The following is a 55,015-nucleotide window of genomic DNA, read 5'->3' as shown; positions in this document are numbered from 1 at the left end:
GGCCCTGCTCAGCGACCCGAAGGCCTTCAAGGGGCCGGTGGTGGCGGTGCTGTCCGGCGGGAACGTCGATCCGCTGCTGCTCCAGCGCATCCTGCGGCACGGCATGGCCGCGGGGGGCCGCTATCTGAGCCTGCGGCTGCGGGTCACGGACCGGCCGGGGGTCCTGGCGACCCTGCTCGCGGTGCTCACGGTGGCCGACGCGAACGTCCTGGACGTCAGCCATGTACGGACCGACCCGCGGCTCGGCCTGACGGAGGCGGAGGTCGAGCTGCATCTGGAGACGAAGGGCCCGGAGCACTGCCGGGAGGTCGAGGACGCGCTGCGGGACGCGGGGTACACGGTCCTCGGCTGACCCGGCGTGGTGAAGGCGCACTCCCCGGCGCGAGCATGACCATGTGGTGCGGGTCACAAATTCGGTGGGCGAGCGGGGCCCACCGCTCCTAGGATCGGTGGGAAAACGCCTCCTCTCCCCAGGAGAACCCACATGCCAGGCGCGATCCATGCCGAGGGTCTGGTGAAGACCTTCGGCGACGTACGAGCTCTGGACGGCGTGGACCTCGACGTGCCCGAGGGCACGGTCCTGGGTCTGCTCGGCCCGAACGGCGCGGGGAAGACGACCGCTGTCCGCGTGCTGACCACCCTCCTCCAGCCGGACAGCGGGAGGGCCGTCGTCGCGGGCGTCGACGTCCTCAAGCACCCGGAACAGGTGCGCCGCTCGATCGGTCTCTCCGGCCAGTTCGCGGCCGTCGACGAGTACCTCACCGGCCGCGAGAACCTGCAGATGGTCGGGCAGCTCTACCAGATGAAGGCGAAGGCCGCGAAGCAGCGGGCCGGTGAACTCCTCGACCGCTTCAACCTCTCCGACGCCGCCGACCGCCCCGCGAAGACGTACTCCGGCGGCATGCGCCGCCGTCTGGACCTCGCGGCGGCCCTGGTCGTCTCCCCGCCGGTCATGTTCATGGACGAGCCGACCACCGGCCTCGACCCCCGCAACCGGCAGGCGCTGTGGGAGGTCATCAAGGAACTCGTCGCGGGCGGTACGACCCTGCTCCTCACCACCCAGTATCTGGAGGAGGCCGACCACCTCGCCCACGACATCTGCGTCGTCGACCAGGGCAAGGTCATCGCGCGCGGCACCTCCGACCAGCTCAAGGCCCAGACCGGCGGCGAGCGCGTCGAGGTCGTCGTCCACGAACGGGAGATGATCACCGGCGCCCGTGACGTCCTCGCCCGCTACGGCCTCGCGGGCATCGGCCACGGCGAGGTCTCCGTCGAGGACCACACCCGCAAGCTCACCGTCCCCGTCACCGGCGGCGCCAAGCTGCTCGCCGAGGTCATCCGCGACCTGGACGCCCTCGGCGTCGAGATCGACGACATCGGTCTGCGCCGCCCCACCCTCGACGACGTCTTCATCTCCCTGACCGGCCACGCGGCCGAGCGGGCGGACGAGGAGAACGGCGAGTCGGCGCGGCCGGGCAGCGGCAGCACGCACACGAAGGACGTGACCACGTGAGCACCATGAACGACTCCCTGGTCATCGCCCGGCGGAACCTGATCCGGATGACCAGGATCCCGGAGATGATCCTGTTCGGGCTCATCCAGCCCGTGATGTTCGTGATCCTCTTCACGTACGTCTTCGGCGGCTCCATGCAGATCGGCGACACCACCGACCCGGACGTCTACAAGAACTTCCTGATGGCCGGCATCTTCGCGCAGACGGTCACCTTCGCCACGGCCGGCGCGGGCGCGGGCATCGCGGACGACATGCACAAGGGCCTCATCGACCGGTTCCGCTCGCTGCCGATGGCGCGCGGTGCGGTGCTGACCGGCCGTACCATCGCGGACCTCGTGCAGACCGCGCTGACGCTGCTGGTCCTCGCGATCGTCGCCCTGATCATCGGCTGGCGCCCCGGCTACGCGGAGCCGACCAACATCGGGAAGATCCTCGCCGGGTTCGGGCTGCTGCTCCTCCTCGGGTACGCCTTCACGTGGATCGGCGCCCTCATCGGCCTCTCCGTCCGCACTCCGGAGGCGGCGACGTCCGGCGGCCTGATCTGGCTCTTCCCGGTCACCTTCATCTCGAACGCGTTCGTGGACTCCAGCAAGCTGCCCGGCTGGCTCCAGCCCATCGCGGAGTGGAACCCGTTCAGCGCGACCGTGCAGGCGTGCCGCACCCTCTTCGGCGACCCGGGCGTCTCCCCGTCCGACGCGTGGCCGATGCAGTACCCGGTGTGGGCGTCGCTGATCTACTCGATCCTGATCGTCGTCATCTTCCGTACGCTCTCCGTCCGCAAGTACCGCCGGGCCGACGGCTAGGGCCTGTCCGGCGGATCGGGGTCGGCCCCGCGTGTATCGGGGGCGTATCGAAAATCGCATACGCCCCCGCAACGGCCCTCCCGCTCTCATGGGGGGATGAGTCACCACGCATCCCTCCCCGCACCGCCCCGCCGCACACGCGGGATCGTGCTCGTCGGCCTGGCGGTCCTCGGCCTGGCGAGTGCCCTGTACGTCATCCGGCGGCCGCTCATGATGTCCGCCCCGAGGTGCATGGCAGGGCGGTGGCACGGCTGTCTCGACACGTTCAACGGCGTGGTGCTCATGACGCTGGTCACGGTGCCGTTGGCCGTGCTCGTGGCGTGGGTCCTGGCGCGCCGAAGGCGTGCGGCCGGCGTCGCGGGGGCATGGCGGATGTCGCTGGCCGAGGTGGGCATGGTCCACGGGACGGTGCCGTTCGTGTGGCTGACCATGATGCCGGGCGGCGGGGCGGGAGTCGTCCCCGCGCGGGTGAGCCTGGTACCGCTGCGGGACCTGGTCACCATGGGGCCGCTCGGGATCGTCGGCAACCTGCTGGTCTTCGCGGCGCTGGGGTTCTTCGCCCCGATGCGGTTCGCGGCGCTGGCCTCCGTGCCGCGGGTCCTGGCCCTCGGGGCGGGCTGCTCGATCCTCGTCGAGACCGCGCAGTACGCACTGAGCCTCGACCGGGTGACCTCCGTGGACGACGTGCTGGTCAACGCCACCGGCGCCGTACTGGCCGGCCTCGCGTCCCGCCGCTGGTGGCGCACGTCGGCGCAGGCGCCGGCGGTAGGCCGGGCTGCTTAGGCTTCGGGCATGCGCGTACTGATCGTGGAGGACGAGCCCTACCTGGCCGAGGCCGTCCGTGACGGTCTCCGCCTCGAAGCGATCGCCGCCGACATCGCGGGCGACGGCGACTCCGCCCTGGAACTCCTCAGCGTCAACTCCTACGACCTCGCGGTCCTCGACCGCGACATCCCCGGCCCCTCCGGCGACGAGGTCGCCCGGCGCATCGTCGCCTCCGGCAGCGGCATGCCGATCCTCATGCTCACCGCCGCCGACCGGATCGACGACAAGGCGTCCGGGTTCGAGCTCGGCGCCGACGACTACCTCACCAAGCCCTTCGAGCTGCGGGAGCTCGTGCTGCGGCTGCGGGCGCTCGACCGCAGACGCGGGTACGCCAGGCCCCCGGTCCGCGAGATCGCGGGCCTGCGGCTCGACCCCTTCCGCCGGGAGGTCTTCCGCGACGGACGTTACGTCGCACTCACCCGCAAACAGTTCGCCGTCCTCGAAGTCCTCGTGGCCGCGGAGGGCGGGGTCGTCAGCGCCGAGGAGCTGCTCGAACGGGCCTGGGACGAGAACGCCGACCCCCTCACCAACGCCGTCCGCATCACCGTCTCCGCCCTGCGCAAACGGCTCGGCGAACCCTGGATCATCGCCACGGTGCCGGGGGTCGGCTACCGCATCGACACGGGTACGGACACCACCGGGCCCGTCAGGGACACCACCGGCCCCGGCGGCACGCGTGGATAGACGCCGCCCCGGGCTCAGCGTCCGCCTGAAGCTCACCCTCACCTACGCCGGTTTCCTCGCCGTCGCCGGCGCGCTCCTGCTCGCCGTGGTGTGGGGGTACCTGCTGCGCTACGTACCCGACAACTCCCAGGGCCTGCTCGGGGTCTCTCCCAACCGCTGGCTCCTCGTCCGCACCTTCTTCCCCGCCGCGGCCGTGGCGATGGGCTTCCTGCTCGTGTTCGGCCTCGTCGGGGGATGGCTCCTCGCCGGCCGGATGCTCGCGCCGCTCACCCGGATCACGGACGCGGCGCGGCTGGCCGGGAGCGGGTCGCTGTCCCACCGGATCCGCATGGAGGGCCGCCAGGACGAGTTCCGTGACCTCTCCGACGCGTTCGACTCGATGCTCGAACAGCTCGAGTCGCACGTCGCCGAGCAGCGGCGGTTCGCCGCGAACGCCTCCCACGAACTGCGCACCCCGCTGGCGATCTCGCGCGCGCTCCTCGACGTCGCCCGAAAGGACCCCACCCGGGGCGAACTCGTCGAACGCCTCCATACGGTCAACAGGCGCGCGATCGACCTCACCGAGGCCCTCCTGCTGCTCAGCCGCAGCGACCGCGGAACGTTCACCCGCGACGGCGTCGACCTCTCCCTCGTCGCCGAGGAGGCCGCCGAGACCCTGCTCCCCCTCGCCGAACAGCGCGGGATCACCCTCGCCGTCACCGGCGGAACGACCCGGACCAGCGGCTCGGCGGAACTCCTGCTGCGGATGGTGACGAACCTCGTCCAGAACGCCCTCGTCCACAACCTCCCCGCCGGCGGCACCGTGACGGTCCACACCGAGGCGCGGGGCGACGCGAGCGTGCTGCGGGTCGAGAACACGGGTCACCCGCTCCCACCGGACCTGGTGCCGACCCTCACCGAACCCTTCCAGCGCGGCACGGAACGCGTACGCACCGACGAGCACGCCGGCGTCGGCCTCGGCCTGGCCATCGTGCACAGCGTCGTCCGCGCCCACGACGGGACCCTCGACCTCGCCCCCCGCCCCACCGGCGGCCTCCTCGTCACGGTCCGGCTCCCCGCCACGCCGTAGGCAAGACGGACGGAGGCAAGACGAAGGGCCGGACCCCCAGAGGGTCCGGCCCGACGCGGGGATCAGGTGCCTCAGCCGGTGTACGGCTTGGCGCTGAGGATCTTCACCGCGGCCTTCTTGCCGTTCGGCAGCTCGTACTCGGCGTCCTCACCGGCCTTCTTGCCGTTGACGCCGACGCCGAGCGGCGACTGCGGCGAGTACGTCTCGATGTCACCGCTCGCGTACTCGCGGGAGGCGAGCAGGAAGGTCATCGTGTCGTTCTCGTCGCCGTCGAAGGCGATCGTGACGACCATGCCGGGCTCGACGACACCGTCGTCCGCGGGGGCCTCGCCGACCTTGGCGTGCTCCAGGAGCTGGGTGAGCTGGCGGATGCGGAGCTCCTGCTTGCCCTGCTCCTCCTTGGCCGCGTGGTACCCGCCGTTCTCGCGCAGGTCGCCCTCTTCGCGTGCCGCGGCGATCTTGACCGTGATCTCGGTACGCGCGGGACCAGACAGGTACTCAAGCTCGTCCTTGAGCTTGTTGTACGCCTCCTGGGTGAGCCAGGTGACGTTGTCGCTGGTCTGGGTCACGGGTGCTCCTCGTAGGTACTGGGAATACAAAGCATCGCCCTACACGGGAAAGCTGTGCTGTCCCGGGTGGGCGAAACCACGAGCCTAACAATGAGTGGCGAAAAGCGGGAGGACATAACCATCAGCGATGGTGTCCTCGCAGGTCACCGCGGTGACTCGCCGGGACTCGACACCGGCTCCCTACCCACCGCTACCGGGCCGTACACCCGATGAGCTCGGCACTCGTCGCGTGGGCGGTCGTACGCAGCGAGAAGACGCTGTCGACCCGGCCGGCGGGGTCGTCGATCCTGACGTCCTTGCGGGCCACCTCGGCGCCGTCCTCGGAGCGTGAGCGCAGGGTGCAGACGCCCTTGACGCCCTCGTCCTTGCGGATCTCCAGGTGCACCTGGACCTCCGTGGCGCTCACCACGTCGAACTTGATCATCTCGGCGCTGATCCTGCTGTCGACGACGTAGTACCAGCCGAACCAGCCCAGCATGCCGAGGAAGAGGGCGCCGAGGACCGCGCCCGTGATCTTGAGCTTGCGGTCGGCGGCCCGGTCCGCGGAGCGTCCGTAGCGCTCCTGGGGCAGCTGCTCTCGCGCCGCGCTCATGATCGATCCTCTCGAAGCCGGGGGGTGGCGGAATTTTCCCTCCCCCGATTCCGTCACTATAGAGACCACGCTCCGCGTCGAATCACTGAGGATCGAGTCTTGACAGAGCAGCTGCGACTGATGGCCGTTCACGCCCACCCCGACGACGAGTCGAGCAAGGGTGCGGCGACGATGGCCAAGTACGTGTCCGAGGGGGTGGACGTCATGGTGGTGACGTGCACGGGCGGCGAGCGCGGCTCGGTCCTCAACCCCCAGCTTCAGGGTGACCCCTACATCGAGGCGAACATCCACGAGGTGCGCCGCAAGGAGATGGACGAGGCGCGCGAGATCCTCGGCGTCTCCCAGGAATGGCTGGGCTTCGTCGACTCGGGTCTCCCCGAGGGCGACCCGCTGCCCCCGCTCCCCGAGGGCTGCTTCGCCCTGGAGGACGTCGACACCGCGGCCGGGGCGCTGGTCCGCAAGATCCGCGCGTTCCGTCCGCAGGTCGTCACGACCTACGACGAGAACGGTGGGTACCCGCACCCCGACCACATCATGACCCACAAGATCTCGATGGTGGCCTTCGACGGCGCGACCGACACCGAGAAGTACCCGGAGGCCGAGTTCGGCCCGGTCTGGCAGCCCCTGAAGCTCTACTACAACCAGGGCTTCAACCGTCCCCGCACCACGGCCCTGCACGAGGCGCTGCTCGCCCGTGGCCTGGAGTCGCCGTACGGGGAGTGGCTGGAGCGCTGGAAGGAGTTCGAGCGCACCGAGCGGACGCTGACCACCTTCGTGCCCTGCGCCGAGTTCTTCGAGACCCGCGACAAGGCCCTGATCGCCCACCGCACCCAGATCGACCCCGACGGCGGCTGGTTCCGGGTCCCGATGGAGATCCAGCAGGAGGTCTGGCCGACGGAGGAGTACGAGCTCAGCAAGGCGCTGGTCCCGACCTCCCTCCCCGAGGAAGATCTCTTCGCGGGCATCCGCGACAATGCCTGACATGAGCGCACACCTGGCACTGACCCAGCTTGTCCCCTTCGCCGCCGAAGAGCTGGACAAGAACAAGGTGACCCCCGGCGTCCTCGGCTTCGTCGTCTTCGCGGTCCTGGCCCTCGCGGTCTGGCAGCTGATGAAGTCGATGAACCGCCACATGGGCAAGGTCTCCTTCGAGGAGGCCCCGGACCCGGCGGCCCCGACCGCCCCGGCGGACGCGAAGGCCGGCAAGGCGGCGGCAGGCGAGTAGCGGTACGCCGCGACCTTTCAGGGCCCCGGGATCTCCCGGGGCCCTGAGTCATGCCCGGCCCCGGTTCCTGCCCGGCCCCGGTGCCGCGAACACGTGTCCCGCGCGACGCGGGGGCGTGGAGCGGGTCGACCGTTGTCCCGCCCGGCCCCACAGGGATTCGCGCCGTACCGAACGCCCGACCTTCGAGCTCACGTCCGATGGCGTTCATCTGCCGAATAGCGCATCAGAGTGATCAGCCGGAACCAATCCATTTTCCGGCAGTTGATCAGCGTGCTTCGGTCAACGGAGCATTCCAGGGCCCTCCAGCTCAAGAAGGAAATCTCGTGATCAAGAAGGTTCTCGCCACCGCGGCAGTTGCGGCCTCCGTCGTCGGTATGTCCGCCGCCACGGCGTCTGCGGCGGCTGATGACGGCAACGGTGCCAACATCATCGGCAACACGTCGAAGCAGGCCATCGGCAGCAACTCCACCGGTGGCTACATGAGCCCGAACTTCGGCCTCATCAACGGTGGCGTCCTCCACTGCTTCGATGTCCAGGACATCACCGCTCAGGTGCCGATCATCAACCTCGTTGCCGTCAACGTGGACGACGTTCTGAGCCCGAAGCAGAACATGACGTGCACCCAGAACTCGATCGAGCAGCAGCAGAACAACCCGCTGTCGGACCTCGTCGACCTCCTGGCCGACAACGGCAACACCGACGTCAGCTGACGTCAGCTTCATCGCTGAGCGGCCCTGTCCTTCGCAGCTCCACTGCGAAGGGTGGGGCCGCTCCGCCGTGCCGGAGCCCCGACCGTACGACGCCCCCTGTGGCGTACGGGCGGGGCTCAGCCGTTGTGCGCGAGGATGGGGGCATGGCGAACAGACTGGCCCATGAGACGTCCCCGTACCTCCTCCAGCACGCCGACAACCCGGTCGACTGGTGGCCCTGGTCGGCCGAGGCGTTCGAGGAGGCGCGCCGCCGCGATGTTCCCGTGCTGCTCAGTGTCGGCTACAGCAGCTGCCACTGGTGTCATGTGATGGCGCACGAGTCCTTCGAGGACGACGCCACCGCCCTCCACGTCAACGAGCACTTCGTCGCCGTCAAGGTCGACCGCGAGGAGCGCCCCGACGTCGACGCCGTCTACATGGAGGCCGTGCAGGCGGCGACCGGGCAGGGCGGCTGGCCCATGACGGTCTTCCTCACCCCGGACGCCGAGCCGTTCTACTTCGGTACGTACTTCCCGCCCGAGCCCCGGCACGGCATGCCCTCCTTCGGTGACGTCCTCGACGGCGTCTCCCGCGCCTGGACCGAGCGCCGCGACGAGGTCGGCGAGGTCGCGGGCAACATCGTCAAGGACCTCTCGTCCCGCTCCCTGGCCTACGGCGGCGACGGCGTCCCCGGCGAGGCCGAACTGGCCCAGGCCCTGCTCGGCCTCACCCGGGACTACGACTCCCGCAGCGCCGGCTTCGGCGGCGCGCCCAAGTTCCCGCCGTCGATGGTGCTGGAGTTCCTGCTCCGCCACCACGCCCGCACGGGCGCCGAAGGCGCCCTGCAGATGGCCGCCGACACCTGCGCGGCGATGGCCCGCGGCGGCATCTACGACCAGCTCGGCGGCGGCTTCGCCCGCTACGCCGTCGACCGCGACTGGGTCGTGCCCCATTTCGAGAAGATGCTCTACGACAACGCCCTGCTCTGCCGGGTGTACGCGCACCTGTGGCGGGCCACCGGTGACGACCTGGCCCGGCGGGTCGCGCTGGAGACCGCCGACTTCATGGTCCGCGAACTGCGCACCGCGGAGGGCGGATTCGCCTCGGCGCTCGACGCCGACTCCGACGACGGGACGGGCCGGCACGTCGAGGGCGCGTACTACGTGTGGACACCGGCGCAACTGACCGAGGTGCTGGGCGAGGAGGACGCCCGCGACGCCGCCCGGTACTTCGGTGTGACCGAGGAGGGGACCTTCGAGGAGGGTGCCTCCGTCCTCCAACTCCCCGAGGACGGTTGCCCGCTCGACGCCGTCCGGCTCGCCTCGATCAAGGAGCGGCTCCTCGCCGCCCGCGCGCGGCGGCCCCGCCCGGGCCGGGACGACAAGGTGGTCGCCGCCTGGAACGGCCTGGCGATCGCCGCCCTCGCCGAGACCGGCGCCTTCTTCGACCGCCCCGACCTGGTCGAACGCGCCACCGAGGCCGCCGACCTGCTCGTGCGCGTACACATGGGAGAGGGCGCGCGGCTCTCCCGCACCTCCAAGGACGGCCGGGTCGGGGCCAACGCCGGAGTGCTCGAGGACTACGCGGACGTCGCCGAGGGCTTCCTCGCCCTCGCCGGTGTCTCCGGAGAGGGCGTGTGGCTGGAGTTCGCCGGCTTCCTCCTGGACATCGTCCTCGACCAGTTCGTCGCCGAGGGCGGGGCACTGTACGACACGGCCCACGACGCGGAGACCCTGATCCGGCGGCCGCAGGACCCCACCGACAGCGCGGCCCCGTCCGGTTGGACGGCCGCCGCCGGCGCGCTCCTCTCGTACGCCGCCCACACCGGCTCGGAGGCCCACCGGGCAGCAGCCGAGGGCGCCCTCGGCGTGGTCAAGGCCCTGGGGCCGCGCGCTCCCCGCTTCATCGGCTGGGGCCTGGCCACGGCGGAGGCGCTGCTCGACGGACCGCGCGAGATCGCGGTGGCCGGCCCCGCCGGGGACGACCTGGCCCGCGCCCTGCACCGCACCGCCCTGCTTGCGCCCGCGCCCGGCGCGGTCGTCGCCTTCGGCACCCCGGACAGCGACGAGTTCCCGCTGCTCAGGGACCGCCCGCTGGTGAACGGGGGAGCGGCCGCGTACGTCTGCCGGCACTTCACCTGTGACGCGCCGACGACGGACCCGGCCGAGCTGGCACACAAGCTCGGCCGCTGACCGGCGCCGGGCACCGGTCCGGCGGGGCTACGAGCAGACGAGCGAAGCGCCGCCGGCCGGCCGGTACTCGGCCTGGGGGACCTCACTGGACGGGGTGAGGCGGGCCGGCGGCAGCGGCTCGTCCGCGCGCAGCCGCGCGAACACCTCCTCGGCGTGCGCCACGTTCCAGGCGACCGCGGACCCGGCGCCCTGGACGGTCTCGAAGCGGAGTACGGGCACGGTCGCGAACTCCATCCGGTCCGGGGTGAGGTTCCGCAGGCGCAGGGCGAGGAACAACAGGTCCAGGTTCGAGAGCCCCCGACGGTCCGCGACCCTCGGCCCGCGCAGCACCGAGGCGAACTCCATCAGCTTCACCGGGTCCGCCAGCAGGTCCGAGCGCACCTTCCGCAGGGTGTTGACGACGAACTGCTGCTGCTTGCGGATCCGCCCGAAGTCCATCTGCCCGTCGGCGCGCCGCGAGCGCACGTACTGGAGGGCCTCTCCGCCACCGACGTTCGTGGTGCCCCGCGCGAGGTCGATGCCGGTGACCGTGTCCTTCAGCGGCTCCTTGACGCAGATCGGCACGCCGTCGTCGAACTGGTCGACGGCGTCCATGAACCGGCGGAAGTCGACTTCCAGATAGCGGTGTACGGGGAGCCGCGTCGTCCTTTCGACCATCTCCATCGCGTACGACGGCCCGCCCTCGGCCCAGGCGCCGTTGAGCTTCGCCGCGTGGGTGTCGTGCGCCGCGCCCGTCCGCCGGTCCCGGTGGCCGGCGGGGAACTCGGTGAGCGAGTCGCGCGGCAGCCCCAGCACGCTGACCCGCCGGTTGTCGGCGGAGACGTGCACCAGCATCATCACGTCGGTGCAGCCGCACTCCTTGCCGCCGAGCCGGTACTCCTCCTTCTCCCACGCGGTCACGCCCTTCCGGGTGTCGAGACCGACCACCAGGATGTTGAGCCCCCGGCTCGGGGACGGCAGGGCGGGAGACGGCAGGGCGGCGGGGGCGGCGGCGAACGCGCCGGAACCGAGAGCGACGAGCGCAGCGGCGGCGAGCACGAGTCGCCGCGGGCGCGTGAATTTCCTGACGGACACGGGCGTACACCACCGCAGCTCGGGAATGTGGACCCGCACATTAAGTCGATTATCTTCGTATGCGGGTTCGCCACGCGACATCGGCCGAACGAATCACTCTTCTGCGGGGTCTGTGGAATGATGCGGGAACCACACGGATGGGAGGGGAAGATGGCGCCCGATCCCGGCAAATGGGAGCGGATGGCCTTCATTCCGAAGAGCCGTTATGTGGTGGACCCGCCACCCGCAGACCGAGAACCGTTCCCCCTCTACTCCTCGCTGGCGCAGCGGTGGGCCCTGGCGGGCCGCACGGTGCCGGGAGTCCCCGATCACGAGTGGGAGCGGCTGATGAGGACGCCGATCTGGCCGCGCTGAGCCGGCATACGCGGCGTCCGGCGTAATGCGGTGAATGCGATGGAGTGAATGCCGCAGGTCGGCGATCCGGTCGGTCCGCTTTTCATGTCATGGTGCTCAGCGATGTGTACAGCGGAAGCCGGGGGGCATGAAATGCGTCCCGTGTGATCACGAAAGCCGTGAGTAGTCTTCCGCCGCAGAAAGGATCCAGACGAAATGAAGTGCAAGAAGGCTGCGGCCGTCGTCGCCGGAATCATCATGGCCATGGGTGTGGCGTCGCCCGCCTTCGCGGACTCGGGGGCGCAGGGTCTGGCCGCCGGTTCGCCGGGCATCCTCTCCGGGAACGTCGTCCAGGTCCCGATCCACGCGCCGATCAACATCTGCGGCAACTCGGTCAACGTCATCGGTCTGCTGAACCCGACCTACGGCAACGTCTGCATCAACGCCTGACGTCCGCGCCCCCTCACCGGGGTGCGACCTGAGGGGCCGGACCCGGAAGGCGCCCATCACGCCTGCCGGGCCCGGCCTTTCGTCATGTCTCCTTCGCACGCCTCCTGGGAGGGAACACGGGCCGCGGGCGGCGACTGCGGCGGGGACGGAAGGGCGGTCGCCGGACCGGTCGCGGGCCGGAGGCCTTCGGACCGGCCGGGGAGGCGGAGTGCGAGCAGTCCCTTGCGCAGGGCGTGACGAAGCCATGCCCAGGTCATGGCGAAGCCGGGCGCGGGGTCGTCGGCGGCGAACCAGGCCGTCTCCACGCGCCGCGACAAGTCGCCGTACTCCGTGGCCGGTTCGGCAGCCGGTTCCGCGACCGGTATCGCGCCCGTCTCCGTACCGCCTGCGACGCCGTACCGCGCACCGCCCTCGATGCCGCGTTCGGCGTCGGGGCGGCGGCGCGGGGAGGTGAGCACGGCCAGCGCCGCGTAGTTCTCCACCACGAACCGGCGCCCGTACGCGGGGGAGTGCGGCGGTACCCGGCGCCCGGTCAGGTCCAGATGCATCGCGCGGACGACGTCGAGTCCTTCGCGGTCGGCGAAGAGCCGGAACTGGGCGCCGGGGCGGGGGTTGAAGTCGAGCAGGTGGTACGTGCCCGTCGACCGGTCGAGCCGTAGGTCGAGGTCGACCACGCCCCGGTGGCCGAGCGCGGCGAGCAGTTCGCGGGCGATGCGCTCGACGGCGGGATTCGGCGTCCACCGGCCGACGGCCGTGAGCCCGGCCCCGTGCGGCCAGGAGCGCTCCTTGCACCCGGTGGCGGCGGCGGAGCAGCCGCCGGTGGAGTCCGCGTACCCGTGGAAGAACCAGTCCAGGTTCCGTCCCGCCGGCAGCAGCCGCTGGAGCAGCAGCCGGCTACCGGCCTGTGGGGTACGGGCGTACAGCGCGCGCACCTCGGCGAGTGAACGCACGATCGACGTACTGCGTAACCCGCTTCCGGCCGGGAGTAACCAGGGGCGGCTCCACTTGGCGACGACCGGCAGCCCGAGCGACCACGCCATGGCGGCCGCCTCGTCGGCGCCGGCGGGGATCTCGGTACGCGGGTGGGGGAGGTTGAAGGCCCGGCAGGTCTCGGCGAGGGCCGCCTTGTCGGCCACCCGTACGAGCCGCTCGGGCGTCTGATCGGGCAGCAGATACCGGCCCAAGAGTTCGGTGCGGTGCTCGGCCAGCGCGAGGGCGGTGATGTCGTCCATGGGGACCAGGAGTGCGGGCCCGGGGCCCGGGAGCCCGTCGGACAGCGTCAGCAGGAGGCGGGCGAGCTCGGCGGGCGAGGGGGCGTCGGGGCTCAGGTGGACGCCGCGGACGTAGCGCGAGCGGGCGACGGGGCTGGTGAGCGATTCGATCACGGCGTGGACCGGAACGCCTGCCCGTCCGAGAGACCGGGCGGCGCCGAGCGTGCCGTGATGGAAGGGATTCCGGTCGAGTCGCACAAGGAGGGCGGGGACGCTGGTGTCAAAACCCGGCACGGCATTCCTCATCTCGGGTGCCCCAAGTGGGCGATGAAATCCACCAATGGACTACGGATCAGATCGTCGCCGCGTTCACGGTCGGCTTATTAGGAATACTTTCTGAACATCGGAGTGACGGGTCATCAAGTGGCGCGGGACGAGAAGGAGTGGTCATGGCCAACGGACGACGGAATGTGTCGAGAACGTGGTTGGGGGTGTTCACCGCGGGGCTCCTCGCCTCGGGTTCGGTCGTGTTGTCCTCTCCGGCTCACGCCGCCGAACCCCTAACGACCGGGGCCCCCGAACCGACTCTGTCCAGCGCGATGGGCGCGTTCCTGGAATCGGGCCCCGTCGGTGTCGAACGCATCGGCCAGTTGGAGCGGTGGCTCGGCGGCAGGGAGATGCGGGTCGGGCACACGTACCTCCCCGGAGACCTCTGGTCGAACATCGAGGGCCCCCCGGGGTTCCTGGACGCCTGGGCGGACTGGCGCAACGAGCAGGATGACCGGCTGTTCGTCCTGAACGTGCCGATGCTGGAGCGCAACGAGGCCGGGGTCTCCGACCGGGAGGTCGGCAGGCAGCTCCGGCTCGGCGCCGCGGGGTACTACGACCACCACTTCAAGGCGCTGGCCGAACGCCTGGTGGGTCTGGAGGCGAAGGACACCGTCATCGTCCTCGGGTGGGAGATGAACGGCACCACGTACACCCACCGGTGCGCACCGGACCCGGAGGCGTGGAAGAAGTACTGGAACCGGATCGTCACCGCGATGCGTTCCGTCCCCGGTCAGGAGTTCCGTTTCGACTTCAACCCGAGCCGGGGCAGGGACGCGATTCCGTGGACGCAGTGCTATCCGGGTGACGACGTGGTCGACATCATCGGAATGGATTCGTACGACCAGCCGTCGGGGTCCAGTTTCGACGGCCACGTCAATGAGCCGTACGGGCTGCGCAAGCAGGTGGAATTCGCGGCCGAGCACGGAAAGCAGATCTCGTACCCGGAGTGGGGACTCTTCCGGAACGGGGACAACGCCGAGTACATGCGGCGCATGATCGACTGGATGGAGCAGCACAAACCGCTGTACCACACGATCACCGACTACTGCCCGCACGGCGTCTGGCAGTGCGACGACAACCCGAAGTCGTCGCAGGTCTTCCGGCAGATGCTGTACGGCGTCGAACCCGAGGTACCCGAGGTACCCGAGGTGCCGACGGAGCCCGAGGTGCCGGAGGTGCCGCCGAAGCCGGAAGTCCCGCCGAAGCCCGAGGTGCCGCCGAAGCCGGAAGTCCCGCCGAAGCCCGAGGTGCCGCCGAAGCCGGAAGTCCCGCCGAGGCCGGAGGTGCCGCCGAAGCCGGAAGTCCCGCCGAGGCCGGAGGTTCCGCCGAAGCCTGAGCCGAAGCCGGAGGTTCCGCCGAAGCCTGAGCCGAAGCCGGAGGTTCCGCCGAAGCCTGAGCCCAAGCCTGAGCCCAAGCCCGAGGTCCCGCCGAAGCCCGAGCCGAAGCCCGAGCCGAAGCCCGAGCCGAAGCCCGAGCCGAAGCCCGAGGTCCCGCCGAAGCCCGAGCCCAAGCCCGAGCCGAAGCCTGAGCCGAAGCCCGAGCCGAAGCCCGAGCCCAAGCCCGCGACGGACTGCTGGACCATCAATCTCGGTTCCTGGGTCGAGAGTTGGATCGGCGGTCCGATCTGCATCGACAAGGGCGCCCCGAAGGACGCGATCGACGACATCGTCGATGTCGTCGACGAGAACGACGTCGACGTCATCGAGCCCTGGGAGAAGATCATGGACAGCGAGAACTGGCCCTTCTGATCACCCGAGGGTCACCGCGGCGGCGGAGGAGCTCATCCTCCGCCGCCGCCCGGCCGCCCGCGCAGACGTCCGACCGCCCGCCCCAGCCACGCCCGCTCGCGCGCCTCCCGCGCCAGCCGGGCCCGCCCGTCCGCCGCGCCCGCCCGCAGCCACAGCAACGGAGCCGCGCCCGGGCCGGACAGCATCAGCCGCTGGTTCGGCACGGTCTCGGGGCGCCAGTGCCGCTTGTACGGTTCCGTGCCCCGCAGCAGACTCAGCGTCGCGCGCCCGCTCGCGCTGGTCTCGCGCGCCCCGTGCCGCAGCAGCATCGTCGCCACATCGACCTTCCGGGCCCGCAGCACCGGATCCGCGCCGTACAGATAACCGCCCGCGAGCCACGGTGACATCAGGGTGAGGTCGGCCGCGACCACGTCCCCGGCCAGCCGGAACTCGGTCACCCGCGCGTTCCCGCACTCGACCATCGGCCGGACCGCCCGCGCGAGGTGCTGCGCGAACCGGTCGCTGGTGTGCTCGGCGGTCACCCCCCGGCCCTCCCACTGGAGCTGGTGGAGCCGCAGCAGCCGTTCCAGCGCCGCCGGCACCTCCTCCCCGCTCACGACCCGCTCGTCGATGCCGAGCGCGTCGAGCTTGCGCAGCTTGGCCCGCACCCGCTGGGCCTTGGCCGACGGGATCCGCTGGAGCAGGTCGTCCATCGGCACCGCCGGCAGTTCCAGACAGAGGGAGTCGGCGAGCCGCCTGCGCGGACCGCGCCAGCGGCCGAAGACCTGCTCGGCCGCCGCCCCCGGCCGCACCTCGCGCAGATCGATCACCGCGCCGCGCGCCGCCCGCGCCAGCCCCCCGACGAGCGCGGGGATCGCGTCCGGGCAGGAGTCGTCGAGGAGGACGTCGGTGAAGTCGGTGATCGCGCCGCCGAGCTGGGTGAGGACCGGGAGCGGGCCGCGGGCGCGCATCAGGGGCGCCGCCGCGACCAGTTCGCCGTCCTCCCGTCGTACGAGCACCACGCGCAGCGCGCCGGGCCTGCCGTACGACAGCCACCACGAGTGCAGCCAGGCGTACGACTGGAACGGGGTCGCCGTCGAGCAGCGCGCGTACAGCGATGCCCACCGGTCCGCGAGTTCGCCGAACTCCCCGCCGTCCCGGCAGATCTCGGTCCGCAGGCCGCCCGCGCCCGCGGTGCTCACACCGTCTCCGGTTCCGGCCGGTGCTGCGCGCCGGCCGGACCGGGGACGGCGGCGGCGGGCTGCCCCGAGCGCCGCGCCTCGGCGCGGGGGGCACGCCCGGGGCGGACCAGGAGCGCCAGACCGCCGAGCAGACCGCCCGCGCAGCCGCCGACGAGCGCCGCGAGCGGTGCGGACGGCGAGACCGGCGCGGAGGGATTGGTCGCCCGCGAGAACTGCACCACCTTCACGCCGGTGCTCCCCGAGACGTGTGCGCTGTTCAGGACCAGTGCGCGGGCCACGCCGTCGGCCATGGACACCGCCCGCGCCGGCTTGGCCGCCCGCGCCGTGATGGAGATCATCGGCGCGTCCGGGCTGGTGGCCGCCTGCACGCTGGAGCGCAGGGTCCGCGCGGAGACCCCGGCCCACACCTGGGCGTCGCCGGTCACCGCGATGTCGGTGGCGACCCGCCCGTACGCCTGGGCGAAGCCGAGGGCCGCGGCCGGGTCCGACTTCCCGGCCGGGACCACGATGACGTAGCTGGTCGCCGCGTACTCCGGAGCCTTCAGCGCTCCGTAACCGCCGCCGACGACGACGCCCGCGAGTACGGAGGCGGGCAGCGCCCACCAGCGGCGCGGGGCCCGCAGAACCTTCGGCAGGAAGGGGCGGCGGGACGGCGGCGGGCCGGGGTTCGCGGAGCCCGCCGAGCTCGTGGAGCCGGGAGAGCTCGCCGAGAGTGAGGAGGGTGAACGGTTCATCGGGTGTCTCGCTTCGCGGGGAGAGGGGTGCCGTGAACGGCCTGTTCGTAGAGGGACATCAACTGCCGCGCGCTGTGGGTGATGTCGTAGCGGGACGCCGCGGCGGGCGCCGGGAGCCGCGCGAGCCGGGCGCCCTGGATGCCGTGCAGCGCCGAGACGAGCTCCTCGGCCGACCCGCCGACGCGGCGGGCGCCCGGGGCCGCGTCGGGCGGCAGGTCGTCGATCGCCGGACACGCCGCGTACAGCACCGGCAGCCCGGCGGCCAGCGCCTCGACGACCGCCAGGCCGAACGACTCGTCCGGGGAGGTGGAGACGAAGACGTCCATGGCGGCGAGGAGCGACGGCAGATCGGGTCCCTCGGTCCCCTCCGGCGCCGGGTCCTCGCAGGCTCCCGCGAACAGCACCCGGTCGGCGGCCCCGCACTCACGGGCCAGCGCCGTCAGCCGCTCGCGCTCCTCGCCCTCGCCGACGAGAAGCAGCCGTGCCTTCGGCACCGACGCCACCGCCCGTACGAGACGGTCGAATCGTTTCGCGGGCGCGAGCCGCCCCACCCCGCCGACGACGAACGCGTCCTCGGGCAGATCGAGCAGCTTCCTGGCGAGCCGTCGGCGGTCCTCGGTGTAGCGGAAGCGGGCCGTCTCGATGCCGTTGGGTACGACGTGGATACGGGACGGGGCCACCCCCCACTCCTCCAGGCGGCGCGCGACGCTGGGGGAGACGGCGACGGTGGCCGTACCCAGGCGCTCGCCGGCCAGGTAGAGGGCGCGGGTACCGGCGGACAGCGGGCGGCCCTCGATCTGCGTGTCGCCGAGGGAGTGCTCGGTGGCCAGGACCGTACGGACCCCGGCGACGCGGGCGGCGAGCCTGCCGTACAGGCACGCCCGGTAGAGATGTGTGTGGACGAGGTCGTACCGGCCCCGCCGGATCAGTCCGGTGAGGCGGGGCAGTGCGCCGAGATCGCGGTTGCCGGCCATGCCGAGGTGGGTGACGGGGGTGCCGTCGGCCTCGATGCCGCGGGCGACCGCGCCCGGGTTGGTGAGCGTCACGACCTCGGCGCGGACCGGCAGATGGCGCAGCAGCAGCCTCAGCTGCTGTTCCGCGCCGCCGATGCCGAGGCCGGTGATGACGTGCAGGACCTTCATGAGACGTCCGCTCCGACCAGCCGCTGCGGCGCGGGCACCAGATCGGCGGGGCGACGGCGGCGCAGCGGGTGCAGGACCCGCTTGGCGGTGAGGCGCAAGGCGGCGTCGCGCTCGTCGATGTGGATGCGCGGCAGCGCGAGCGCGCTGGTCAGCGGGCCGGGGTCGATGGCGCAGGCGTGGCGGTAGCCGGCGGCCCGTACGGCGCGGATCGCGCGCGCGTCGACATGGCCGTACGGGTAGCAGAAGCCGTCCACGGTGGCGCCGGTCATCTCCTCGAGGAGTTCACGGCTCCGCCGGGTCTCGGCGGCGAGCGCCGCGTCGTCGGCCATGGTCAGGTCGACGTGGGTGAGTCCGTGCGAACCGATCTCCATGCCGGCCTCGGCGATCCGCAGGATCGCCTCCTCGGTGAGGAGCGACCTGCGCGGCCCCGCCGTGTCCCAGCCGTTCTCGCCGCCGAGCCGCCCCGGCAGGACGTACACCGACGCCGTGAAGCCGTGCCGGCGCAGCAGCGGCAGCGCCGAGTCGAGGAAGTCCGCGTACCCGTCGTCGAAGGTCAGGCCCACGAGCCCCTTCGCGCGCCCCTCGGCGGCGGCGGCGAGCAGCTCCCGCACCGAGACCCCGCGCAGCCCCCGGTCGCTCAACCAGTGCAGTTGCCGGGCGAAACGCACGGGGGAGACGGTCACCCGGTACGGGTCCTCAGCGGTGTCCGTGATCGAGTGGTACATCGCCACCCACAGGGGCGGTTTCATCCACTGGGGCGGCTTCGGGAGCAGACGGCGCAGCGCGGTGGCGGCGGGCATGGGGGGTCCTCCGGAAGGCGGAGCGGGGCAGGGGCGGGATCTCGGGCGCCTTGGCGGCGCAGGCGACGAACAGCAGGAAGACGCCGACGACGACCAGGGCGGCGACGGCGACGGCGAGGGCGGCGTGGCCGATGGCGATCGAGCACAGCCAGCCGGTGCCGGTGGCCCAGGCGCCCGCGGTGGCGAGCCGCAGCAGCCCCTCGCCGAGCCGGTCGGCCCGGATCGGGACGGCCTGCCGGTGGGCGCCGCGCAGCAGCAGCACGGCGGTCAGGGTGATGCCGAGGGCGTTGGCGGCGGCGATGCCGACGGCGCCCCAGTAGTGGGCGCCGGGGACACCGGCGGCGGCGGTCGTGACGAGCCCGGCGGCCATGGCGGCGGCCGGGTACCAGAGCGGCCGGGCGGCGGAGAAGTAGCAGCGGACCAGGGCGCCGACCATCGTCTGGCCCAGCAGGCCGAGCGCGTACACCCGCATCACGGAGGCGGTGGCGGTGGTGTCCTCCCCGGTGAACTCACCCCTCTCGAAGAGCAGTTCGACGATGCGGGGGGCTGCGGCGATCACCGTCGACGCGCCGACGAGGACCACGACGGCGGCCAGCAGCAGATCCCGCTCGACCCGGCGGCGCGCCGCTTCGCCGTCGCCCGCCGCGAGCGCGCGGGCGACCACGGGGAAGCTGACCGTGCACAGCATCAGGGAGAGGATCATCGGGATCTGCGCGACCTTCTGCGCGTAGTTCAGGTGCGAGATGGCGCCGGCGGGCAGCGGCGAGGCGAGGAAGCGCTCGATCAGGGTCTGGGACTGGCGGGACAGCGAGAACGCCACGACCGGCGCGATCAGTCCGAGGACCAGGATCCGGCCCTCACCCGTGGAGGCGGCCGCGAGCGCCTCGGGTTCCCGCGACGGTACGTGCCGGGTCCGCAGCTCCCGGATGAGCGAGGGCGCCTGGACCAGGACCATGAGGATCCCGCCGACCGCGACCCCGGCGGCGGCCGAGCGCACCCCCCACGGCTCGCGCAGCACCACGATGGTGCCGATGATGCCGATGTTGTACGCCACGTAGATCGCGGCCGGGGGCAGGAAGCAGCCGTGCGCCCGCAGCGCCGCCGAGCAGTAGCCCACCAGGGCGAACGACAGCACGCAGGTCCCGGTGAGCCGCGTGCAGTCGACGGCGAGCTCCGGGTCGGGCAGCCCCGGCGCGAGCGCGGACACAAGCAGCGGCGCGGCGACGATCAGGAGCGCGGCGACGACACCGAGGGCGAGGACGATCCGGGGGAGCGTGCCCCGCACCAGGGCGCGCACCGGATCGCCGGACAGGATGCTCGAACGGCGCGCCAGGGCACGGGAGAAGGCGGGCACCAGGATCAGCGCCATGGCGTCCTCGATGAGGAGCGTCGAGGCGAACTCGGGCACCGTCCACGCCACCAGGAACGCGTCGGTCTCGGCCCCGGCCCCGAAGTACCCGGCCAGGATCTGGTCCCGTACGAGCCCCAGCACCGCCCCGGCCGCGGTGAGCCCCGCGGTCACGGCGGCGGCCTTCGCCAGGAACCCCCGCCCCTCGGACGCCCCGGTACGAGGAGCCCGCCCCCGCGCGTGCGCCCGCCGCCCGGGGGCAACGGGGGCGCGCGGGGCACGGGGGGTGGGAGTGGTGGGACGGGTCCCCGGCAGCACGACGGCCCCCGGGGGCCACGGGGAGTCCGTGGGCCCCGGAGGCGCGGTCGGCCAGGGGTCGGTCGGCGGGGCGCCGCGGGGCGGGCCGCCCGAGGGGCCCGGTTCACCGGCCCGCGGGGTGTCCGTGGGCTCCGGCTCCCCGGCCCACGGGTCACGCACGCCTCACCTCCGCCAGCGCCCACCAGGCCGCGAGGCCCAGCACGACCGACATGAGGACCGTCGAGGGGCCGCCGATGTCCGCGTAGAAGAAGTCGATGAGCTGCCAGGCCAGCAGGCCCGTCGCGACCAGCGCGCAGTCCGCGCCGAGGCGCCGCCGCCGCAGCGCGCCCACGAGCAGGGCCACCCAGCTGCCCGCGAGGGCGAGCAGCCCGAACAGGCCCTGCTCGCTCAGCACCAGGAGGTACATGTTGTGCGGGGAGAGCAGCGGCTGCCGCTGGAAGGCGGCGCCCGCGCCCGCCGTGTCGCTGCCGGAGGACAGCGCGAGGGAGGCGTTCGAGTCGCGGTACTGCGGGAAGCCCTTGAGGCCGACCCCCGTGACCGGCTCCGCGCTCCACATGCGCCCGGCCGCCGCCCACATCGTGTACCGGTCCGTCACCGACTGGTCCGGCGCGGCCGCCACCTGCGTGATGCTGGCGACCCGCTCCTTCACCATCGCCGAACCGATGCCGAGGCCCCCGACGAGGACCACCCCGAGCGCCCCAGCCACGAGCGCCACCCGCGCCGCCCGCCGGGGCCCCGAGAGCAGCAGCTGGATCGCACAGGCGAGGACGGTCGCGATCCACGCGCCCCGGCTGAAGGACAGCACGAGCGGCAGGAAGAGCAGCCCGGCGCAGACCAGGGCCGCCGTCCGGGTCCGGCCGGGGCCGCTGCCGAGCGCGATCCCGGTGACGACGACGAGCCCGTACGACACGACGGTCGCCATGCCCATCACGTCGGTGGGCCCGAAGGTGCCGACGGCCCGGATGTCCTCGCCCTGGTACGAGGCGCCCGTGCCCGTCAGGTACTGGCCGACACCGACCGCGCCCTGGAGCAGCGCGAGCCCGACCAGCCCCCAGGCGACCACGGCGAAGTCCCGCCGGTCGCGGATCATCAGGAGCACGGCCGCGGGGACGAGGACGAAGATCTGGACGTACCGGGCGACGCCCGGCAGGCTCGCGGCCGGATCGTTCGAGGTGATCGCGGCCAGACAGATCCCGAGGACCGGCAGACCGAGGACGACGGCCGCCGTCCGGGTCAGCGGCCGGGCGCCGCCCCGCAGCACCCGGACGAGACAGATCACGACGAGGAGCCCCGAGGCCGCGTCGGCGACCGTCCCCGTGCCGCCCGTGCCGCCCGCCGCGCCGCCGCCGCCCGGGACGAGCAGCAGCGCGATCACGAGGAGGACCGGGGAGAGCGCCCCGGCCCTGCGGGCCACGTCCCGTACGTCGGCGACCCGCTGGGCCGGCTCCCGTACCACAGGGGCGACCGCCGGCACGGTCACGGCCGTGGCCATCCTCAGCTCCCCGTGGGTCGTACGAGCCCGGCCGCCGTACGCAGCAGGATGCAGACGTCCTGCCAGAGCGACCAGTGGTCGATGTAGTGGTTGTCGAAGCGGCAGCGGTCCTCGATCGAGGTGTCGCCGCGGAGCCCGTGCACCTGCGCGAGGCCGGTGAGCCCCACCGGCATCCGGTGCCGGGCCGCGTAACCGGCGTGGGTCTTGCTGAACTGGGCGACGAAGTACGGCCGTTCGGGCCGCGGGCCGACCAGGCTCATGTCGCCGCGCAGGATGTTCCACAGCTGCGGAAGCTCGTCGAGCGACGTCCTCCGCAGGAAGTTCCCGGCCGCGCTCATCCGCCGGTCGCCCGCCACGTTCCAGCGGGTCGCCGACTCGGTGTCGTCGGAGGGGCGGAGCGTACGGAACTTGAGCAGCGTGAAGGGGCGCCCGTGCTGGCCCACCCGCTCCTGCCGGAACAGGACCCCGGGGCCGTCCGAGAGCCGTACGGCGAGCGCGCAGAGCAGCAGCACCGGCAGCGCGGCCGCGAGGGCGGGCGCGGCGAGCGCGATGTCGAGGGCCCGCTTGGCGGTCAGCCCGCGCCGCTCGTCCAGCGGCACGATCCGGTGCCAGGCGTACCCCCACATGTGCTCGCCCATCGGACCGTCCTGCTGCCGTCCGCCGACCCGCCAGGTGGTGCAGCCGTACTGCTGGAAGAGCGTCACGAGACCGGGGTCGTCGTCGAGGAACACCGCGTCGCGCACGGTGTTCTGGATGACGGCCCGGTGGATCTCCTCGGTCGTGGTGAGGACCGGGAGACCGACCTCCCCGGCCGCCCGGGACGCACCGCCCTGCTCGGGCACGCCGACGATGCCGACCGGCCGCATCCCGTACTCGGGGTGCTGCGAGGCCGCAGCGGCGAACCGTCGCGCGGCCCCCGCCCCGCCGACGACGAGCGCCGACCGGGGATGGGCCCGCGCGACCCGGCGCCTCCGGGCGAGCACCACGGCCCGGACCAGGGTCACGACGCCGACATGGACCCCGTACGCCGCGCAGAGCCGCAGGGGCCCGAACGCGAGGGCCGGGGAGTACGCGGCGATCCCGGCCGCCGCCAGACACCAGGCGACCCCGGCGCGGGAGGCGAGCGCGGGCAGTTCGTCGAGGGCCCGGGTGCGGACCGCGGGCCGGTACAGCCCGCCGAGCCCGTCGAGGACCAGGACGACCGCCACGACCGACAGCAGGAGCCGGGCGTCGTGGTGCGCCGCGCTCAGCAGCGTGGCGGCGGCGAGGACGGCCAGGCAGTCGACGGCCACGAGCGGCAGTACGCCGGACCGTGGTCGCGCGGGACGGCGCGGCAGCGTGAACCGGTCGGTCGTGCCGTGGTGCGTCGCGAGGGAGGCGAGGCCGAAGGCCTGGCCCGCCGAGGGCCAGGGGCCCGGCGACGAAGGGACGCTGGTGCTTTCCGTGGTCACTGCGCAATCGGCTCTCTGTGCTCGGTGCCCCGCACTCCGGCCAGCTCGCGGTAGACGCCCGCGACGGCCGTGCCGGTGCGCCGGACATCGAATCTGCTGAGTACGTGCTCATGGGCCTCTCGGCCCAGGCGGTGCCGCAGCTCCCGCCCGCCGAGGAGGCGGCCGAGAGCGGTGGCGAGCGCGGCCGGGTCCTCCGGGGGGACCAGGCACAGGGGTTCATGGGCGGGCGGCAGGCTCTCGCGGGCCCCGTCGACGTCGCTGACGACGACCGGGCGGCCGCTCGCCATGGCCTCAAGGGGTGCGAGCGCCATGCCCTCCCAGCGGGACGGCAGGACGACCACGTCGGCGGCCCGGTACCAGGGCGCGGTGTCCTCGACGGATCCGGTGAACCGCACCGAGGGACCGGCGGCGGCGCGCAGCCGGTCACCGTCGGGGCCGTCACCGACCAGGACGAGACGGGCCGTCGGGACCTCCGCGAGCACGGCGGGCCAGGCGGCGAGCAGCACGTCCTGCCCCTTCTGCCGGCAGAGCCGGCCCACGCAGACGACGAGGGGCCCGTCACCGGTGTCGGTGTCGGTGTCGGTGTCGGCGGGGGTGTCCGTGAACCTGGCCAGGTCCACACCGTTGTGGATGACGGACCAGGAGGCGCGTACGCCGGCCTCCTCACCGGTGCGGCGCTCGGCCTCGCTGACGCAGACGATGCGCCGGGTCCAGCGCGCCGCCAGGCGTTCCCAGCGCCGGGCCAGCGCGGCGACCGTGCCTTCGACCGCTTCGAAGGACCAGGCGTGCGGCTGATACACCGTCGGCAGAGCGCCGCGCAGCGCCAGCCGGGCGCACAGTCCCGCCTTGGCGCTGTGGGCGTGGACCAGGTCCGGGCCGGTGGTACGGATCAGCCGGGCGAGGTCGAGCGTCTCGCGGACCAGCCGGGGGCCGGGGTCGCGCCCGGCCCGCCACGCGCACACGTCGGCACCCTCGGCGCGGACGGCCGCGGCGAGCGGTGTGCCGGGCGGACAGGCGACGGTGACCCGCATCCCGGCGCGGAGCTGGTCGCGGACCAGGTCCGCGACGACACGGGCGACGCCACCGTCCCCGGGCTGGACCGCGTGCAGGACGGAGAGGGGGGAGGAGTCCGGTTCTCGTGGAGGCAGCATGTCAGCGTCCGACGTCCGCCCGGAGGGAAAGCGCCGCCCGCCGGGTGGCGCCGGGCTTCCTCACACCGTCGTGGGAAGAGGCGGAAAAATTCCGCATACAGGTTCTCCGCTTTGATGAGAGAAACAAGGAAACACCCGTGAAGATCGGGGAAGAGGAAGCTGTCGACCGTGCGAAAAGAGTCCCCGCGCGGCTGGACCGTAAGCGACGTCGGGGAACGTTATAACGCTGATGACGCGCGATAGTAAGCATTAGATGCTCACAAAGACTAACTTTCGTATCCGAGTGGCCAGTTCCTCGTTGGGCGTGTTGCGCCCTTCCCGGCTCACTCGCTCGAATACCCCTCTGATGGCCCAAAGACAGGTCGGGCATCACCCATTCGGGAGAGCAACCGAGGAAATAGGACACCTGCGTCAACGCCTGATCCCGCACACGGATCGCGGTCCTTCCCGAGACCGGTGCGACGCCCCTCCAGGGTGGGCGCGCCGGCCTTCCGCTCGTTCGGGCGCACCCTCGTGCGCCGCCCGGTGCAACGGCGTACGCCCCTGGGAGGAGCAGGTCAGAGGGGTGGATTCACCCGAACGAATGCGTGGCGCTCGGTAGTTCTCCCATTGCGGAGCGCTATATGCGCAGGCACGGTGAGGGGGATGTTGTCCGACGCATACGGAAAAGGAACACATATGCGTCCCCAGGCCCCACTCCGCCTCACTGTCCTGGCTGCAGCCGCCGCCCTCACCCTCGGCGCGGCGGGACCCGCCGCCGCCACCGACATAGATCAGCCGCCCCGCGCGGCCACCGTCGCGCCGCCCGTCCGGGCCGACACCCCCAGGGGGGCGGTGAGCAGCGCGGTGGCCGAACTCCTCGCGACGATCAAGGCCGACGGCCGGCTCTCCGACGCGGCCACCGAGGCGTTCGACGCCAAGATCGCGAAGGCGGTCGCCGCCATCAAGGAGGCCGCCCTGAAGGACTGGCCCGTGGCCACCACGCCGGTCGACCCGCCCGCGCTCGACCTGCCGGCCGAGCCGTCGCCGCCCGTCCGTTAACGGCGGCGCGCGGACCACGCCGTACCGGCCCAGCACCCCTGGGCCGGTACGGCGTTTCGCGTATCCGATCGGCAAATAGGACCGCGCCCTTCATTCGGGTGCAGTGTCGAGAAATCCCTTCCCCTGGAGTTTCCGGGGAGCGCACCTCTCGTTACAGAAGCAGTACGACGCGCGGGAAACGCTCAACTCCCCCGCGCAGCAAACGACTTGCTTGCGAGGAAGGACTCTCTCCATGAAGCCCATCAAGGTCGCCGCGATCGTCGCCGGTTCCGTCATGGCCCTGGGTGCCGCCGCGCCCGCCATGGCCATGGGGCCGGCGGAGCTTCCCACCAGCCTGGACGGGGGCCTCGGCGCGATCTCCAGCGAGGGCCTGGAGACGGACGCGCTGAGCAGCACCACGAACGGTTCGCCGGTCAAGACCGTGGGTGAGGCCGCCGGGAAGCTGAGCGAGACCGGCAAGAAGACGCCGTTGCTCGGCGGCATGCCGCCGCTGGGGGGCTGACGCGCCCTTGGTGACGGGATCCCTCGCGCCCCCTGCGATCGGCTGATCGAATGATATTCAGATCGGCCGCCGTGTGGGGCCGGTTCTTCGCCGTGCACCGCTCCTTACGCTCTCGCCAACCATCCACGGAAGGTTGGCTCACGGAGAGACCGAATTCCCGCGTTCCGCCGGCGCGCGGAAAGGCCGGTCGGAGCGAGGGGGATCCCCGCCGGTCTCTCCCTTTCTCCAGAGGAAGAGCGGTATGCGATCCATCATCACCAGGAAGCTGCTCACTGCCGCAGCCGCGACGGGCATTCTGTCGCTGACCGGAGGCTTCGCCGTGGCGGCGAACTCCACGGGCACGGGCGATACGCCGGGGCCCGGCGCGGGCCACCATCGTCAGGCCCCCCTCTCGGTGAGCCTGTGCGGGGCCTCCGTGAACCTCGGCGACATCGCCGGCAAGGCGGTCCGTGACCTCTGCGCCCAGGCCGCCGACGACCCCGACGGCTACGGGGACGACCCGGACGACACCCCCGGCCACCCGACACCTCCCGGCCACCCGACGAATCCGGGTGAGCCGAGCAATCCGGGTGAGCCGACGAAGCCCGGCCACCCGACGGAGCCCGGCCACCCGACGGAGCCCGGCCACCCGACGGAGCCCGGCCACCCCACGAATCCGGGTGAGCCGACGAAGCCGGGGCATCCCACGCATCCCGGTGAGCCGACGGAGCCGGGGCATCCCACGCACCCCGGTCACCCCACGAATCCGGGTGAGCCGACGAAGCCGGGGCATCCCACGAATCCGGGTGAGCCGACGAAGCCCGGCCACCCCTCGCACCCCGGTGAGCCGACCAAGCCACCGACCACTCCGTCGACACCTCCGGGCCAGCCCGGCGAGCCGGGTGAGCCGGGTGCTCCCGGTGAGCCGACCAAGCCGCCCACCAAGCCGCCCACCCATCCCGGTGAGCCGACGAAGCCGCCCACCAAGCCGCCCACCCACCCCGGGGAGCCGACCAAGCCGCCCACCCACCCCGGGGAGCCGACCAAGCCGCCGGCCACCCCGACTCAGCCGAGTCCGACCGGGCCGGGTGAGCCGCAGCTCCCCGACACCGGAAGCGACACCGCCGCGCTGACGGGCGCCGCCGCCGTCAGTGCCGCACTGATCCTCGGTGGAGCGGTCATCCGTCTCCGCGCCGGACGCGCGATCCGTGCCGGACGCTCCGAACGCCGCCACTGACGCCTCGGGCTGACCGCCTGTCAACCAGGGTCCTCACTTTCACCGGTGAGGGCCCTCGGCGTTGCTGCACACAGGCGAACTTTCGCGACGTTCTCGCCGGAGGGCTCGTTCACAGGACACAGCTCCACCGCACCGATCGTCACCCTCCGAAGGGCACACGCAGTGATGAACCTGCGATCACACGCCGGCATGGGAATCCTCATGACCGCTCTCGCCTCCGCGGCCATGGCCGCCCCCGCTTCCGCCGCCGAGGCTCCGGTGGTCGTTCCGCTCCAGGGCCTGGAGCCCGTGATCCCGATGGACGCGCCCACCGTGGCCAGCGGTGTCCCGCTCGTCATGCCGGGCGCCCCCACCGTCTTCCACGAGGGGCGCCCCCAGACCCTGCCGGACGTCGGCCTGCCGCGGGTCCCGGTCGTCAGCACGCTCCCGACCACCCTCGTCTCCGCCCCGCTCCCCGAGGTCCTCGAGGGAAGCCGGCTCGGCACGGCTCAGTTCACCACCCCGCGCTCGCCCCTGACGGCGGCCACCCCCGGGGCCGCGGTCGGCAACCCGGTCGGTATGCCGCGCGGTGACAGGCTCGGGCTCCCGGACGTCACGCCGTCGAACGCCGGCCTCCTCACCCCCTCGATGCAGGGGACGCTGGACCCCCAGCTGGGGCTGGCGCAGCCGACGGCCTGACCGCCGTCCCTCTGCACGACCAATGGCCCGGGCGGGTGAAGAGACGATTCTTCCCCGCTACCCAAAGGGTCGTTGTTCGTTACAACAGAAGGCTTGTCGCATGGCCGTGGCCCGCGGGTCCGGTGGTTCGTCCCGTCGTATCCGACGGCGGACGGACCACCGTCCGCGGGCCTTCATCTTTTCATTCCGCCCATCCGGTCTAAAGGCCGTTACTCGTGCGCCTTTTCGGCGTTGAACGGGACTGTGCGGCCGTGAATCTCGCGGTCGACTTTCCACGTCCAAGGAGTTCTTGATGTCTCGCATCGCGAAGGCTGCCGCCGTCCTCGCCGGCACGGGTGCCGTTGCCCTCAGCGGAGCCGGCATGGCCGTCGCCGACACGGGCGCCGAGGCCGTCGCCGCCGCGTCCCCCGGTATCGTCTCCGGCAACGTCGTCCAGGTCCCGGTCCACGTGCCGATCAACCTGTGCGGCAACACCGTCACCGTCATCGGTCTGATCAACCCGGCGTTCGGCAACAGCTGCGCGAACGTCGACGGTCACGGTCCGGAGCACCGCGACGGCGGCTACGGCGCCTGATCCCCTTCCCCACGGAGCGGCCCCCCGGCACATCCGCCGGAGGGCCGTTCCGTGTGTGTGGGGCGCCCGCCCGTGCGCCTCAGGCGTACCGGTAGATCCCGCTGTGGTCGAGCATCTGCGCCGGGGTGACGCCCCACGGGCCCATCCGCTCGTCGCGGGCCGCGACCCGGCCGTGCTGCGGGTCGCCCAGCGGCGGGGGGTCCGCCGGCAGGTAGCCGGGGCGGGGGTTGCGCTGCTGCCAGCGTGACCAGAGCAGGTCGACGAAGGAGTGGTGGAGCCAGAAGACCGGGTCGTTGACCGAGGCGCCGCCCAGCATCAGGCCGCCGATCCAGCGGTGCACCCGGTTGTGGATCCGGAAGCGCTCGTTGCCCCGGCCAGGGGCCCAGCCCTCCAGGCGGTTGCGGAAGCCGGAGGCGCTCGTCGAGTTCCAGGGCGCCACGTCGTACACCGTCTCGCGCATCACCTCGTCGAGTTCCGCCCGGGTGGGGAGCGTGATCGGGTCGCGGGGGCGGCCGAGGTCCCTGGTGAGGAAGACGCCTTCGGTCATCGCGTGGGTGATGGTCCAGCGTCCGCCCGCGTGGGCGAAGGGCCCGGTCATCACCTGGAGGTCGCCGCGCCGGCCGTTGCCGCCCATGAAGTCGTCGTTCCAGAGGGAGGCGGCCGGGGTGTTGTCGCGGGTCCAGTCCCAGTACGGCACGGTGACCGTCGGGTCGATCCGGCGCAGCGCCCGCTCGAACTCCAGCAGGAACTTGCGGTGCCAGGGAAGGAAGCTGGGCGCCATGTGGGCCACGCGCAGGCGGCCGTCGCCGTCGGCCGTGTAGTAGTCGATGTGGGTGCGGACGAAGTCGTCGTACGCCCCTCTGCGCTTCAGCTCCAGGACCGCGGCGACGAACTTCTTCCGCTCGGCGCTGGTCAGATCGCGCTGGTTCTTACGCGTGTAGGCCACGCGGACTCCCTCCCGGGTGGACGCCGTGGGCGGCGGCGAAGCGGGACAGCGGCGCGGACCCGAGCTCGTCCACGGCCGCGCGCGTGGCCGCCAGCGGCGTCGGATGGATCTGGTAGTGGTCGATGGGGGTGAGATAGCCGCCGTTCGCGCAGCGCATCAGATGCAGCGGCCGGTCGTCGACGAGGACCTCGATCCCGTCGGCGGGCGCCGGCCGCGCCTGGATGCGGCGGCCCCGGTACATCTCGTCGAACGTTTCGGACATCTCGCCGGACATCTCGCCGGACATCTCGCCGGACGGCGCGCCGGTGGCGCGCCCTCCGTCCGCCGTTCCGTTCCGGGCCGTCATGGCGATACGGGTGAGCGCGCCACCGGTGAAGGCGGCGACGCTCAGGGTGAAGAGGGACCGCAGTGCGAGGCGGCGCGGGACGGTCATGAGTGATCTCCTGGTGGTGCGGAGGCCCCGCCGAAGGCGGAGGGAAATGCCCTGAGGGAACAACGAGGAGAAAGCGGATTCGTTGCGGGGGAAATTTCAGCCGCGTGAATGTCGGCCGATCGGGTGAATCGGGCGCGGAAGGGTGGGTGTGCGACCACTAGCATCCGGACCCATGACTTCTTCCAATTCCGTTTCCGAGGCGCGCAGCGTCTCCCCGCTGGGCACCCTCTCGACCGTCTTCTGGACCACCGGCCCCACCGAGGAAAAGGCGGCCGCTCCGTACGTGATGGTGTATTCGCTCGGCAACGGCAGGGACGGCCGCGAGGCCGGCGAGGAAGCGATGCGGGCCGCCATCGAGGGCATGGGCCTGACCGTCGGCGGGCCGGTGATCGACGCGTCCCAGGAGTCCGGTGTCGACGCCCACCTCCTCGTCGAGGCGCAGCGGGCGGTCCTCACCCTGCCGTTCATCAAGGTGCAGTGCTCGGTGCCGGCGGAGTGGGAGGCGGCCGCCAACAAGCTCGGACACGCCTACCTGATCTGCTCCGTCCGCCCCTGGCCCGAGGTCGCGCCCGGCGAGCCGGTCACGGAGGAGCAGCTGCGCTCCTTCTTCGACGGCGAGGAGCCCCTGGCGGGCGGGGCCCACGTGGTGCTTCCGGTCCGGCGACTCCAGGGCTGAGCGGACGGCGGACCGAGGACGGCAGGGGCGATATGGCGACGGTGGATGTCCAGGACGGAGTGCCGGGGCAGCGGCGGCTCTCGCGGGACGACGAAACGCACGAGCCGGCCGGGGCGACCGGGGCGGGCCGGGCCCTCGCCTGGCTCCTCATGATCACCGGGGCGGCCGGTGTGCTGTCCGGCTGGGTGATCACGATCGACAAGTTCAAGCTCCTGGAGGACCCCGGTTTCCAGCCCGGGTGCAGCCTCAATCCGGTCGTCTCCTGCGGCAACATCATGAAGAGCGAGCAGGCGGGGGTCTTCGGCTTCCCCAACCCGATGCTCGGACTCGTCACGTACGCCGTCGTCGTCGCCCTCGGGGCCGGACTGCTCGCCGGAGCCCGCTACCGGGGCTGGATCTGGCTCGGCCTCAACGCCGGCATGCTCTTCGGCGTCGGCTTCTGCACCTGGCTGATGTACCAGTCGCTGTACGAGATCAACTCGCTCTGCCTGTGGTGCTGCCTGGCCTGGGTCGCCACCATCGTCATGTTCTGGTACGTCACCGCGCACAACGTCCGGCACGGGCTGATCCCCGCCCCGGCGGGCCTGCGGACCTTCCTCGGCGAGTTCACGTTCGCCCTGCCCGTCCTGCACATCGGGATCATCGGGATGCTGATCCTGACCCGATGGTGGGAATTCTGGACCAGTTGACGTGACCCCCTCCTCCTGGCCGCGGGCCGCACTGATCGTGCTGCTCGCGGCCGTTCTCGTGCTCGCCCTGCCGTACGACCGGATCGCGCCCGGCTCACGGCACACCGCGGAGCGGGCCGCGCCCGACCCGGATCCGGTGACGGTGCCCTCCGGCTTCTTCACCGGCTCGGACGCGACCGGGGTGCGGCGGATCGCCGAGGTGCAGCGCTGGCTCGGCGGGGCGTCGCTGACGGTGGGGCACACGTATCTGCCCGGCGACCGCTGGTCCAACATCGAGGGCCACTCCGCGCTCTTCGAGCCGTGGGCCCGGTGGAAGGAGGAGCGGCCAGGGCGGCTGTTCGTCCTGAACGTGCCGCTGCTCGACCGCAGCGAGGAGGGTCTGCCGGACGGCGAGGTCCGCGCGGGCCTGCGGCGCGGGGCGGCCGGAGCGTACGACGTCCACTTCCGCACCCTGGGTGAGCGGCTCGTCGCACACCGGCTCCCGGACGCGGTGCTCGTCCTCGGCTGGGAGATGAACGGCACGACCTACAGCCACCGCTGCGGACCGGACCCGGAGGCCTGGAAGGCGTACTGGCAGCGTGTGGTGACCGTGCTGCGCGCCGTCCCCGGGCAGCGTTTCCGCTTCGACTTCACCGCGAGCCGGGGGCGGGACGCGGTGGAGTGGCCGCGCTGCTACCCGGGCGACGCGTACGTCGACATCATCGGGCTCGACGCCTACGACCAGCCCGAGGGGCTCGGCTTCGAGGAGCAGGTGACGGAGGAGTACGGGCTCGCGCACCATGTGAGCTTCGCGGCGGCGCACGGCAAGCCCGTCTCGTATCCGGAGTGGGGACTCTTCCGCAACGGCGACAACCCGGCGTACGTCCGCGGGATGCTCGACTGGTTCGCCCGGTACCGGCCCGTCTACCAGACGTTCACGGACTACTGTCCGCACGGCGTGTGGGAGTGCCCGGACAACCCCGAGTCGGGGCGGGTCGTCAGGGGCGCGCTCGGGGCGCCGGACCGCCCTTGACGTCAGGAGTCCTGGTAGGCCACCAGTGAGATGCCGATGTAGTGGGCGATGAAGGCGGCCAGGGTCAGCGAGTGGAAGACCTCGTGGAAGCCGAAGTAGCGCGGCGACGGGTTCGGGCGCTTGAGGCCGTAGATCACGCCGCCGGCGCTGTAGAGCAGCCCGCCGACGACGACGAGGACGAGGACGGCGACGCCGCCGGCCCGCAGGAAGTCGGGCAGGAAGAAGACGGCGGCCCAGCCCATGGCGATGTAGCAGGGCGTGTACAGCCAGCGGGGGGCGCCGACCCAGAAGACCCGGAAGGCGATGCCGGCGAGGGCCGCCGCCCAGATCGCCCACATGAGCGGCTCGGCCGTGGAGTCCGGGAGCAGGAGCAGGGTGAGCGGGGTGTAGGTGCCCGCGATGATCAGGAAGATGTTGGCGTGGTCGAGGCGCCGGAGGACGGCCTCGCCGCGCGGGCCCCAGTTGCCGCGGTGGTAGAGCGCGCTGATGCCGAAGAGCATGCAGGCGGTGAGCGCGAAGATCCCGCAGGCGATGCGGGCCCGGGGGGAATCGGCGAAGGCGACCAGGACGACACCCGCCACGATCACCGCGGGGAACATCCCGGCATGCAGCCAGCCTCTGAGCCTGGGCTTCACGAACTGCTCTATCTCGTTCACCGACGGCATGGCGGAAGTCATACACCGCATGCTACCTACGCGCGCGTAGGTCCCAAATATGAGTGGCGATGCTCACGTGGGCGGCCCCCTGGACATATGGGCGGTTCCATCGGATGATCAAATGAGTGCGGTCGGCACCGGATGAGCAGCTACGAAGCATCCGGGTCGCGGCCCCCACGGGGCACACACCTAAAAACCCCTCTACAAGGAGCAATCGTGGCGCGCGACAACGCGGCTCCCCAGACCCTTCCGACCCAGCACCAGGAGCTCGTCTCCTGGGTGAACGAGATCGCCGAGATCACCCAGCCGGACAACATCGTCTGGTGCGACGGCTCCGAGGCCGAGTACGACCGCCTGTGCGAGGAGCTCGTCGCCAAGGGGACCTTCACGAAGCTCGACCCGGCCCTGCGCCCGAACTCGTACTACGCGGCCTCCGACCCGACCGACGTCGCGCGCGTCGAGGACCGGACCTTCATCTGCTCCGAGAAGGAGGAGGACGCGGGCCCGACCAACCACTGGAAGGCCCCGGCCGAGATGAAGGAGCTCTTCGCGGGCTCCGAAGGCATCTTCCGCGGCTCGATGCGCGGCCGCACCATGTACGTCGTGCCCTTCTGCATGGGCCCCGTCGGCTCCCCGCTCTCCGCCATCGGCGTCGAGATCACCGACTCCGCGTACGTCGCCGTCTCCATGCGCACCATGACCCGCATGGGACAGGCCGTCCTCGACGAGCTCGGCACCGACGGCTTCTTCGTCAAGGCCGTCCACACCCTCGGCGCCCCCCTGGAGGAGGGCCAGGAGGACGTGCCGTGGCCCTGCAACTCCACCAAGTACATCTCGCACTTCCCCGAGAGCCGCGAGATCTGGTCGTACGGCTCGGGCTACGGCGGCAACGCCCTGCTCGGCAAGAAGTGCTACGCGCTCCGCATCGCCTCCGTCATGGCGCGTGACGAGGGCTGGCTCGCCGAGCACATGCTCATCCTGAAGCTGACCCCGCCGCAGGGCGAGGCGAAGTACGTCGCCGCCGCGTTCCCCTCGGCCTGCGGCAAGACGAACCTGGCCATGCTGGAGCCCACGATCTCCGGCTGGACCGTCGAGACCATCGGCGACGACATCGCCTGGATGCGCTTCGGCGAGGACGGTCGTCTCTACGCCATCAACCCCGAGGCCGGATTCTTCGGCGTCGCGCCCGGCACCGGCGAGCACACCAACGCCAACGCCATGAAGACCCTCTGGGGCAACTCCGTCTTCACCAACGTCGCCCTCACCGACGACAACGACGTGTGGTGGGAGGGGATGACCGAGACGGCCCCCGCGCACCTCACGGACTGGAAGGGCAACGACTGGACGCCCGCGTCCGAGACGCCCGCCGCCCACCCGAACGCCCGTTTCACCGTCCCGGCCGGCCAGTGCCCGACGATCGCCCCCGAGTGGGAGGACACCAAGGGCGTCCCGATCTCCGCGATCCTCTTCGGCGGCCGCCGCGCCACCGCCGTACCGCTGGTCACCGAGTCCTTCGACTGGAACCACGGCGTCTTCCTCGGCGCGAACGTCGCCTCCGAGAAGACCGCCGCCGCCGAGGGCAAGGTCGGCGAGCTGCGCCGCGACCCCTTCGCGATGCTGCCGTTCTGCGGCTACAACATGGGCGACTACATGGCCCACTGGGTCAAGGTGGGCGCGACCGCCGACGCGGCGAAGCTGCCGAAGATCTACTACGTGAACTGGTTCCGCAAGAACGACGCCGGCAAGTTCGTCTGGCCCGGCTTCGGCGAGAACAGCCGCGTCCTCAAGTGGATCGTCGAGCGCCTCGAGGGCAAGGCCGAGGGCGTCGAGACCCCGATCGGCATCCTGCCGACCGCGGAGTCCCTCGACACCGACGGCCTGGACCTGCCGGCCGAGGACCTGGAGTTCCTCCTCAAGGTCGACCGTGACGTGTGGCGCGAAGAGGCCGCCCTCGTCCCCGACCACCTCAACACCTTCGGCGACCACACGCCGAAGGAGCTGTGGGACGAGTACCGCGCGCTTGTCGAGCGCCTGGGCTGATCCCGCACCGCAGACTCGTGGTGGGTTGCCCCGAGATACCGCCCTGACCAGTGGGGTCACGACGGCCCACCACGATCCGCCCGGCCCCCGAAGCCCCCTCAGGCTCCGGGGGCCGGCGCATACCCTCCGTCGCCGCGCCCCTCCACGTACCGTGTGATGATCTCCTGGCGGATCGCCTCCGCCTCCCACAGCGCGGTGGCGATCGCCGTCGCCTCCTTGTGGAGCGCGGCCAGCTGCCGTTCGAGGTGGGTCTCCGGCGGCTCGGTGCCCGGGGCGAACCGCGACCACCACCGGGTCCGTACGAAGGTGTCGACGGCCTCCGGGATGTCCTGGCGGACCGCGCGGGCCAGGACGTGCAGATGCTCCGGGTCGCTCACCGAGCCCGGTTCGAGCAGGGCCCCCACGAGGGTGTCGAGCGCGGTGAGCCGCTCGCGGGTGGCCTCCGGCAGCTCCACCTCGGCCAGGTACGCGCGCAGGGTCGTGAAGTCGGCGCGCAGCGCCCCCAGCTGCTCGCCCGCGTCCGGGAAGTCCGGGGTGTCGGGCCGCTCCGGCGGCGCGATCAGCGCCCCCGCCCCGTACAGGCCCACGATGACCAGGGGCCAGAGGCCGCCGGCGGCGCCGGTGAGGGCGAGGCCGACTCCCGCGAGGCCGCCGACGCAGCCGGCCAGGTTCTTGCGGGATTCGGCGTATCTGAGCAGCGGGTTACTGGTAGCCACGGATCTCCTCGAAGGCGCCGTCCAGCGAACCACGGGTGGCGTCGAAGAGCTTGCCGCCGGTCAGGCTCGCGAGGTGGTCGAGCTCGGCCCGGTCGGAGTCACCGAAGAGGATCGGGAAGACCGGGGTGCCCTTCTGCCCGGCGGGCAGCGAGCGGTAGAAGGCGTCGAACGCGGCGGCCGGGTCGCCGTCGGTGTTCTCCCCGTCCGTCATGAGCACGATCGAGGTGAACGTGTCGGCGGGAGCCTTGCCGAGGAAGCGGTACGCCTCCTGGACGCTGGAGTAGATCGCGGTGCCGCCGGAGGCGGAGAGCTGCTGCGCGTCGGATCTGATCGCGCCCAGCGCCGCCTGGGGCGAGGCCGGGTCGACCGTGTGCGTACGGACCTCGCTCTGCTTCACCGCCGAACCGAAGGGCATCAGGGTGACCTCCTCCCGGTCCCGGAAGTCGCCGGTCAGCTCGGCGAGGGCCGACTTGAGCCGTTCGAGGCGCTCGCCCGCCATGGAACCGGAGGTGTCGAGGACGTAGACCGTGCGGGAGGGCCTGCGCAGGGTGTTGTCGTACGCGTCGAGCAGCCCGTCCGCCACGGCCCGGCTGCCAGGGAACGGCAGCTCGCGCCGCTGGTCGCGGGCGAGCGCGGGGGCAGGGCGGACGCCGGCGACCACGGGGCGGCGGAGCGTCCCCTCCGTGATCCGCTCCTGCGCCTCCGGGCCGCGGAGGTACTCGGTGAGCCGCCGCGCCGCGTCCTTCGCCTCCGGGCGGGCGGAGGTGAGGAGGCTGAGCGGGTAGTCGGCGGTGACGACGCCGTCGATCGGCCGGATCACGGTCAGGTCGTCGGGCTGGAACGAGGACCGCAGCACCGACTCGTAGTTGACGAGCGCGTCGACGTCGCCGCGACGCCCGTAGGCATCGGCGAGCCAGCCGGAGGAGCCCGATGTCAGCTTCTGCCCGCTGAAGAACTCCTTGAGCTTCGGGGTGGCCCGGCGTACATCCGCCCCGGTGAGCGCGGCCTGCGCGCCGGAGAGCCCCGAGGCCACCGAGACGAGGGCGGACAGGCCGGAGTTGGAGCGCATCGGGTCGGTCATGCCGTACGTCAGCTTCCCGGCGGCGACCGCCTGGTGCAGCTGCGACCAGGTGACCTTCGCCGGGTCCCAGCCGAGCCGGGCGACCGCGGCGGGCCGCACCCCGAGGGCGACCGGCGAGGTCATGATCGGCGTCTCGCTGGTGATCTTCTTCGCGGTGGCGGGATCGAGCCGGAGATAGTCGTTGGAGGAGAGCCAGACCGCGTCGTAGTCCTTGTCCGCCTTCCCGGAGGCGATGAGCTCGACGGCGTCGAGGGTGCCGACGTACGTGGGACGGACCGTGACGCCGGTCGTGCGGAGGGCCGTGTCGAGGACGGGCTCCATGTCGGTCAGCTCGGAGGAGGCGAGGACGCGGAGCGTGCCGGGGGCGACGGTGATGCCGTCGAGCCGGTCGTCGGTGCGGTCGGTGCGGTCTGTGGCGTCGCAGGAGCTGCCGGTCGCCGTGACGAGGAGGGCGAGGGCGAGGGCGGCGATCGTACGGGCGAGGACGCGGGGGCGGGGGCGGGTGCGCGGGCGGGGGTCCGTCCGGGGGTTCGTCCGGGCGGGGCGTGTGGTCGTCATGCGGGGCCGCCACCCTCCAGGGCTCCGGTGCGGCGGCTGCGCTCCAAGTGGGCGCTCGCCTCCCGGAGTTCGGCCGTCAGCGACTCGACCGTCGCCGCCATCGCCTCCGTCGCCTGCGCCTTGTACGTGTCGATGGCGTCGAGCGTCCGGTAGATCTGCTGGAACGCGGTGCGGAGCGTCTCCGCGCCCACCGCCGGGTTCGCCGCCAGGATCTGGATCTCACCCGCCTGCTCGGCCAGCATCTCGGAGTTGCCGCGGATCAGGTCCTCGGTCGTCGACCGCAGCACGTTCACCTGCTCGGTGACCTTCCGCTGGTGTTCGAGCGCGGAGGCGAGCATCACCGCGATCCGCAGCGCCGACAGGGTCGTCGTCGCCGCCCGCTCCACGCCCTTGATCAGTTCGTCGTTGTTCCGGCGGACCACGTCCATCGCCAGGTATCCCTGCGCGCAGACGGCCAGCTGGGTCAGCAGGTCCTGGTGCTTCTGCCGGACCGGGAAGAGGAGGTCGGCGCGGAGCGCGTCCGCCTGCGCGGGGTCGGGCGCGAGGGCGATGCGCTGCTCCACGGCCGCGTCGAGGGCGTCGGTGAGCACCGCGTACTCCTGGAGCTTGCCCATGGTCTCCCAGAGCCGGGCCCGCTCGGTCAGCAACGCGGCGTTGTCGCGCCGCAGTTCGTCCTGACCGCTGCGCAGGGCGCCGACGATCCGGTTGAGCGTGGTCTGCGAGGAGGCGTACTTGGCGACGTGGTCGCGCAGCTTGTTGCCGCCGGGGAGCTTCGCGAGGAGCCCTTTGAGGCCCTTGCCGGGGGTGTCCCTGGGGTCCAGGTCCTCGACGGTGCGCCGGAGTTCGACGAGGGAGGTGCCGACCCGGGCCTTGGCGTCGCCGCCGGAGGCGCCGGAGCCGAGGGAGCGGACCGTACGGTCGAGCATGCGGTTCGACTGCTGCGCGGCGGTGCGGATCTCGCCCGCGCCGAGCGCCGCGATCTCGCCGACGCGCCCGGCGAACTCGGGCGAGCGCGGGTCGAGTCCTTCGATCGAGCCGACGTACTCGGCGGCCCGGCGGGACATCTCCGTACGGACCGCCTCGTCCATCGGCACCAGGCCTGAGGCCTGCGCGGCGCGGACCGGGGGCACCGGCTCGGGCGGGGTGAGGACGAGCGGGGTGTCGTGCTCGGGCGGTGTCAGGGCGATCGTCCTTCTCGGATCCTCGGGCGCGGTCATGCGGTGTCCCCCTGGTCGCGGGCCCGCAGGGCCATGTCGTGCAGCACCTTGCTGGTGGGCACGGGCGCCTGGCGGACTCCGGTCAGCGTCTGGTTGAGGTAGGCGGTGTGGCTCTGGGTCGCGGTGGTGAACTCGCTCGCAGCGCCCTGCGGCCGGAAGCCGTGGCGTACCGCGAGCTTGCGCAACTCGGGGTCGGTGGAGAGGAGTTCGCCGAGGGCCCGGCCGTTCGGGGTGATCGGTACGAGGGTGTGGTCGCTGTTGACCGTGGTGTCCGGGTAGAGGACGACGAGGTCGCCCATCGGGCGGCCGGCCAGGAGCTGCGCGGCGACCTGGGACTCGTACACGAGGACGAGCGGGTTGCCGACGCCGCTGATGAAGTCGCGGAAGGGGGCGTCCGAGCCGGACTGCTGGGCGCCCTGCACCTGGACGAGCTTGCGGAGCAGGGGGGCCGTGCGGGTGACGGCGGCCTTGTCGCCCGCGACCCGTCCGCCGTCGGCGACGTAGCTCGCGGCGGCGAGGTAGAGCGCGCCGGAGTTGGAGGCGACCGGGTCGGTGGAGGTGATGAAGACGGTGCCGCTCAGCTCTGCGTGGCCCGCGGAGCCCTTGAGCTGCTGCCAGGTCCGGTCGCCGCGGGCGGCCGCCAGGTAGGCGTCCATCTTCAGGGTGCCGCTCGTGCCGCGCGGGCCGAGGGTCGCCAGGCCGTTCCCCGCGAGGACCCGGGCGGCGGCGCTGTGCGCGACGACGACGAGCGGCGAGTAGAACGGCCGCAGCGGGGCGGTCGTCGCCGTCTCCTCGGCCGGCTTCCGGGCCTTCGCGCGGAGCTCGTCGGCCGGTCCCTTCGAGGACGGGAAGGCGAAGTCGTAGCCGTCGAGGGGCAGTTCCTCCATGTCCCAGGACCCGGAGGTCTCGGATTGCACGGTGAAGCCCTTCGCGGCCAGGGCCTTCACCACCTGCGGGTCGGCGAAGAACTCCGCCTTCTCCGACCCGATGACTCCTCGCACGGTCTTCGTTGCCGTGCCCGTGTCCTTGTCGCCGCCCGTCACGAGGACGGCGGCCACGCCGCCGAGGAGCAGGACGGCCAGGACGATTCCCAGGATGCGTCTCACGGGGGCAGCGTGCTCGCGGAAGCCCACATTCCAGGGGGAGTTGGGTGGACGAGGGGTGAAGGAGCGATCCCGGTACCGAACCGGAGCGTGGACGGCCGGATACGGGGTGGTGGCGGGGTGGCGGTGCGGCGAGCGGGGGCGGGCCGGGGGCGCGCCGGCGGCCGGATGCGGCGGCCGGTGGCGGCGCGGCGGCCGGATGCGGGGCTGCGGTGGTGCGGTGGTGCGGCGGCCCGGGGATGGCCCGGGGGGTGGCAACCCGGTCCGCGCGGTTCGTGCCGCGCGGACCGGGGCCGTCAGGGGGTGCCGGCCGCGGTCAGGGTGGGTTCCCCGGCCAGCGCCTCGGTGTGCGCGTCCATGCGCCCGGCGGCGAGGATCGCGGCGGCCGTGTCGGCCCGGGAGGCGGCGACGACCAGGGCGCGGCCCGCGAGGGCGTGGGCCCTGCGGTGCAGGTCCTGTGCGGACGAGCCGCTCAGGCCCGCGTGGCGCGCGGGCGGTGCGCCGCGCAGCCGCGCCACCTGCCGGGCGATCTGCTCGCCGGCCTCCGTGTCGCCGAGCTCGTCGGTGACGGCGAGCAGGGCGGAGAGGTGCCCGGCGAGCTGGATGTCCAGCTCCTCCTCGGGGGAGCGGTGCGGGTACGCGTCGTGGGCGTCGTCGGCCATCCGGTGGACCGACTTGGTGCGGATCGGTTCGTACATGGGACGGCCTCCTAGTGCTCTGGAGCCATCCTAGCTTAGATTCTGTCTAAAGTTGATTCGGGTCCGGGGCCGTGGCGGTCACAGAGGGCGCGCGGGCCCCTAGGGCTGGCTGTAACCGTCCAGGAAGCGGCCGATCCGGGTCACCGCGTCCGCCAGGTCCGCCGCCGCCGGCAGCGTCACGATCCGGAAGTGATCCGGCTCGTGCCAGTTGAAGCCCGTCCCGTGCACGACCATGATCTTCTCCGCCCGCAGCAGGTCGAGGACCATCTGCCGGTCGTCCTTGATCTTGTAGACGTTCGGGTCGAGCCGCGGGAAGAGGTACAGCGCGCCCTTCGGCTTCACGCACGTCACGCCCGGGATCTGCGTCAGCAGCTCGTACGCCGTGTCCCGCTGCTCCAGGAGTCGCCCGCCCGGCAGCACCAGATCCTCGATCGACTGCCGGCCCTGGAGCGCGGCGGCCACCGCGTGCTGCGCCGGCATGTTCGCGCAGAGACGCATGTTGGCGAGGATCGTGAGTCCCTCGATGTACGAGGACGCGTGGTGCTTCGGGCCGCAGACCGCGAGCCAGCCGGAGCGGAAACCGGCCACCCGGTAGTTCTTGCTCATCCCGTTGAACGTGAGGACGAGGAGGTCGGGGGCGATGGCGGCGGTCGGGGTGTGCGTGGTGCCGTCGTAGAGGATCTTGTCGTAGATCTCGTCCGAGCAGACGACCAGGTTGTGCCGCCGGGCGATCTCCGTCAGGGAGCGGAGCATCTCGTCGTCGTAGACCGCACCCGTCGGATTGTTCGGGTTGATGATCACGATCGCCTTGGTGCGGTCGGTGATCTTCCGCTCGATGTCCGCGAGGTCCGGCATCCAGTCCGCCTGCTCGTCACAGCGGTAGTGCACGGCCGTACCGCCCGCCAGCGAGACCGACGCGGTCCACAGCGGATAGTCGGGGGCCGGGACGAGGACCTCGTCGCCGTCGTCGAGCAGCGCCTGCATCGACATCTGGATCAGCTCGGAGACGCCGTTGCCGAGGTAGATGTCCTCGACGGAGAGCGGGATGCCCTTCGTCTCGTAGTGGCTCATCACCGCCCGGCGGGCCGAGAGCAGCCCCTTCGCGTCGCCGTAGCCGTGCGCGTGGGAGAGGTTGCGCAGCACGTCCTCAAGGATGGCGGGAGGGCACTCGAAGCCGAAGGCGGCCGGGTTTCCCGTGTTCAGCTTGAGGATGCGATGACCCGCGGCCTCAAGCCGCATCGCCTCTTCGAGCACCGGACCCCGGATTTCGTAACAGACGTTGGCGAGCTTCGTGGACTGGATCACCTGCATGACGAGAGCTTACGGCCGTGTCGGCCGGGGCGCCTCGTGTTTTGGGACACGTCGGACACCGGGACCCCCATCGGACGGCCGCGATGTGACCCGTGTCGCACGCACGGTGTCGTGCTCCCTACAATCCGGCCACATGAGCCACCACGCCCCCGGAGTCGCCGCACCCCGACCCGGCCGACGCCGTCACGCCCCCGCACGCCGGGGCCGGGGGACGGTCTGGCTGCTCGCCGCCGGCGGCGTCGCGGTCCTCGGGGTCGGAGCCGCGCTGCTCGCCGGAGGCGGGGGCGGCGGGACGGGCTCGCAGGACGGGGGAGCGCCCGAGGGGCCGCCCGCGCTGATCCAGGCGGACCCGACGGACGGCTCCGACGGCGCGGACGGGGAGCCGGGCTCCCCCGAGGCCTCCGGCTCCCCGGACCCCACGGCCGCCGACGGGCGGAAACCGGACGGGGGCGAGGACGGCGGCACCGGCCCCTCCTCCTCTCCGACGGCCCGGGAACCGGACCGGACGACTGCTCCGTCCGGGGCAGGAGCGGCCACCGCCGGCCCCACGGCCGGACCGGAGGCCGACCCGTCCGCCGACGGCGACGGACACCAGGACAAGCCGGGACGCGGCCGGGGGCAGACCAAGCGACCCAGGTAGCCGGACGAGGGCCACCCGGCGGCGGGATAGGTTGGCACGTCATGTGGGCTATCAGCGCCTCCGGATCCCGGTGGCTGGGTGCGGTCGGGTCCGTCGGCGTCGCCGTGGGCGGGTGGGCCGCCGGGACGCTGCCCGTGCGCGGCGGCTGGGGGCTCTGGGAGCCGCGCGGCTCCTCGCTCGCCCTGGCAGGCGGCCTCCTCGCCTACCTCGGCCTGACCCTGCTCGTCGCCGCCTGGTGGCGCTACGGCGTCCTGCTCGCCCGGGGCCCGCGGGACGGCGTGCCCGCCACCCTCGCCTGTTGGACCGCCCCGCTGCTCCTCGCCCCGCCCCTGTACAGCGCCGACGTCTACAGCTACATCGCCCAGGGCGCCATGGTGCTCGAAGGTCACGACGTGTACGGCGGCGGGCCCTCCGTCCTCGGCCCCGGCGAGCTCGGCGCCGACGCGGCGGCGAGCGTCGGCGGGAACTGGACGGACACCCCCGCCCCGTACGGGCCCGTCTTCCTGCTCCTCGCGGCGGCGGTGGTGAAGGTCACCGGCGGGGCGATCGTGCCCTCCGTCCTCGGGATGCGGCTGATCGCCCTGGCCGCGCTCGCCCTGATCGTCTGGGCCGTACGGGGACTCGGCGGCGGGCCCGGCGGCCGCGCCGGCGCGCTCTGGCTGGCCGCCCTCAACCCGCTGCTCCTCATCCACGTCGTCGGCGGCATGCACAACGACGGCCTGATGATCGGGCTCCTGCTCGGCGGCGTGCTCCTCGCCACGCGCGGGCGGTGGGTGCTCGGCTCGGTCCTCGTCGGCCTCGCAGTGATGATCAAGTCGCCGGCGGCCGTCGCGCTGCTGTTCATCGGCGTGCTGGTCGCCCGCCGGGACGGTGGCGTACGCGGCCTGGTCAAGGGCCTCGTCCTGCCGGGGGCCGTCGCGGGCGCGGTCGCCGCCGGAGCGACGGTGCTGGCCGGGACCGGGTTCGGGTGGCTGCGCACCCAGAGCGTCGGCGGGTCGATCCACACCGCGCTGTCGGTGACCAGCGACCTCGGGCTCGGCCTCGGGCTGCTCGTCGGGGACGACCCCGCGCCCGTGAAGGGCGCCGTGCAGACGGCGGGTCTGGCCGTGGCCGCCGTGGTGATCCTGGTGCTCGCGTGGCGGGCGTGGCGGGGGGCCCTGGACCCGGTCCTCGGGCTCGGCCTCTCGCTGGTGGCGCTCGTCGCCCTGTCGCCGATGGTGCAGCCCTGGTACGTGCTGTGGGGGACGGCCGTCGTCGCGGCGGTCGCCTGGCGCAGCCGGGCGGGGCAGGTGCTCGCCGTCGTCTCGGCGGCGCTCGTGTACGAGACGGCGCCGTCCGGGCACACGCCCTGGTTCGGCTTCGTGGTGGCGGGGGCCGTGCTGGTGGCGGGCCTGGTGTGGGTGCGGCGGCATCCGTGGCCGCCGGCGGCGGACGGGGTGGCGGCGGACGCCGCGCCGGTGGCCGTCGGGCGGTAGGGGACACGCTCGCCCCGTGCGGGCGCGCCTGTCGTCACGCGGGCGCGTGCGTTCGGCAGCGTTTCCGGCGGGCGCTCGCCCCGCGCGGACCCGCCCGCCATCACGCGGACGCCGCCCGCCGTCACGCGTGCGCGTGCGTCCGTTCAGTGTGTCCGGCGGATCGAGCGGCCCGCCAGGACGTCCGTACGGCGGCCGTCCTCGATCACGAACCTGCCGTCGACCAGGACGTGCGGGATGCCCACGGGCAGGGTGCGGGGTGCGGAGTACGTCGCGCCCGCTGCCACCGACTCCGGGTCGAAGAGGACCAGGTCCGCCACGTAGCCCTCGCGGACCAGGCCCCGGTCCGGAAGGCGGAGGCGTGCCGCCGGGCGGCCGGTGAGGTGGGCGACGCACTCCTCCAGGGAGAGGACACCGAGCTCCCGTACGTACCGGCCCAGGTACCGCGGAAACGTCCCGTACGCGCGCGGGTGCGGCTTCAGGCCCTGCAGGATGCCGTCCGAGCCGCCCGTGTGCACCCGGTGCCGCATGATCGCCCGTACGTTCTCCTCGTGGCCCACGTGCTGGAGGATCGTCGTGCCGAGGCGGTCCTCGATCAGCAGCCGGCGGGCCGTCGCCCAGCCGTCCACGCGGCGGCCCGTGAACTCCGCGAGTGCCGGATCCGACACCCCAGAGACCTCGATCGTGTCCCACTCGACCGGCACCCCGTGGCAGCCGTCCGAGCCGAGGACTTCGAGGTGGTGCCGGATGCGTTCGGCCGTCCCGTCGTCCCGAAGCCGCGCGAGCACCGCCTCCGGGCCGCCCTCGCTCGCCCAGCTCGGCAGCACGGCGACCAGGGTCGTACAGCCGGGCGTGTACGGGTACGTGTCCAGGCTGATGTCCGCGCCCGCGTCCAGGGCCTCGTCGAGGAGGGCGAGGAGGTCGGGGGCCCTGCCCCTGTTCACACCGAAGTTCATGGTGGCGTGCGCCAGGTGCAGCGCGCAGCCCGCCTCCCGGGTGAGCGTGATCATCTCCTCGTACGCGCGAAGGGCTCCCGCCCCGTACGAGCGGTGGTGCGGGCAGTAGTAGCCGCCGTACTCCGCCACCACCCGGCACAGCTCGGTGAGCTCGGCGTCCGGCGCGTACATCCCGGGGGTGTACGTCAGGCCGGACGACATGCCGACCGCGCCCTGTTCGAGGCCCTCGGCGACGAGCCGCCGCATCCGGTTCAGCTCGGCCTCGCTCGCGGGGCGGTCCTCCCAGCCCACCGCCTGCATCCTGACCGTGCCCTGGGGGACGAGGTAGGCGGCGTTGACGGCGATGCCCCGGCCGCCGTGCGCGCGGTCGAGGCGGTCCAGGTACCCGCCGACGGTCCGCCAGTCGAAGTCGATGTCGTCGCCGTGGCCGTTCCATCCGGTGATCGCCGTGCGCACCTCCGCGAGCGTGCGGTCGTCGACGGGCGCGTACGAGAGGCCGTCCTGGCCCAGGACCTCCAGGGTCACGCCCTGCGCGGCCTTCGCGCTGTGGTCCGGGTCGCGGAGCAGCGCGAGGTCGCTGTGGGCGTGCATGTCGATGAACCCGGGGGAGAGGGCGAGGCCCTCGGCGTCCACGACGCGCCGGGCGGTGGGGCGCCGGCAGCCGGCCGCCGCGCCCTCCTTGACGATCGCGGCGATCCGTCCCCCGTCGATCGCCACGTCGGCGCGGTAGGAGGGGCCGCTGGAACCGTCGACGACCTCCGCGTCACGGAAGACGAGATCCATGGCCGTCCCCTAGAAGAAGGTGCGGATGTGGTCGACCACCGTGCCGTCCGCCTCGACGAGCGGGATCAGCTGCCACTTGTCGAAGGACGTACAGGGATGGGAGAGCCCCATGCCGACCCAGTCGCCGACCTCCAGGTCCGCCCCCGGTCCGGTGGCGAGCCAGGCGTGCTGGTCGGAGAGGCCGGTCACGGTGATGTCCTCGGCGGCGCGGATCTCACCCGTGCGGGCGTCACGGACCGCCTGCGCCTCCGGGAGGTGCAGGTCGTGGGCGGCGTCCCGCTTGCCCGCGTTGGTGAAGGCCTGCTCGGCGGTGGGGCGGGAGACGACCTGCGACCAGAGGCGGAACGCGGGCTGGAGCGCCCCCTCCTCGGGCATCCGGTTGAAGGGGGTGAGGTTGCGGTACTGACCGTCGTCGTGGGAGACGTACGCGCCGGAGCGCAGCAGCCTGAGGACCGGGAGCGAGAGTTCGGGCAGCTCCGCGAAGACCTCGGCGACCGTGTCGAACCAGGCGCTGCCGCCCGCGCTGACGACGATCTCCCCGATGCCGGCGTCGAAGCGGCCCTCCTTGTCGAAGGCGGCGGCGAGCGCGGTCAGCCGGAGCAGCCAGGCGCGGACCCGCTCGGTGTCCGGCTTCGGCACCTCGCCCTCGTACCCGGCGACGCCGACGAGCCGCAGCGTCGTGACGGCGGCGACCGCGTCCGCGACGGCGGCGCACTCGGCCTCCGTACGCACGCCGGTACGGGCCCCCTCGCCGGCGCCCAGCTCCACGACGACGTCCACGGCGCGACGGGCGCCCGCCGCGCGCAGGGCCTCGTCCATCAGCTCCACGCCACAGACCGAGTCCACGTAGCAGACGAAGCGGAAGTCCGGGTCGGCGTCGAGTTCGGCGGCGAGCCAGCGGAGGGCGACGGCGTCGACGACCTCGTTGGCGAGGAAGATCCGGGAGATGCCGTGGCCGCGGTAGACGCGGGCCTGGTGGGGCACGGCGGCGGTGATGCCCCAGGCGCCGTGCGCCAGCTGCCGGTCGAAGAGCTGCGGGGCCATGGAGGTCTTGCCGTGCGGGGCGAAGGCGAGGCCGTGGCGCTCGGCGTAGGTCTCCAGGAGGCGGAGGTTGTGCTCGACGGATTCGGCGGAGAGGGCGAGTACGGGGGTGGTGTAGCCGCCGGTGAAGAGGTTGCGCCGCTGGGCGGAGAGCTCGCCTACGGTCAGGCCCTCGGCGTCCGGGGGCAGGGCCTTGAAGCGGTGGTCGACGCGCTCGTTCGCCAGGTCGGGCATGAGGCCTCCTCGTCGGTGCGGTGTCGTGTTGCAGGGTGTGCAACACTCATTGCGCATATTGCTCATGGCTGTCTAACATCCGGGCCAAGGCCGGGTCAATGGACCCGTAGGAGTCGCAGGGAGCCCGACAGTGAGCGGACACGCGCCCCCGGACGCGACCACGGACACGTCCGGACCCCCGCCCACGGAACTCGTCTGTCTCGGTGAGTCCATGGTCACCTTCCTTCCCGGCCGCCCGGGCCGCCTCGCCGACGTTCCCGCCTTCACCCGCGCGATCGGCGGCGCCGAGTCCAACGTCGCCTGCGCTCTCGCGGCCGCCGGGCACCGCGTGAGGTGGGTCGGTCGCGTCGGGCGGGACGGGTTCGGTGACCACCTGGTGGAGACGATCGGTGCGTACGGGGTCGATGTCGGCGCCGTACGCCGCGACCCGCACCGGCCGACCGGCGTCTACTTCCGCACCGCCACCGACCGGGCCACCGACGCGCACGAGGTCGTCTACTACCGGGCGGGCTCGGCCGCGTCGGCCATGTCGCCGGCCACCGTCCCGTACGCCTCCGTCGCCGATGCGCGGATCCTCCACCTCACCGGCATCACGGCCGCGCTGTCCGCCGACTGCCTGGCGCTGATGCGGGAGCTCACCGCGCCTCGGCCCGGGCGCCCGCTGGTCTCCTTCGACGTCAACCACCGGCCCGGGCTGTGGGGGAGGGGTGCCGGCGTCGCCGCCGAGGTGCTGCTGGAACTTGCCCGTCGGGCCGACCTGGTGTTCGTGGGGGCGGATGAGGCGGAGGTGCTGTGGGGTGTCGCCGATCCGGTGGCGATCCGGGGAGTGCTGCCGGAGCCGGCGGGGCTTGTGGTGAAGGGGGGTGGGGAGGGGGCGGTGGTGTTCGAGCGCTGCGCGGGTTCGTTCCCCACCCCGCCCCTTCCCGAACCGGGGCTCCGCCCCGGACCCCGGTCCTCAAACTCCCCCTACGCCTGGCGGCGTGGGGGGACCCCCAGACGGGCTGGATCTGCCGCCCACAGGGCCCCCGACACCGTCACCCACGCCCCCGCCCCCCGCGTCGACATCGTCGCCCCCGTCGGTGCGGGCGACGCCTTCGCCGCCGGGTTCCTCTCCGCCACCCTCCGCGGGCTCGACGCGCGAGCCCGGCTCCGGCACGGGCACCTCATGGCCGCCGCCGCCCTCACCGTGCCCGGCGACCTCGCCACACCGCCCCGCCGTGACCACGCCGACCGGCTGGCCGCGCTCGACGAGGCCGCCTGGGGGACACTTCACCTCGGTCCCGGCTGGACGGTGCGCCAGGGCCCCGACCAGGCCGGGGACTACGACGGCCCGGACCCGACCGGGGGCCACCAGGGCCCCGACCAGGAGGTACGTACGCCATGAGCCAGACCGTCGACCGGGCGCTCAGCATCCTGCCGCTGCTCGCCCAGGGCCCCGCCGACCTCGGGCAGGTCGCCGAGCGGCTCGGCGTGCACAAGTCCACGGCCCTGCGGCTGCTGCGCACCCTCCACGAGCACGGTCTCGTCCACCGGCAGCAGGACCAGCGCTACCGCCTCGGGGCCCGGCTCTTCGCCCTCGCGCAGGAAGCCGTCGAGAACCTCGACATCCGGGAGATCGCCCACCCGTACCTCACGGCCCTCAACGAGCGCATCGGGCACACCGTCCACCTCGCCGTGTACGAGGAGGGCGAGGTCCTCTACATCGACAAGGTCGAGAGCCGCTACCCGGTCCGTATGTACTCGCGCATCGGCAAGCCCGTCGCGATCACCGTCGCCGCCGTCGCCAAGCTGCTCCTCGCCGACCTGCCCGAGCCGGAGCGCCGTGCCGTCGCAGGCAAGCTCGACTACCCCCCGTACACCCCCCGTTCGACCCCGAACGCCGCCGCCTTCCTCCAGGAGCTGGCGACCGTACGCGAACAGGGTTGGGCCACCGACCTCGGCGGCCACGAGGAGTCCATCAACTGCGTGGGCGCCCCCATCCGCGGCGCCGACGGGCGCGTCGTCGCCGCCATGTCGGTCTCGGCGCCCAACGTGGTCGTCACGGCCGAGGAACTCCTCTCCCTCCTCCCGCAGGTGCGCGGCACCGCGGACGCCATCAGCCGCGAGTACTCCGGCGAAGCCCCGACGAAGGAAGCCAGCGCATGACCACCGAGAAGACCGCCCTCACCCCCGCCACCCACACCGCTCCGCCCGCGAAGTTCTCGCACGGCGTGAAGAAGGGGAACATCCTCCAGGTCGCCGGCCAGGTCGGCTTCCTGCCCGCCGTCGAGGGCCAGGCCCCCGCGGTCGCGGGCCCGACGCTGCGCGAGCAGACCCTCCAGACCTTCGCCAACGTCAAGGCGATCCTGGAGGAGGGCGGCGCGAGCTGGGACGACGTGATGATGACGCGCGTCTATCTCACGGACGTGGACCACTTCGCCGAGATGAACGCGATCTACAACCAGTACTTCGAAGACCAGAACCTCAAGGCCCCCGCCTCCGCCCGCACAACCGTCTACGTCGGCCTCCCCGCCGGCCTCCTCATCGAGATCGACGCCCTCGCCGTCCTCGGCTGAGTCCGGGGGCGAGGCCAGAACGGCGAAGGCCACGACAGGGCGCCCCGGCGAATCACCGCCGGGGCGCCCTGTCTCACGGACGTACAGGCTGTCAGGTCGTGCAGTACTGCGCCTGCTTGCCGATCGAGCGGTACATGCAGTCCGCGTTCTCCAGGAGTTGGAGGACGGCGTCGCGGTTGCGGCTCGTCTCGCGTTCGATGACCTCGTCGGGCGGGTAGAAGCCGCCGCCCGAGGACGACGCCGGGTACATCTCGAAGGTGTAGCCGAAGATCTTGTGGACGCCCCAGAGGTAGTCGTCGATCGAGCCGTCCGTGATGTAGAGGTCGCTGGACTGCTCGGGCGTGTAACCGTTGCTCGCAGCCATCTTGCCGCCGACGGTCGCGAAGGCGTCCCGGTCGTCCTGGGTCATGCCGGGCGCGGTGTTGGCGGTGGTCCAGCCGAAGGGCCAGAGCACCAGTTCGCTGTACGTGTGGAAGTCGATGGCCGCGGTGATCTGCTGCTTGCCGCCGACCACCCGGGAGCGGACGAAGTCGGCGACGACCTTCACCTCGGGGGCCGACTCGGGGGCCGTGCCGCGGTACGTCTCGGAGCTCTTGGAGCCGGAGGAGCCGCCGCAGCAGCCCCACTTGTAGTTCCAGTTCCGGTTCATGTCCGTGCCGATGTACGACGAACCGGAGTTCGGCTGCCGGTTCTTGCGCCAGCTGCGGTAGGAGCCGCTGGCGATGTCGTACTCGCCGCCGTCCGGGTTGAGGTCCGGGATGATCCAGATCTCGCGGCCGTTCACGGCGCCCGTGACCCTGGAGTCGCTGCCGTACCCCGCGCCGAGTTCGCGCAGCAGGTAGAGCGCCATCTCGACGGTGAGGTGCTCGCGGGCGTGCTGGTGGTGGGTGAAGAGGACCTCGGGCTCGTTCTCGTCGGTGGCGACGTTGTCGCTGATCTTGATGGCGACGATGTCCCGGCCCTGGTACGACTTCCCGATCACCTGCTTGCGCATGATGGACGGGTAGGCGGCGAGCCGCTGGTCGATCTCCGCGTTCATCTCCGCGTAGTTGTGGTACCTCGCGTCCGCGGAGGGGAAGTCGAGCGGGCCGACGGAGTGGTCGTGCTCGCCCTCGGTCGCGCGGTTCGGCGGGCCGGGAAGCGCGACCGGCTTGTAGCCCAGCGCCTTGAGGTTCCTGAGCTGTTCGGTGTTGGCGCTGACGACGACCGAGCGGGCGTCGACCTCGTCGATCGAGACGCCGGTGGCCAGGAGCGCGGTGCGGGCGGCCGGGGTGGAGGGCCCGGCGACCTCGTACTGCCGGATCACCTCCTCGGCCCCGACGGCGATACGGGCGGCGGTCGGCGCCGGGTCGGCCCCGGCGGGTGAGGAGAGGGCGGAGAGGGGCGCCGCGAGGGCGAGCGCCACGAGGGCCGCGAGGGTGGCGGACCTTCTGCCGCGGGTGGGACGTCGCATGCTGTCTCCTGGGTGGGGAGTGTGGGGGTGTGCGACAAGCTCGTGCGGGTGTCCGGCCCACATGGTGGCGCCATGTCATGGACCGGTCAAGATGACGAGTTCGGCCATACTGTCCCGCGTGGGGACCCTCATCGGCAGATACGTCATCGAACACAAGCTAGGCGAAGGCGGCATGGGCACCGTCTATCTGGCCCGATCGCGCGGCGGGCGTGCCGTCGCCGTCAAAGTGGCCCGGCCGGAACTCGCCGCCGACCCGTCCTTCCGCGCGCGCTTCCGCGCCGAGGTCGCCGCGGCCCGGCAGGTCGGCGGCTTCCACACCGCGCAGGTCGTCGACGCCGACCCCGACGCCGAGGCGCCCTGGCTCGCCACCGCCTACATCCCCGGCCCCACCCTCTCCGCGCTCGTCCTCGCCCAGGGACCCATGGGCGAGGAGCGGCTGCGCTCGCTCGGCGCCGCGCTCGCCGAGGCCCTGGAGGCCATCCACGCCTGCGGGCTCGTCCACCGCGACCTCAAGCCCGGCAACATCGTCATGGCCTCCGACGGGCCGCGCGTCCTCGACTTCGGCATCGCCCGCGCGGTGGAGTCGACCCGGCTCACCGCCACCGGCTCCGCCTTCGGCACCCCCGGCTACCTCGCCCCCGAACAGGCCCTCGGCGAGGAGGTGACGGGCGCCGCCGACGTGTTCGCCCTGGGCGCGGTTCTCGTCGCGGCGGCCGGCGGACGGCCCTTCGGGGACGGTACGCCGATGGGCCTCATGTACCGGGCGGTCCACGAGGCCCCGGACCTCGCCTCCGTGCCGGAGGCGCTGCGCGGGCTCGTCGGCCGCTGCCTCGCGAAGAACCCGGCCGAACGGCCCACGCCGGAGGAGATCCTGGACGAGCTGGGATCGGGGGTGGGGGTGATGCCTGTCGCTGCCTCTGATCCTGGGCCTGCGCCTGTGCCTGTGCCTGCGCCTGCGCCTGATCCTGTTCCGGCTTCCGCCGACGCGGTTCCCGTGCCTCCCTACGCGCTGCCTACGCAGCCTGCCGACATCGCCGTCCCCGGCTTCGTACCGCATCCCGCCACCCTCTTCGTACCCCCGCAGCCCTCCGTACCGCCGCTGCCCGCGCCGGACTTCGTCGCCGCCGACCGGAGCTCCGGGATCGCCGTCGACGCGGACGGGGTGTCGCTGCAGCTCTTCGGCGAGGAGGCCGACTTCGCCTGGGCCGAGATCGGGGCCGTACGGTACGAGCGCGTCCGGCGCGGCCGGGCGCTCCGTGTCGCCGTCCACCTCTACGACGGCTCGGTCTTCGACTGCGAGGTCGACGGCCGCCGTGCCGCCCGGGTCGACGAGTGGATCCTCCGGCTCGACCCGGTGCTCGCCCGGTACCTGCCCGTGTGAGGGAACGGCGCAGCGCCGCCGGGTGAGCGGCGGCGCTGCGGTGTGACGTGTGCGTGCGTACCGTTACGGCAGGTTGTGGACGTGCGGGCCGACCGCGTTCGACCAGGCGTTGCCGGCCGTCGCGTCCCAGTTGGTCGACCAGGTCATGGCGCCGCGCAGCGACGGCCAGGTCTGGGCGGGCTTGAAGGTGCCGCAGCCGGTGCCCCTGGTGAGGCAGTCGAGCGCGTTCTTCACGATCTGCGGGTCGACGTAGCCGCTGCCCGCGCCCCGCGTGGAGGCGGGGACGCCCAGGCCGACCTGGGACGGGGCGAGGCCGCCCTGGAGCTGGATGCAGGCGAGCGCGGTGAGGAAGTCCACCGAGCCCTGGCTGTACACCTTGCCGTCGCAGCCCAGCATCGAACCGCTGTTGTAGTACTGCATGTTGACGACCGTGAGGATGTCCTTCACGGTGAGCGCGGTCTTGAAGTACTCCGTGCCCGTGTTCTGCATGTCGATGGTCTGCGGGGCCATCGTCAGAACCATGGAGGAGCCCGCCTTGGCGGAGAGCTGGCGCAGCGCCTTGGTCAGGTAGGTGGAGTTGATGCCGTGTTCGAGGTCGATGTCGACGCCGTTGAAGCCGTACTCCTGCATCAGGGCGTACGCGCTGTTCGCGAAGGCGGTCGCGGAGGCGTCACTGTTGATCGTGACGTTCCCCTTCTCGCCGCCGACCGAGATGATCACGGACTTGCCGGCCGCCTTCTTCGCGGCGATGTCGGCCTTGAAGTCGGCGACCGAGGCGTAGCCGACGGCCGGGTCGAGGTTGAAGACGATCTGCCCCGGCGTGGCCGTCGAGTCGGCGAAGGAGACGGCGATGATGTCGTACTGCGCCTGGACGTCCCGCAGCTTCTGGACCGTGGCGCCGTTGTTGAAGTTCTGCCAGTAGCCGGTGAGGGCGTGCTTCGGCACGGCCGGGCCGGGGCCCGGGTCGGTGACCTTCGCGGTCCGCGCCGAGACGGCCGAGGACTTCGCGGACTCGCCCGCGGAGTTCGTCGCGGCGACCTGGAACTGGTACGCGGTGTCGGCGGTGAGTCCGGTGACGGTCGTCGACGTACCGCTGACGGTCTGCGGGTTGGCGCCGTCCCGGTACACCTTGTAGCCGGTGGCGCCGGAGACCGCGCCCCAGCTGAGGGCGACCGAGGACGAGGTGACCGTGCCGGCGGCGAGGCCGGCCGGGGTGGACGGGACGACCGGGTCGGGGTCCTGGCCGCCGCCGCCGTCGGGACCGAAGACGCTGACGTCGTCGACGAGGTAGGGGGAGGTGCCGTACCAGCCGTGGGTGTAGATCTGGACGGAGGTCGTGCTCGCCCCGGTGGTGAAGGTCGTCGTGAGCTGCTTCCACGCGGCGCTGTCGGGCGTCCAGGTGGAGACGTCGGTGGTGCCGGTGCCGGTCGCACCGAGGTAGGCGTAACCGCCCTGGACCCAGGCGCTGAGCGTGTACCTCGAGTTGGGCTTCACGGTCACGGTCTGCACGCACTTGGCGTTGTCGAGCCCGGCCGGGGTGGCCCTGAGGGCGCCGGCGCCGGTGCGGACCGGGGAGGAGACGGCGGCGCCGCTCCCGGCGGAACAGGCCCAGTTGGTGAGGCCGCTCTCGAAGCCGGCGTTCTTGGCGACGTTGACGTCCGCCGCCTGCGCGGTGCCGGCTCCGCCGACGAGGACGAGCCCGGAGCCGACGGCGAGCGCGAGCGCTCCGCCGAGCCAACGGCGGCCTTGCGTGGTGGCCTCGCGGCGGGTGGTGGTGCGGTCCACGTGCATCCTCCGGTGGGGGAGTTGGGGATGTGGAGGTGCCGTACGTCTTCGTCGTCGTACGGAGGGCTCGTACGGGGTACGAGGCTGTACGGGGGGTGCGGGGGTACGGATTCGCGGGAGGTGCGGACGGTGGCCACCGTTGTCGGAACAAGCTGGTCCAGACCAATCGCGTTGTCAAGACCTCTGGCAACAAGCGCTGTTCGCGCGGAACCCGGGTGCGCCGAGCGGCTCGAACCCCGAGCCCAAAGAAATGGGGACAGGTTGGCGGATTGTGTGTTCACCACCCCGGGGGACGTGGATAGGGTGCAGAGGCGGCAGCACCCTGCGGTGATGCCGTGAACGCGGTAAGTGATCCACGGCCCCCGTGAGCCCGGAGGCCGGAGGGGACGGGGGGTCCGACGTGGCGACAGCGATCGCGGTCACCAGCGCCGACCTGGTGCTGCCGCCGACCGACCCCGGAACCCCGCACGCCGCCGTCCTCCCGGCCCCCGGGACGCAGTCGCTCGACGCGTCCGTCGCCGACATGCAGCAGCTCCTCTCCCGGCACGGGTACGTGGTCGTCGTCTGCCCCACCTCCGCCCCGGCCGCCGTCGAGAACCGGCTGCACGCCGTCCGCGGCCTGCTCGAAAGCGACCGGATCGCCC

At 72.3% G+C, this 55,015-nt stretch carries 54 protein-coding genes (2 of these 54 running past the window's edge); 29 read left to right on the top strand and 25 right to left on the bottom strand.

Annotated elements, in window-relative coordinates:
- The 6 genes from ilvA to ACIRB7_RS01380 form a co-directional block, all read left to right on the top strand.
- Positions 1-352: the 3' portion of a threonine ammonia-lyase gene (ilvA, locus tag ACIRB7_RS01405; protein ID WP_403590724.1), read on the top strand. 878 nt of this gene lie to the left of the window's left edge; only the last 352 of its 1,230 coding nucleotides appear in the window; its start codon lies off the left edge, out of view; it ends in the stop codon at positions 350-352.
- A gap of 132 nt (positions 353-484) precedes the next feature.
- Complete coding sequence (locus ACIRB7_RS01400) at positions 485-1,513, top strand: ATP-binding cassette domain-containing protein (RefSeq protein ID WP_403590721.1); 1,029 nt, start codon at positions 485-487, stop codon at positions 1,511-1,513.
- A 5-nt stretch (positions 1,514-1,518) separates the two neighbouring features.
- Positions 1,519-2,316, top strand: a complete 798-nt coding sequence (locus ACIRB7_RS01395; protein ID WP_403592426.1) for an ABC transporter permease — start codon at positions 1,519-1,521, stop codon at positions 2,314-2,316.
- A 96-nt stretch (positions 2,317-2,412) separates the two neighbouring features.
- Positions 2,413-3,099 carry a VanZ family protein gene (locus ACIRB7_RS01390; RefSeq protein WP_403590718.1) on the top strand — a complete coding sequence of 229 codons (687 nt, stop codon included), beginning with the start codon at positions 2,413-2,415 and terminating at the stop codon, positions 3,097-3,099.
- 9 nt (positions 3,100-3,108) lie between these two features.
- A complete protein-coding gene (locus ACIRB7_RS01385; RefSeq protein WP_403590715.1) occupies positions 3,109-3,825 on the top strand; it encodes a response regulator transcription factor in 717 nt (238 codons plus the stop codon).
- Positions 3,818-4,894 (top strand): sensor histidine kinase, encoded by a 1,077-nt coding sequence (locus tag ACIRB7_RS01380; protein WP_403590712.1) that lies wholly within the window; start codon positions 3,818-3,820, stop codon positions 4,892-4,894. Before ACIRB7_RS01385 ends, ACIRB7_RS01380 begins: the two co-directional genes overlap by 8 nt.
- Positions 4,895-4,965: 71 nt before the next feature.
- Here ACIRB7_RS01380 and greA read toward each other — a convergent pair whose 3' ends face one another.
- On the bottom strand, positions 4,966-5,463 hold the full coding sequence (gene greA, locus ACIRB7_RS01375) for a transcription elongation factor GreA (RefSeq protein WP_351219704.1): 498 nt from the start codon (positions 5,461-5,463) through the stop codon (positions 4,966-4,968).
- Between the two features lie 190 nt (positions 5,464-5,653).
- A complete protein-coding gene (locus ACIRB7_RS01370) occupies positions 5,654-6,055 on the bottom strand; it encodes a DUF4307 domain-containing protein (protein WP_403590710.1) in 402 nt (133 codons plus the stop codon).
- A gap of 99 nt (positions 6,056-6,154) precedes the next feature.
- On the opposite strand from ACIRB7_RS01370, the gene mca reads away from it, so the two are divergent.
- From mca to ACIRB7_RS01350, 4 genes are all read left to right on the top strand, one after another.
- The gene (mca, locus tag ACIRB7_RS01365; RefSeq protein ID WP_403590707.1) at positions 6,155-7,036 is read left to right on the top strand and encodes a mycothiol conjugate amidase Mca; all 882 of its coding nucleotides are present in this window, start codon (positions 6,155-6,157) and stop codon (positions 7,034-7,036) included.
- A complete protein-coding gene (locus tag ACIRB7_RS01360; protein ID WP_351219701.1) occupies positions 7,029-7,280 on the top strand; it encodes a hypothetical protein in 252 nt (83 codons plus the stop codon). Before mca ends, ACIRB7_RS01360 begins: the two co-directional genes overlap by 8 nt.
- A gap of 323 nt (positions 7,281-7,603) precedes the next feature.
- Positions 7,604-7,990 carry a rodlin gene (locus ACIRB7_RS01355; protein ID WP_403590704.1) on the top strand — a complete coding sequence of 129 codons (387 nt, stop codon included), beginning with the start codon at positions 7,604-7,606 and terminating at the stop codon, positions 7,988-7,990.
- A gap of 143 nt (positions 7,991-8,133) precedes the next feature.
- Entirely contained in the window at positions 8,134-10,161 is a 2,028-nt protein-coding gene (locus tag ACIRB7_RS01350; protein ID WP_403590701.1) for a thioredoxin domain-containing protein, read from the top strand.
- A gap of 27 nt (positions 10,162-10,188) precedes the next feature.
- On the opposite strand, the gene ACIRB7_RS01345 is transcribed toward ACIRB7_RS01350, so the two are convergent.
- Positions 10,189-11,235, bottom strand: a complete 1,047-nt coding sequence (locus ACIRB7_RS01345) for an LCP family protein (RefSeq protein ID WP_403590698.1) — start codon at positions 11,233-11,235, stop codon at positions 10,189-10,191.
- A 150-nt stretch (positions 11,236-11,385) separates the two neighbouring features.
- Between ACIRB7_RS01345 and ACIRB7_RS01340 the strand changes: the two genes are divergently transcribed.
- Both ACIRB7_RS01340 and ACIRB7_RS01335 read left to right on the top strand, forming a co-directional pair.
- The gene (locus tag ACIRB7_RS01340; RefSeq protein WP_403590695.1) at positions 11,386-11,589 is read left to right on the top strand and encodes a hypothetical protein; all 204 of its coding nucleotides are present in this window, start codon (positions 11,386-11,388) and stop codon (positions 11,587-11,589) included.
- A 195-nt stretch (positions 11,590-11,784) separates the two neighbouring features.
- Positions 11,785-12,018 (top strand): chaplin, encoded by a 234-nt coding sequence (locus ACIRB7_RS01335; RefSeq protein ID WP_403590692.1) that lies wholly within the window; start codon positions 11,785-11,787, stop codon positions 12,016-12,018.
- Between the two features lie 56 nt (positions 12,019-12,074).
- On the opposite strand, the gene ACIRB7_RS01330 is transcribed toward ACIRB7_RS01335, so the two are convergent.
- Positions 12,075-13,403: an ATP-grasp domain-containing protein gene (locus ACIRB7_RS01330; RefSeq protein WP_403590689.1), complete on the bottom strand. Its 1,329-nt coding sequence runs from the start codon at positions 13,401-13,403 to the stop codon at positions 12,075-12,077.
- A 275-nt stretch (positions 13,404-13,678) separates the two neighbouring features.
- Between ACIRB7_RS01330 and ACIRB7_RS01325 the strand changes: the two genes are divergently transcribed.
- Positions 13,679-15,307: a glycoside hydrolase family 26 protein gene (locus ACIRB7_RS01325; protein ID WP_403590686.1), complete on the top strand. Its 1,629-nt coding sequence runs from the start codon at positions 13,679-13,681 to the stop codon at positions 15,305-15,307.
- Positions 15,308-15,339: 32 nt separating this feature from the next.
- Here the strand turns inward: ACIRB7_RS01325 and ACIRB7_RS01320 are convergent, their stop codons facing one another.
- From ACIRB7_RS01320 to ACIRB7_RS01285, 8 genes are all read right to left on the bottom strand, one after another.
- Entirely contained in the window at positions 15,340-16,488 is a 1,149-nt protein-coding gene (locus ACIRB7_RS01320; protein WP_403590683.1) for a GNAT family N-acetyltransferase, read from the bottom strand.
- Positions 16,485-17,222 carry a lipopolysaccharide biosynthesis protein gene (locus tag ACIRB7_RS01315; protein ID WP_403590680.1) on the bottom strand — a complete coding sequence of 246 codons (738 nt, stop codon included), beginning with the start codon at positions 17,220-17,222 and terminating at the stop codon, positions 16,485-16,487. Before ACIRB7_RS01315 ends, ACIRB7_RS01320 begins: the two co-directional genes overlap by 4 nt.
- On the bottom strand, positions 17,219-18,364 hold the full coding sequence (locus tag ACIRB7_RS01310; RefSeq protein ID WP_403590677.1) for a glycosyltransferase: 1,146 nt from the start codon (positions 18,362-18,364) through the stop codon (positions 17,219-17,221). The genes ACIRB7_RS01315 and ACIRB7_RS01310 overlap by 4 nt, the downstream gene beginning before the upstream one ends.
- Entirely contained in the window at positions 18,361-19,164 is an 804-nt protein-coding gene (locus ACIRB7_RS01305; RefSeq protein WP_403590675.1) for a polysaccharide deacetylase family protein, read from the bottom strand. The genes ACIRB7_RS01310 and ACIRB7_RS01305 overlap by 4 nt, the downstream gene beginning before the upstream one ends.
- The gene (gene murJ / locus ACIRB7_RS01300) at positions 19,061-20,830 is read right to left on the bottom strand and encodes a murein biosynthesis integral membrane protein MurJ (protein WP_403592423.1); all 1,770 of its coding nucleotides are present in this window, start codon (positions 20,828-20,830) and stop codon (positions 19,061-19,063) included. Before murJ ends, ACIRB7_RS01305 begins: the two co-directional genes overlap by 104 nt.
- 151 nt (positions 20,831-20,981) lie before the next feature.
- Positions 20,982-22,322: an O-antigen ligase family protein gene (locus ACIRB7_RS01295; RefSeq protein WP_403590672.1), complete on the bottom strand. Its 1,341-nt coding sequence runs from the start codon at positions 22,320-22,322 to the stop codon at positions 20,982-20,984.
- A gap of 2 nt (positions 22,323-22,324) precedes the next feature.
- Positions 22,325-23,773, bottom strand: a complete 1,449-nt coding sequence (locus tag ACIRB7_RS01290) for a sugar transferase (RefSeq protein WP_403590669.1) — start codon at positions 23,771-23,773, stop codon at positions 22,325-22,327.
- Positions 23,770-24,924 carry a glycosyltransferase gene (locus ACIRB7_RS01285; protein WP_403590666.1) on the bottom strand — a complete coding sequence of 385 codons (1,155 nt, stop codon included), beginning with the start codon at positions 24,922-24,924 and terminating at the stop codon, positions 23,770-23,772. The genes ACIRB7_RS01290 and ACIRB7_RS01285 overlap by 4 nt, the downstream gene beginning before the upstream one ends.
- 678 nt (positions 24,925-25,602) lie before the next feature.
- Here ACIRB7_RS01285 and ACIRB7_RS01280 point away from each other — a divergent pair.
- The 5 genes from ACIRB7_RS01280 (at position 25,603) to ACIRB7_RS01260 (ending at position 28,935) form a co-directional block, all read left to right on the top strand.
- Positions 25,603-25,965 carry a hypothetical protein gene (locus ACIRB7_RS01280; protein WP_403590663.1) on the top strand — a complete coding sequence of 121 codons (363 nt, stop codon included), beginning with the start codon at positions 25,603-25,605 and terminating at the stop codon, positions 25,963-25,965.
- Between the two features lie 232 nt (positions 25,966-26,197).
- Entirely contained in the window at positions 26,198-26,467 is a 270-nt protein-coding gene (locus ACIRB7_RS01275) for a hypothetical protein (RefSeq protein WP_351219688.1), read from the top strand.
- 241 nt (positions 26,468-26,708) lie between these two features.
- Positions 26,709-27,683, top strand: coding sequence for a hypothetical protein (locus tag ACIRB7_RS01270; RefSeq protein ID WP_403590660.1), 975 nt, complete (start codon positions 26,709-26,711; stop codon positions 27,681-27,683).
- A 201-nt stretch (positions 27,684-27,884) separates the two neighbouring features.
- On the top strand, positions 27,885-28,361 hold the full coding sequence (locus ACIRB7_RS01265) for a hypothetical protein (RefSeq protein WP_403590657.1): 477 nt from the start codon (positions 27,885-27,887) through the stop codon (positions 28,359-28,361).
- A gap of 292 nt (positions 28,362-28,653) precedes the next feature.
- Positions 28,654-28,935, top strand: coding sequence for a chaplin (locus ACIRB7_RS01260; protein WP_403590654.1), 282 nt, complete (start codon positions 28,654-28,656; stop codon positions 28,933-28,935).
- A 79-nt stretch (positions 28,936-29,014) separates the two neighbouring features.
- Here ACIRB7_RS01260 and ACIRB7_RS01255 read toward each other — a convergent pair whose 3' ends face one another.
- Both ACIRB7_RS01255 and ACIRB7_RS01250 read right to left on the bottom strand, forming a co-directional pair.
- A complete protein-coding gene (locus tag ACIRB7_RS01255) occupies positions 29,015-29,881 on the bottom strand; it encodes a tyrosinase family protein (protein ID WP_403590651.1) in 867 nt (288 codons plus the stop codon).
- Positions 29,865-30,314 (bottom strand): tyrosinase family oxidase copper chaperone, encoded by a 450-nt coding sequence (locus ACIRB7_RS01250; protein WP_403590648.1) that lies wholly within the window; start codon positions 30,312-30,314, stop codon positions 29,865-29,867. The genes ACIRB7_RS01255 and ACIRB7_RS01250 overlap by 17 nt, the downstream gene beginning before the upstream one ends.
- A 172-nt stretch (positions 30,315-30,486) precedes the next feature.
- Between ACIRB7_RS01250 and ACIRB7_RS01245 the strand changes: the two genes are divergently transcribed.
- The 3 genes from ACIRB7_RS01245 to ACIRB7_RS01235 are packed head-to-tail and all read left to right on the top strand — an operon-like array spanning position 30,487 to position 32,691.
- Positions 30,487-30,990, top strand: a complete 504-nt coding sequence (locus tag ACIRB7_RS01245; RefSeq protein WP_403590645.1) for a DUF5949 family protein — start codon at positions 30,487-30,489, stop codon at positions 30,988-30,990.
- 32 nt (positions 30,991-31,022) lie between these two features.
- Positions 31,023-31,679, top strand: coding sequence for a vitamin K epoxide reductase family protein (locus tag ACIRB7_RS01240; RefSeq protein ID WP_403590642.1), 657 nt, complete (start codon positions 31,023-31,025; stop codon positions 31,677-31,679).
- 1 nt (position 31,680) lies between these two features.
- Positions 31,681-32,691: a glycoside hydrolase family 26 protein gene (locus ACIRB7_RS01235; RefSeq protein ID WP_403590639.1), complete on the top strand. Its 1,011-nt coding sequence runs from the start codon at positions 31,681-31,683 to the stop codon at positions 32,689-32,691.
- 2 nt (positions 32,692-32,693) lie between these two features.
- Here the strand turns inward: ACIRB7_RS01235 and ACIRB7_RS01230 are convergent, their stop codons facing one another.
- Positions 32,694-33,368 (bottom strand): hemolysin III family protein, encoded by a 675-nt coding sequence (locus tag ACIRB7_RS01230; protein WP_403590636.1) that lies wholly within the window; start codon positions 33,366-33,368, stop codon positions 32,694-32,696.
- Between the two features lie 195 nt (positions 33,369-33,563).
- Here ACIRB7_RS01230 and ACIRB7_RS01225 point away from each other — a divergent pair, with 195 nt between their 5' ends.
- Positions 33,564-35,387, top strand: coding sequence for a phosphoenolpyruvate carboxykinase (GTP) (locus ACIRB7_RS01225; RefSeq protein WP_351219678.1), 1,824 nt, complete (start codon positions 33,564-33,566; stop codon positions 35,385-35,387).
- A 98-nt stretch (positions 35,388-35,485) separates the two neighbouring features.
- On the opposite strand, the gene ACIRB7_RS01220 is transcribed toward ACIRB7_RS01225, so the two are convergent.
- From ACIRB7_RS01220 to ACIRB7_RS01195, 6 genes are all read right to left on the bottom strand, one after another.
- Entirely contained in the window at positions 35,486-36,103 is a 618-nt protein-coding gene (locus tag ACIRB7_RS01220; protein WP_403590633.1) for a hypothetical protein, read from the bottom strand.
- Positions 36,090-37,742, bottom strand: a complete 1,653-nt coding sequence (locus ACIRB7_RS01215) for an extracellular solute-binding protein (RefSeq protein WP_403590630.1) — start codon at positions 37,740-37,742, stop codon at positions 36,090-36,092. Before ACIRB7_RS01215 ends, ACIRB7_RS01220 begins: the two co-directional genes overlap by 14 nt.
- Positions 37,739-38,959, bottom strand: a complete 1,221-nt coding sequence (locus ACIRB7_RS01210) for a toxic anion resistance protein (protein WP_403590628.1) — start codon at positions 38,957-38,959, stop codon at positions 37,739-37,741. Before ACIRB7_RS01210 ends, ACIRB7_RS01215 begins: the two co-directional genes overlap by 4 nt.
- Positions 38,956-40,092: a hypothetical protein gene (locus tag ACIRB7_RS01205; protein WP_403590626.1), complete on the bottom strand. Its 1,137-nt coding sequence runs from the start codon at positions 40,090-40,092 to the stop codon at positions 38,956-38,958. The genes ACIRB7_RS01210 and ACIRB7_RS01205 overlap by 4 nt, the downstream gene beginning before the upstream one ends.
- 266 nt (positions 40,093-40,358) lie before the next feature.
- Entirely contained in the window at positions 40,359-40,760 is a 402-nt protein-coding gene (locus tag ACIRB7_RS01200) for a hypothetical protein (protein WP_403590624.1), read from the bottom strand.
- A 99-nt stretch (positions 40,761-40,859) separates the two neighbouring features.
- Complete coding sequence (locus ACIRB7_RS01195; protein ID WP_403590621.1) at positions 40,860-42,071, bottom strand: pyridoxal phosphate-dependent aminotransferase; 1,212 nt, start codon at positions 42,069-42,071, stop codon at positions 40,860-40,862.
- Between the two features lie 133 nt (positions 42,072-42,204).
- Here ACIRB7_RS01195 and ACIRB7_RS01190 point away from each other — a divergent pair, with 133 nt between their 5' ends.
- Positions 42,205-42,711, top strand: a complete 507-nt coding sequence (locus ACIRB7_RS01190; RefSeq protein ID WP_403590618.1) for a hypothetical protein — start codon at positions 42,205-42,207, stop codon at positions 42,709-42,711.
- 41 nt (positions 42,712-42,752) lie between these two features.
- The gene (gene mptB, locus ACIRB7_RS01185) at positions 42,753-44,186 is read left to right on the top strand and encodes a polyprenol phosphomannose-dependent alpha 1,6 mannosyltransferase MptB (protein WP_403590616.1); all 1,434 of its coding nucleotides are present in this window, start codon (positions 42,753-42,755) and stop codon (positions 44,184-44,186) included.
- A 143-nt stretch (positions 44,187-44,329) separates the two neighbouring features.
- Here mptB and ACIRB7_RS01180 read toward each other — a convergent pair whose 3' ends face one another.
- On the bottom strand, positions 44,330-45,922 hold the full coding sequence (locus ACIRB7_RS01180) for an amidohydrolase family protein (RefSeq protein WP_403590613.1): 1,593 nt from the start codon (positions 45,920-45,922) through the stop codon (positions 44,330-44,332).
- Between the two features lie 9 nt (positions 45,923-45,931).
- Positions 45,932-47,197: an alanine racemase gene (locus ACIRB7_RS01175; RefSeq protein ID WP_403590610.1), complete on the bottom strand. Its 1,266-nt coding sequence runs from the start codon at positions 47,195-47,197 to the stop codon at positions 45,932-45,934.
- Between the two features lie 130 nt (positions 47,198-47,327).
- Between ACIRB7_RS01175 and ACIRB7_RS01170 the strand changes: the two genes are divergently transcribed.
- The 3 genes from ACIRB7_RS01170 to ACIRB7_RS01160 are packed head-to-tail and all read left to right on the top strand — an operon-like array spanning position 47,328 to position 49,752.
- Positions 47,328-48,581 carry a sugar kinase gene (locus ACIRB7_RS01170; RefSeq protein WP_403590607.1) on the top strand — a complete coding sequence of 418 codons (1,254 nt, stop codon included), beginning with the start codon at positions 47,328-47,330 and terminating at the stop codon, positions 48,579-48,581.
- Positions 48,578-49,342 (top strand): IclR family transcriptional regulator, encoded by a 765-nt coding sequence (locus tag ACIRB7_RS01165; RefSeq protein WP_403590604.1) that lies wholly within the window; start codon positions 48,578-48,580, stop codon positions 49,340-49,342. The genes ACIRB7_RS01170 and ACIRB7_RS01165 overlap by 4 nt, the downstream gene beginning before the upstream one ends.
- Positions 49,339-49,752: a RidA family protein gene (locus tag ACIRB7_RS01160; protein WP_403590601.1), complete on the top strand. Its 414-nt coding sequence runs from the start codon at positions 49,339-49,341 to the stop codon at positions 49,750-49,752. Before ACIRB7_RS01165 ends, ACIRB7_RS01160 begins: the two co-directional genes overlap by 4 nt.
- Positions 49,753-49,843: 91 nt before the next feature.
- On the opposite strand, the gene ACIRB7_RS01155 is transcribed toward ACIRB7_RS01160, so the two are convergent.
- Complete coding sequence (locus ACIRB7_RS01155; protein WP_403590598.1) at positions 49,844-51,205, bottom strand: M14 family metallopeptidase; 1,362 nt, start codon at positions 51,203-51,205, stop codon at positions 49,844-49,846.
- Between the two features lie 91 nt (positions 51,206-51,296).
- Here ACIRB7_RS01155 and ACIRB7_RS01150 point away from each other — a divergent pair, with 91 nt between their 5' ends.
- Positions 51,297-52,586, top strand: coding sequence for a serine/threonine-protein kinase (locus tag ACIRB7_RS01150; RefSeq protein ID WP_403590595.1), 1,290 nt, complete (start codon positions 51,297-51,299; stop codon positions 52,584-52,586).
- 63 nt (positions 52,587-52,649) lie between these two features.
- Here the strand turns inward: ACIRB7_RS01150 and ACIRB7_RS01145 are convergent, their stop codons facing one another.
- Positions 52,650-54,377, bottom strand: coding sequence for a chitinase (locus tag ACIRB7_RS01145; RefSeq protein WP_403590592.1), 1,728 nt, complete (start codon positions 54,375-54,377; stop codon positions 52,650-52,652).
- A gap of 394 nt (positions 54,378-54,771) precedes the next feature.
- Between ACIRB7_RS01145 and ACIRB7_RS01140 the strand changes: the two genes are divergently transcribed.
- Positions 54,772-55,015, top strand: partial view of a hypothetical protein gene (locus tag ACIRB7_RS01140; protein WP_403590589.1) — the 5' portion only. The gene runs 761 nt beyond the window's last position; the window shows 244 of its 1,005 coding nt (coding positions 1-244); it begins with the start codon at positions 54,772-54,774; its stop codon lies off the right edge, out of view.

Source organism: Streptomyces sp. NPDC093795, from assembly GCF_044764665.1.
Taxonomy (GTDB): Bacteria; Actinomycetota; Actinomycetes; order Streptomycetales; family Streptomycetaceae; genus Streptomyces.
Note: the sequence above shows the minus strand (reverse complement) of the source record. Positions and strands in the feature narration are given on the sequence as shown.

What these genes read in the sequence shown, in the direction of transcription:
- ACIRB7_RS01200 (WP_403590624.1), bottom strand. Translation starts at nt 40,760, where the DNA reads ATGTACGAACCGATCCGCACCAAGTCGGTCCACCGGATGGCCGACGAC.
- ACIRB7_RS01385 (WP_403590715.1), top strand. Translation starts at nt 3,109, where the DNA reads ATGCGCGTACTGATCGTGGAGGACGAGCCCTACCTGGCCGAGGCCGTC.
- ACIRB7_RS01240 (WP_403590642.1), top strand. Translation starts at nt 31,023, where the DNA reads ATGGCGACGGTGGATGTCCAGGACGGAGTGCCGGGGCAGCGGCGGCTC.
- ACIRB7_RS01360 (WP_351219701.1), top strand. Translation starts at nt 7,029, where the DNA reads ATGCCTGACATGAGCGCACACCTGGCACTGACCCAGCTTGTCCCCTTC.
- ACIRB7_RS01285 (WP_403590666.1), bottom strand. Translation starts at nt 24,924, where the DNA reads ATGCTGCCTCCACGAGAACCGGACTCCTCCCCCCTCTCCGTCCTGCAC.
- ACIRB7_RS01210 (WP_403590628.1), bottom strand. Translation starts at nt 38,959, where the DNA reads ATGACCGCGCCCGAGGATCCGAGAAGGACGATCGCCCTGACACCGCCC.
- ACIRB7_RS01145 (WP_403590592.1), bottom strand. Translation starts at nt 54,377, where the DNA reads ATGCACGTGGACCGCACCACCACCCGCCGCGAGGCCACCACGCAAGGC.
- ACIRB7_RS01335 (WP_403590692.1), top strand. Translation starts at nt 11,785, where the DNA reads ATGAAGTGCAAGAAGGCTGCGGCCGTCGTCGCCGGAATCATCATGGCC.
- ACIRB7_RS01165 (WP_403590604.1), top strand. Translation starts at nt 48,578, where the DNA reads ATGAGCCAGACCGTCGACCGGGCGCTCAGCATCCTGCCGCTGCTCGCC.
- ACIRB7_RS01190 (WP_403590618.1), top strand. Translation starts at nt 42,205, where the DNA reads ATGAGCCACCACGCCCCCGGAGTCGCCGCACCCCGACCCGGCCGACGC.
- ACIRB7_RS01265 (WP_403590657.1), top strand. Translation starts at nt 27,885, where the DNA reads ATGACCGCTCTCGCCTCCGCGGCCATGGCCGCCCCCGCTTCCGCCGCC.
- ACIRB7_RS01245 (WP_403590645.1), top strand. Translation starts at nt 30,487, where the DNA reads ATGACTTCTTCCAATTCCGTTTCCGAGGCGCGCAGCGTCTCCCCGCTG.
- ACIRB7_RS01180 (WP_403590613.1), bottom strand. Translation starts at nt 45,922, where the DNA reads ATGGATCTCGTCTTCCGTGACGCGGAGGTCGTCGACGGTTCCAGCGGC.
- ACIRB7_RS01270 (WP_403590660.1), top strand. Translation starts at nt 26,709, where the DNA reads ATGCGATCCATCATCACCAGGAAGCTGCTCACTGCCGCAGCCGCGACG.
- ACIRB7_RS01305 (WP_403590675.1), bottom strand. Translation starts at nt 19,164, where the DNA reads ATGCCCGCCGCCACCGCGCTGCGCCGTCTGCTCCCGAAGCCGCCCCAG.
- ACIRB7_RS01260 (WP_403590654.1), top strand. Translation starts at nt 28,654, where the DNA reads ATGTCTCGCATCGCGAAGGCTGCCGCCGTCCTCGCCGGCACGGGTGCC.
- ACIRB7_RS01315 (WP_403590680.1), bottom strand. Translation starts at nt 17,222, where the DNA reads ATGAACCGTTCACCCTCCTCACTCTCGGCGAGCTCTCCCGGCTCCACG.
- ACIRB7_RS01195 (WP_403590621.1), bottom strand. Translation starts at nt 42,071, where the DNA reads ATGCAGGTGATCCAGTCCACGAAGCTCGCCAACGTCTGTTACGAAATC.
- ACIRB7_RS01350 (WP_403590701.1), top strand. Translation starts at nt 8,134, where the DNA reads ATGGCGAACAGACTGGCCCATGAGACGTCCCCGTACCTCCTCCAGCAC.
- ACIRB7_RS01215 (WP_403590630.1), bottom strand. Translation starts at nt 37,742, where the DNA reads ATGACGACCACACGCCCCGCCCGGACGAACCCCCGGACGGACCCCCGC.
- ACIRB7_RS01395 (WP_403592426.1), top strand. Translation starts at nt 1,519, where the DNA reads ATGAACGACTCCCTGGTCATCGCCCGGCGGAACCTGATCCGGATGACC.
- ACIRB7_RS01275 (WP_351219688.1), top strand. Translation starts at nt 26,198, where the DNA reads ATGAAGCCCATCAAGGTCGCCGCGATCGTCGCCGGTTCCGTCATGGCC.
- ACIRB7_RS01310 (WP_403590677.1), bottom strand. Translation starts at nt 18,364, where the DNA reads ATGAAGGTCCTGCACGTCATCACCGGCCTCGGCATCGGCGGCGCGGAA.
- mptB (WP_403590616.1), top strand. Translation starts at nt 42,753, where the DNA reads ATGTGGGCTATCAGCGCCTCCGGATCCCGGTGGCTGGGTGCGGTCGGG.
- ACIRB7_RS01160 (WP_403590601.1), top strand. Translation starts at nt 49,339, where the DNA reads ATGACCACCGAGAAGACCGCCCTCACCCCCGCCACCCACACCGCTCCG.
- ACIRB7_RS01295 (WP_403590672.1), bottom strand. Translation starts at nt 22,322, where the DNA reads ATGGCCACGGCCGTGACCGTGCCGGCGGTCGCCCCTGTGGTACGGGAG.
- ACIRB7_RS01175 (WP_403590610.1), bottom strand. Translation starts at nt 47,197, where the DNA reads ATGCCCGACCTGGCGAACGAGCGCGTCGACCACCGCTTCAAGGCCCTG.
- ACIRB7_RS01390 (WP_403590718.1), top strand. Translation starts at nt 2,413, where the DNA reads ATGAGTCACCACGCATCCCTCCCCGCACCGCCCCGCCGCACACGCGGG.
- ACIRB7_RS01150 (WP_403590595.1), top strand. Translation starts at nt 51,297, where the DNA reads ATGACGAGTTCGGCCATACTGTCCCGCGTGGGGACCCTCATCGGCAGA.
- ACIRB7_RS01325 (WP_403590686.1), top strand. Translation starts at nt 13,679, where the DNA reads ATGGCCAACGGACGACGGAATGTGTCGAGAACGTGGTTGGGGGTGTTC.
- ACIRB7_RS01250 (WP_403590648.1), bottom strand. Translation starts at nt 30,314, where the DNA reads ATGACCGTCCCGCGCCGCCTCGCACTGCGGTCCCTCTTCACCCTGAGC.
- ACIRB7_RS01400 (WP_403590721.1), top strand. Translation starts at nt 485, where the DNA reads ATGCCAGGCGCGATCCATGCCGAGGGTCTGGTGAAGACCTTCGGCGAC.
- ACIRB7_RS01280 (WP_403590663.1), top strand. Translation starts at nt 25,603, where the DNA reads ATGCGTCCCCAGGCCCCACTCCGCCTCACTGTCCTGGCTGCAGCCGCC.
- ACIRB7_RS01230 (WP_403590636.1), bottom strand. Translation starts at nt 33,368, where the DNA reads ATGACTTCCGCCATGCCGTCGGTGAACGAGATAGAGCAGTTCGTGAAG.
- ACIRB7_RS01370 (WP_403590710.1), bottom strand. Translation starts at nt 6,055, where the DNA reads ATGAGCGCGGCGCGAGAGCAGCTGCCCCAGGAGCGCTACGGACGCTCC.
- ACIRB7_RS01340 (WP_403590695.1), top strand. Translation starts at nt 11,386, where the DNA reads ATGGCGCCCGATCCCGGCAAATGGGAGCGGATGGCCTTCATTCCGAAG.
- ACIRB7_RS01155 (WP_403590598.1), bottom strand. Translation starts at nt 51,205, where the DNA reads ATGCGACGTCCCACCCGCGGCAGAAGGTCCGCCACCCTCGCGGCCCTC.